Origin of the sequence: Aquamicrobium sp., assembly GCF_023954335.1 — a bacterium.
Lineage (GTDB): Bacteria > Pseudomonadota > Alphaproteobacteria > Rhizobiales > Rhizobiaceae > Aerobium.
The window spans coordinates 721,572-777,531 of sequence record NZ_JAMLIE010000002.1 but is presented as its reverse complement, the minus strand read 5'-3'; the positions used below and the strand labels follow the sequence as shown (position 1 = coordinate 777,531).

The following is a 55,960-nucleotide window of genomic DNA, read 5'->3' as shown; positions in this document are numbered from 1 at the left end:
ACCATCAACTTTTGCGTGGGCGATCTCGAAACCAGCGGCGGCGGATTCTATCCGTGGCACCTGCTGGACCGCATCGACCCCGAGATGGATTGGGGCGGGTACATAGATCCCAGCGCGGAGATGTGGTGCCCCAGCCCGATCCCGGCGAGGTTCACCGTCGACGACAAGCACCTTTGCGGCCTCGGTGAGATCATCAAGCGGATCGCCGCCGATACCGGCATCCGCTTCACCACCTATCTCTACTACGATTGCATCGGACCGGAAGGAGCGGGTGGCCTCGATCCCGAGATCTACGAGAAGCCCCTCGGCAACGACCTATACCGATAGCCTCGACGAGGCGGCGGGCGGCGCAAGCCGCCCGCCGCCTTCTGCATGTGCTGCCAGCCATGCCAGCCGGAGCGACCGGCCGGCATCGCCTGCGAAAGAAGGGCGCGCCCCTCCTTCGCGCATCCTCCCCTGGAAAGGGGTGTCACACCCCCTTCCAGGCCATCCCCGGATCTAGCGTGCATCGCCTTCGGCGATCATCCTGCTCTCGATGTCAGGGGAAAGAAAACTCCGCCCTCTCTCCCCAGCAAGGCCACGCCGCCGGTGTCCCCGTCCTTCCGCGCTGCGCTTGTGCAGGCCGGGTGATCCCCCTCCGCCGCCCCGGCCTTGCCCCCCTCTCACCCGCTGCTCCGCGCGAACTCGGGAAGCAGGAGCGGGCGCCTGCTTCCGCAGAATGACCCGGCTTCGCCATCGAGAGGACTTCGACATGACCGATTTCAATCCCACTGCGCTTCTGCAATCCATCAAGCGTCTGCGCCATAGGGCGCTGCTCGGCCGCGACGACAGCACGACCACCTTCATGCGCAACCTCTATGGCCGACTGCTCGACAAGCTCGATCTGATGGCCGCCGATCTTGTCGACGAGATCGCAACCTTCGAGGAACTGGACCGCGACCGAAAGGCGTCCGAGGCTGGCGAGTCGTTGTTCTATTTCTACTATATCTGCACACCCTTCGAGCGCAGATGGATCGAGCACGGCCCGATTTCGGTGCTGGACGACATCACCATCTTTGCCCGTATCGAAGATGACGCTTGCCTCATCGACCTGAACTATACCGAGGTTCCGGCCACCGAGCTGGGCGAACTGCCCGCGCTGCTCGAGGCGATCCGGCAGGAAACCGGCGTCACCTTCATCGCCGCCCGCGTCTGAACCGATGGAGGGCAGGCCACGCCTGCCTTCCTTCATCATCGCGGAACGCCGGACAAGCCGGGGGCGACCATCGCCTTGGTGAAGGGAAAAGGGGGGCAAGCCGCCCCTCGCAAAGCTCACCCCCATGAAGGAAGGGCATGGCCCCTCCTTCAAACATCCTCCCCTGGAAAGGGGTGTAACACCCCCTTCCAGACCTTCCCCGCTCCAATGCGGTCGCGGCCCCTCGTCGGGGCCGCGGGCTACCTCTCTCTCTGACGTCCTATTTTACGCCAGGCCATCCGGTGTAAATGATGATCGGCACCTCCAATTTTCCTCCGCCGGCCCATGGCCGACTCCACAAAATCGGTTCCTCCGATCCCCGCGAAGCGGCCGCTTGCGCGGTCATTGACACCTCTGGCCTACAGCGTGGCCCACCTTTCGTCAGAAACGAAAGGAGAACTTTATGACCTATCGCAAGATCATCACCATCGACGGCGGCAGCGCGCAATACTGGAGGGACCGGAAGGAAGGCTTCCGGCTCATCCGCGAGGCCGAAGAGGCCATCGAGCACCTGAAGCACGAGCCGATGTATATCCGCGGCAGGTGGGACGACGAATACGGCGACTTCGAGCCGGTCGAAAATCTCGCCCCATTCGACAGGGTGGATGAGGCGATCGCGGCGATCGAAGCCAATGAGACGGCGGTGAGTATCCTCATCGCGCAGCGCCGCACCTGCATCGGCGACTGGAAGGTCCGCGCGGTGATCTACGCGCTGGCGAGGATCGACGGGGACGACCCGGAGAGCGACTACGAACTGCTGCACGGCCCGGACTGATACGGTTCGGCCAGCGACAGGCGGCTTCGGCCGCCTGTCGCCTTTGCTTTGATGTCCTTGCGATTCCGGCCGGATCGACCGGCCATCCTCGCATACGAAAGGGGGCCGAACGCCCCCTCTCGCGCTCACCCCATGAAGGGGAAGGGCCTTGCCCCTCCCCCTCAAACACCCCTACCCATGGGAAGGAGGGACGGTTCCCTCCACCTCCTTCCCAAACCCTTCCTCCCCTCCCGGAAGATGCTCGGCCGGCCGCTTCGACAACGGGATCGGAACGCCGGTGATCTGCCGAACCTCTGGGTTTCCGATCACTGGAGCCATGCCGTCGAGAATGAATTGCGTCGTCGCTTTCGTTCTTCTGCGTCGACGGCGACGCCCGCGTGCTGAGCGAGACCGTCGTGTGGCCCGGAACGCGCCATACGGCCCAAACGGTCGAACCTGTCGCGGCCTTCCACCGGGCGCATGAACGAAGGCCCTTCCGCACGGCAGCGTTCTCGAATCCGCCGTGAGCGTGGCGCGATGCCATAGGGTCTCCGGCGATAGCCCGGCACTTGACCCGTCGACATCATCGCATCGAGGCGGAAGGCGGAGCCGGTGGCACATCCGAACCGGCGCCGTGACGGAAGGCGATCGAGGCGTTGTCGGAGCCGTGCGTCCGTCGTGCGTCGAGGATCATGTTGGCAGCATCGGTCTCCGCGTTGGCTATCGCGGAATGACCAATCCCTCCTCCTCAGCGATCCCCTAAGTCCGTTCGGTTTCCACCAGCAACCCCCGCAGCTCCCAGCCGTGTTGCCGCGCGAGCGCGGCTGCCCGCCCCACCTGGGGCTTTAGGGGCAAGCTGCCGAAGGATCGGCAGTTGCGGGAGTCTCCCGACGGCCTTGGCCGGGTCTCGTCGGAGGGACGGTCCCTCCGGCAAGAGCAAACGGAGACCTAGAATGACCAACATCGTGATCCTCAATGGCAACGTCGGCCAGGACCCTGAGACCAACACCTACGACCGCACCCAGGTCACGCGCTTCAGCATGGCCACCTCGCGGCCCCGCTACTCCAACGGCGAGATCATCCGCGACAAGAATGGCCGTGCGGAGCAGGAAACGGAATGGCACCGCGTGACCGCCTTCAACGGCGTCGCCAAGTCGCTCCGCAAATGCGTGAAGGGCATGCGCGTCCTGGTGGAAGGCCGCAACAAGACCACCCGCTGGACCGACAAGGACGGCGCGGTCCACTACACGACCGAGGTGATCGCCGAGAGGGTCACGTTCCTCTCCTGGCCGAAGCCGAAGAACGAAAACGACGACGGCAAGTTCATCGAAGACGACGAGATTCCGTTCTGATCGGAACCTCGAAGGCCCGGCGGTATCCACCGCCGGGCCTTTTCCCATGCTCGCGGCCGGCTCCCGCATCTTGGCGACGGCGCGCCGCAGCACCAGCGCGCCGCCCTGGCGGCGAGATCCGCACGATCGCCGGTCTCACCCTGGACGGCCCCATGCGAACTCGATGCGGCCATCGCATGGCATAGCCATCGCCTTCACATTCCCGAAACGAGCGCACGCAGCGAGGATGCCGCGATTGGCGCGCCGCAAAGCCCGACCAGCGAGCGAATGGCGAGACTTCCCGGCTCCGGCAACAGCCTCGGCAGCGCGAACGCCAGCTCCGGGATTCTTGGCGGAACCACCCCGCTCTTGGAGGCTGACCTTGGTTTCAATCCCGGCCTTCCACGATCAACCCCGCAAGGGGGTCCGCTACGCGCGCGTGCGGCCCTTCCGGCCACGGCCTCCAGGGTGATCGCGGCCGCGACCAAAACCCATCGGGCGCCTGTCGAGCGGGGATGGTCCCCGCCACCAGAACGGGAGCCGGAAATGTCGCTTGCAGATGCCCACGCCCTCGCCTTCAGCCTCGCCTCGACCCTGATGGTCTCGATCGTCATCTTCCGCGCCGGCGACGGCACCATGGGCGTGATGCCCGCCGCCGAATATGACGGCGACGACGACACCATCGTCAACGAGGTGGACCCCTTTGCCCCCTAGCGGGCGATGCCGGGCCGCCACCGGCCCGGCGGCGGCCGCCGCCGCCACGCATCTCGACTGGAAGCGCCGGGCGAATCAGACGGAAGCACGGCATCGGCGCGACCGCGCCGGACGGCGATAATGGGTCGATTCTACTGGCAACTCCGGCTATTATAGCCGTAGTTCTGGCACGAGGCTCAGTGCCGGTGGGAGGTGATCGTGTATGATCACCGCCCAACAGACACGGGCCGCGCGCGCACTACTGAGCTGGACACAGGAGATGCTCGCCGACAGGGCCGCCGTTTCGCTGACCGCGCTCAAGCGCATGGAGTCGGTCAACGGCGAACGTGTCTTCGAGACCACCGCCGACAGGGTTCGCAGGGCTCTGGAAGCGTCGGGCATCGTCTTCATCAACTCCGGCCCGAATATCGGGGTGATGATGGATGTCACGCACACAGCCAACAGCCGCTGACGCGATCGCAGCAAATCCGCCACGGACCATCGCGTTCACCCTTCTCGATGAATCGGCGTTTACCGATCACATCTTTGCGATATTGTGCGCGCCAAAATCCAGAACGTCGCAACCGGGGGAAGGACGTGATGGCGACGCTATCCTATCGTGACGAGGCGCCGAGCGGCGATCTTCTCACGGACTATGACCGCGCGCATGTGAAGCTCTATTGCCGCCTGCTCGATGCCGAGGCGGACGGTGCCGATTGGCAAGAAGCCGTGGAAGTCCTGTTCGGACTCGATCCCCAGGCCGAACCCGAACGCGCCCGCAGGGTTCACGAGACCCACCTTGCCCGCGCGCACTGGATGACCGAACACGGCTACAAGATCCTGCGCCTCGGCCGCCCGAACTGAACCATCGTCGATCATCGTATTGCCGGCAGGCGAAGGCGCTTTGCGGCGGCAGGTTCTTGATCGGCGACCGACTCGCCCGGATCATTCTCCCGTTTGACGTGTGTTTTCAGTAGTGCGGGAGGAGTATCATGAGACCCGACACGTCGCATTGGCGGGAGGAGTCCGCCTACGACTTCATGGATCAGGCCGGCGTCGACAACCTCGCCTGGGAGTGCCTGCGCCGAAACGGAGACTACCAGCAGGACTATCGTGTTCTCAGGGGAGCCGGCAGCCTCGATCAGCGACTGCCCGAACCGATGGAGCGCCGCTGGGGGTTACGATTTCGCGGCCCGGCCACGCCTCTCGGGCTTTAACCAGCCCGTTCTCTGGAGCGAAACGGTCGATACCGCCGTCCTGCGCCTTGCCGGCAGTCCTGTTCCGCCGCGCGAGGGCAGCGCAACCCTGCGCGCCTTCCTCTCAGGCGAGGTGAGGATCACGCCGGAGGAACTCCACCTCCTGCTGCGCGAGGTCGGTCCCGGCCTGCATCTGGTCGCCGACCCCACGATCCAGCCCGACGATCCGCTGGCGATCTCGATACCGATCGACCCTGACGGTCTCGACCGCCTTGCCGCCGCCGACCGCCTGCTGCGGCACCTGGCAGGCTACCGGGTTCCACGCGACCAGCGCATGACGGCCCAGCAACGACGACGGCTCAAGGCGATGCTGCGCGCCGTCGACGCCCGCCGGCATCGCGCCAGCCAGCGCGAAATCGCCCAGGTTCTGTTCGGTGTCGATCGGATCGCCGAGGAACAATGGCAATCCTCGCCGTTCCGCGACACCGTGCGAGACCTCCTCCGTGACGGCGCCGCCATGATCGCGGGCGGCTATCTCAAGCTCCTGCGCTTCCGCCGCCGATCCTGACCGCCAACGATCAGGGTGGGGAATTTCGGCACCCCTCAATTTCCCCCACTCCCTGCGCTCCCTTCCTTCGCCACCGTGGCCCCTGACCGCCGCTCCACCCGAGCGGCACACCCCGAAGCCACGGAGGCAGCCATGTACCCCAATCCCGCTCTTTTGCCGCCGCGCTTTCTGCGCACCAAGGACGCCGCCGAGTTTCTCGGCCTTTCGCCCCGCACCCTGGAGAAGCACCGGACCTATGGCACCGGGCCGCTGTTCCGCAAGCTCGGCGGCCGTGTCGTCTATGCGATCGACGAGCTGGAAGCCTGGGCCGACAAGGGAACCGTTTCCTCCACGTCCGATCCTCGCGGCAGCGTTCTGGCCGCCCTTCCCAGCAACAGGCAGCATCCTCCCGTTTCGGGCCGCGCCGCGCGCTGAGGGTGTCACTTATGTCCCGACGCCTTCCCAGCTCCGAGCGGACGCGCCTCGACCCGTTCGTCATCGCCACAGGCGACGCCAGCCCGCGAGATCAGCGCGACCTCATGGAGCGCCCCTTCTTCTCGCTGGCGAAGTCCCGGCGCACCGTGCCGATCCTCTACGAAGCCGGCGCGGTGCGTGTCGAGGTCTTCGCCGTGCCGGAGCACGGCATGGCAACCATCTGGGACGCGGACATCCTGATCTGGGCCGCAGGCCAGATCGTCGAGGCCGAGAACCTCGGTCTTGCGACCTCGCGCTTCCTCCGCTTCACGCCCTATCACCTCCTCACGGCCATCGGACGCGAGACCGGCGCCAGTGACTACAAGCTGCTCAAGGCCGCTCTGACCCGGCTGCAATCGACCTCGATCCGCACAACGATCCGCAATGGCGAGCATTGGCGGCGGCATCAGTTCTCCTGGGTCAACGAATGGGAGGAACTCACCCGCCTCGACGGCCGGGTCGAGGGCATGGAGCTGGTCCTCCCCGATTGGTTCTATCGCGGCGTCATCGACCGCTCGCTCGTGCTGGCGATCGACGCGGACTACTTCCGGCTCAAAGGCGGGATCGAACGCTGGCTCTACCGCGTCGCCCGCAAGCACGCCGGCCGCCAGCCGCAGGGGTGGGTGTTCGACCTCCACCACCTCCATGAGAAATCCGGGAGCCTCGCGCGCGTCTCCGACTTCGCGCTCCAGATCCGCCGCATCGCCAAACGCCAGCCGCTGCCCGGCTATCGGCTCGGCATCGAGCGCGACGGACGCCGCGAAATGCTGCGCTTCCTGCCCGCGCCGTTATCCACAGGGCTTGTGGATAAAGGTGTGGAAACCATCGGGAGATCACACGCACGACCCTTCGGGAGATCGCACGCAAACCCTTCGGGAGATCACACGCAAAAACCCCAGCTAACGCTTTGGCCCGAAACGACGATTCCCGGCCTTAACTTAGAGTCTAACAATAATACTAACTTTGAAGGGCGCGCGCGCGAGGTGGATAACCTCATCCGCGACACCGCCCGAAGCCTTAGCGTAGCCGCGAAAAAAAGCGCGCCGTTCGCGCTTTCTACACCGCAAAATCCGAACAAGTCCGACGACGCGGACGTCCCTTCGTCCGACGCGCCCCGGCTCCCTCTCGATCTGCCGGGAGGCCGCCGATGATCGTCGCGTTGCTCAATCAAAAGGGAGGCGTCGGCAAGACGACGCTGGCGCTGCATCTCGCTGGTGAACTGGCGATGCGCGGCAACCGCGTCACCCTGATCGACGCCGACCCGCAGGGCTCGGCCCTCGACTGGTCCCAGCAACGCTCGCGCGAGGGCTTGGCCCGCGCGTTCGGCGTCGTCGGCCTGGCGCGCGACACGCTGCACCGTGAAGCCCCCGAGCTTGCCCGCGACGTCGATCACGTCGTCATAGACGGCCCACCTCGCGTCGCCGGCCTCATGCGCTCGGCGCTGCTCGCCGCCGATCTCGTGCTGATCCCCGTGCAGCCGTCGCCGCTCGACGGCTGGGCCTCGGCCGAGATGCTGGCGCTGCTCGCCGAGGCCCGCATCTACCGGCCGCAGCTCGTCGCCCGTTTCGTGCTCAATCGCTGCGGCGCGCGCACCGTCATCGCCCGCGAGACGGCCGAGACGCTGGCCGACCATGATCCGCCCCTGCTCGCCGCCACGGTCGGCCAGCGTGTCGTCTTCGCCGACGCTGCCCAGACCGGACGGCTCGCCTCGGACATCGACCGCCAGTCGCCCGCCGCGCGCGAGATCGCGGCGCTGGCGGCCGAGGTCGCGCGTCTCGGCGTCGGGAGGGCCGCGCCATGATGGTGCTCCCCGAAATCATCCTGTCCGGCGACTGCCGCGATCGCATGCCGGCGCACGGCCCCTACGACATGATCCTCGCCGATCCCCCTTACGGGGACACATCGCTCGCCTGGGATCGCCGCGTCGAGGGCTGGCTGACGCTCGCGCGCGCCGCGCTTGCGCCGACCGGCTCAATGTGGGTCTTCGGCTCGCTGCGCAGCTTCATGGCGACCGCCGACCGCTTCGCTGACGCCGGGTTGCGGCTAGCCCAGGAGATCGTCTGGGAGAAGCAGAACGGCACCAGCTTTCACGCCGACCGCTTCAAACGGGTCCACGAGCTGGCCGTCCAGTTCTATCGCGCCGAGACGCCCTGGCGCGACATCTACAACGACCCACAGACGACGCCCGACGCGACGGCCCGCACCGTCCGGCGCAAACAGCGCCCGCCCCATACCGGCCAGATCGACGCCGGCCACTATGTTAGCCAGGACGGTGGGCCGCGCCTGATGCGCTCGGTCATCTACCTGCGCAACTGCCACGGCCGCGCTATCCACCCGACCGAGAAGCCATCCGCCCTTCTCGAAATCCTCATCCGCACGAGCTGCCCGGAAGGTGGCCTGGTCGGCGATTGGTTCGCCGGCTCCGGCGCGGCCGGGGAAGCCTGCCGGCTCTCCGGCCGGCGCTATATCGGCTGCGAGATCGACCCCACGATGGCCGACCGTGCCCGCGACCGCATCGCCACCGTGCTGCCGTTCCATGACGGAGGCCCGTCATGACGGCCGGCACGGACAAGCGCGGTTTCGCTACACGCCCGGCCGATCCCGATCGCTGGATCAAGGCCAGCAATACGCCATCAGCGCGCTCCGATGCCGCAGATGCCTATTCGGCGCGGCTGACCGTGGACATCACGCCGGCGTTGCGAGGCCGCATCAAGATCGCGGCCTTCCAGCGCGGCGTCACGGTCGCCGACATGCTGCGCGACCTCTTCGCACGGGAGTTCCCGCCTGCCGATGGGGGCACGCCATGACCGGCTTCGACAACCGCCGCATGGGCGGCAATGCGCTGCCGAACGACGCGCCGCCCTTCACCACGCTGGTTCATCTCACATGGGAGGAAGGCCGGATCGAGCACCGCATCCGCTTCGGCCATCCGATCTACCAGCGGACGATCGACCGGCGCAGCCGCGTCGTCGGCTTCGCGCCGAACAGCGTCTTCGCCTTCGTCCGCTGGGCGTCAAACGACTACGGGACCGTCGTGTCGCGCGTGGACATTCTGCGCGCCATCGGACGCGGCGAGCCGTTCCAGACGCTCCCCTTCGTGCGCCCTGGCGGCGACCTCCTCCTCAAGCTCCATGGCTGGCCGAAGGTCGAGCGCGTGCTCCAGCTCGTCGATGCGATCGAGGCGCTTGACATCGACGCGGCAGACGCTGCGCCGGCATATTGGCGGCACGTCCACAACCGGCTGATCGCCGGTGCGGAACCGCACCTCTATACGCGCGAACAGCACGACGCCTGGCGCACGCGCCGGAGCATCCTGCCATGAGCCCGCGCCACGTCACGCTCATCGCCACGCTCGCCGGTGCGGCGCTGATCGCCGCGCCCGTCGTCACCGGCCAGGCGCCGCGCTTCATCTGGAACGCATCGCCGAGCGTTCCGATCGGGCTCTACGGGATCGCCCCGGCCGGCGCGATCGAGGTCGGCGATCTGGTCGCGGTGCTGCCGCCCGACGACCTCGCCGCCTTCCTCGCCGCGCGCGGCTACCTGCCGCGCGGCGTGCCGCTCCTCAAGCGCGTCCTGGCGCTGCCGGGCGCCGAGGTCTGCCGCCGCGGCGCGACCGTGATCGCCTACGACCACGCCTATGGCGAGGCGCAGGCCCGCGACCGCTTCGGCCGCGACCTGCCGCAATGGCACGGCTGCCGCGTCATCGCCGAGGGCAAGGTGTTCCTGATGAATTGGGACGCCGCCGACAGCCTCGACGGCCGGTATTTCGGACCGCTTCCCCGCACCTCCATCACCGCCCGCGTAACGCCGATCTGGACCGACGAATACGGCGACGGCCGCTTTCGCTGGCGCTTCACCGATCCGGCCCTTGAGCCGTGAGCCTTCCGCAACCAGCACTCAAAGGAGACTTGACCATGGCAAATCTCGGGGACTTCACCCGCACGGAGACCGGCTTCACCGGGCGCTTCGAGGGGCTCGGAATCGAAGGGCCGCTCACCTTCGTTCCGGCCAAGCCTTCGGAGGCCGAGAACGCGCCGACCTATCGCATCCTGCTCGGCGGCGAGAACGGCCGCGACATCGGCGCGGGCTGGTCGCATGTCGGCGAAAAGGCCGGCGAGTTCGTCTCGATCGAGATCTATAGCCCGCTGTTCGGATGGCTGCGCGCCAACCTGTTCCGCGACAGCGACGACGACGACACCGCCTGGAGCCTCCACACCAACGACCAGCGGACCAAGCGCGCCGAAGGGACCGGCAAGTGACGGATCAACGTCATGCCGGCGTCGGACGGCGTTCTTCCGTCCGGCGTCCGGCTCTCCTCCTTCTCCTTTCCGGCCTGCTTCTCGGCCTCGCGCCAGCGCCCGCGATCCGTGCTCAAACCGGGCAGGCCGCGCAGCCGGTAGTCGGCGGCCCGTATGCCATCGACATCGCCGAGGCGGCGCACCGCTTCGGCATCCCGGCCGGCTGGATCGCGGCTGTCCTCGCCGCCGAGAGCGATGCCGATCCGACCGCCGTATCGCCGGCCGGCGCCATGGGCCTGATGCAGCTCATGCCCGCGACATGGGATGAACAGCGCGCGCTCCATCGGCTCGGCAGCGATCCGTTCCAGCCGCGCGACAACATTCTTGCGGGAGCGGCCTACCTGCGCGCCATGTGGGACCGCTACCGCACCATCACCGACATGCTCGGCGCCTACAATTTCGGTCCCGGCCGGTATGACGAATACCTTGCCGGTGAGCGTGGCCTGCCGCCAGAAACGCGCGATTACATCGCCGCGCTCGCGCCCGTTCTCGCCGGTGAGCCGCTCGCGCCGGGCGCACTCGCCGGTCCGCCGCGCGTCACCGACTGGCGCGAAGCTCCCCTCTTCGTCACGGCACCGGCTGGCTCGGAACATTCTCCCGGCCTGCACGGCGAACGCAGCGCCGGCGCACCTTCGGATGCGCCTGCCGCATCGCCCGCTTCGCTCGCGCCGGCCCCGGCCGAGGCCCTGTTCGTCGCGCGATCCGGTTCGGGAGGCGCGCCATGAGCTGGATCGCACAGTTTCGCGCTGTAGCGGAGCGCCGGAAAGGAAAGGAAGGGTCGCGGGCCGGAAGGGGCACGGCGACTGGAATACGGCAAGGTAAAAGCGCCTGCGCAAACCACCGTCAAGCCATTGGAATGGCTTGGTGTTTTGCGCATATGGCGGTCGGTCGTGCATACGCATGGGCGATTTTGCCAGCAAAATCAACGCCACTTCGTATGTGCGGCTTCGCCGTGCCTCGTTGGAGGCGCGCATGAGTGGCGACGACAACGAGTTTCGCATCCGCCCCGGCAAGCCGCGCTCGACCCGCGCGCCGCGCGCCAAGACTTTCATCAATCAGGTGCTGCGCGCCGCCAAGCAGGCGAGCAACGCGCCCGCCAGCGGATCGGCATCGAGATCGAGGCGAAGGGGCGGCGGCTCCGGCCGCTCGACCTTCGGCCGCGGCCGCAATGTCGTGTCACGCAGCCGCCTGCTCGGCTCGCGTCGTCGCGTCGTCGCCAAGGCGCGGATCGCCCGACACCGGGGCCGCGCGTTTCGCTCCGCACCGATCTCGGCGCACCTCTCCTATCTCAAGCGCGAGGGCGTCAGCCGCGATGGTGAGAAGGGCGTCATGTTCGACGCCGAGACCGACCGCGCCGACGATCTCGCCTTCGCCGATCGCTGCCAGGACGACCGGCACCATTTCCGCTTCATCATCTCCCCCGAGGACGCCGGCGACATGGAAGACCTGCGCGCCTTCACGCGGGATCTCGCTCGGCAGATGGAGGCCGATCTCGGCACCCGCCTCGACTGGATCGCCGTCGATCACTGGAACACCGACAATCCGCATGTGCATCTCATCGTGCGCGGCGTGGACGAGACCGGCGCCGATCTCGTCATCTCGCGCGACTATATCAGCCACGACCTGCGTGGCCGCGCCGAGGAACTGGTCGATGCCGAACTCGGTCCCAAGCCCGAGCACGAGATCCGCTCCAGCCTCGCGCGCGAGGTCGACGCCGAACGCTGGACACGGCTCGATCGGGAGATCGCACGCCAGTCCAACGAGCTGGGCTATATCGACCTGCGGCCCGAGGCCAAGGGACCGGACGATCCCGAAATCCGCCGGCTGCTGGTCGCCCGCCTTCGCCATCTCGAAAAGATGGGCCTCGCCACCGATGCCGGTGTCAACGAATGGTTCGTCGAGCCGGGCGCGGAGCGGACGCTGCGCGATCTCGGCACGCGCGGCGACATCATCAAGACCATGCACCGCGCCTTCGCCGGACTCGGCGAGGAGCGCGCCGTCGCCGACTTCACGATCGACGCGGCCAAGGACGGCCCGCCCATCATCGGCCGGCTGGTCGACAAGGGCCTCCATGACGAGCTGACCGGCGAAGCCTATGCCGTGATCGACGGCACCGACGGCCGCGCCCATCACGTCCGCCTGCGCGGCATCGAGGCGTTCGAGCATGCGCCACCGATCGGCGGCATCGTCGAGGTCCGCCGTTTCGGCGGTCCCGACGATCCACGCCCCACCATCGTCCTCGCCAATCGCTCCGACCTCGATCTCCAGAGCCAGATCACGGCGCCCGGCGCAACCTGGCTAGACCATCGGCTGGTCGAGCGCGAACCCATGCCGCTCGGCATGGGCGGCTTCGGCCGCGAGGTGCGCGAGGCGATGGACGCGCGCGCCGAACACCTCGCCGACGAGGGCCTCGCCCGCCGCGAAAGCCAGCGCATCGTTCTGCAACGCAATCTGCTGGCGACGCTGCGCCGGCGCGAACTCGACGCCGTGGGCGAGCAGCTCACGGCCGAGACCGGGCTGTCGCATGTGAAGGCGCAGGCCGGCGAATATGTCGCCGGCACCTATCGCCGCCAGCTCGCGCTCTCCTCCGGCCGCTTCGCCGTGATCGAGGGCATCGCCCCGGATGGCGGGCGCGGTTTCCAGCTCGTCCCCTGGTCCCGCGAGATCGAACACAAGCTCGGCCAGCACATCTCCGGCGTCGCCCGCGGCGGAGGCGGCATCGACTGGTCGCTCGGCCGCAAGCGCGACCTCGGCCTTTGACGAAAGGAGCCTCCCATGTCCGGCACGAAAATCCTCTGGGGCCAGATCAGCATCGTCTTCCTGATCATCCTCGTCTCGGTCTGGAGCGGCACGCAATGGGTCGCCTTCCGGCTCGGCTTCCAGCCCCAGCTCGGCCCCCCTTTGTTCGAGGTCGCCGGCTGGCCGGTCTATTATCCGCCGGCGCTGTTCTGGTGGTGGTATTTCTATGAAGCCTATGCGCCGCGCATCTTCGCCGAGGGCGGCATCATCGCGGCCTCGGGCGGCTTCCTCTCCATCGCCGTCGCCATCACCATGTCGGTGATGCGCGCTCGCGAGGCCAGCGACATCGACACCTATGGCTCGGCGCGCTGGGCAGAGCGGTCCGAGATCGAAGGCGCCGGCCTTCTCGGCCAGGACGGCGTGATCCTCGGCCGCTACGAGCGCGACTATCTGAGGCATGACGGCGCCGAGCACATCTTATGTTTCGCGCCGACGCGATCTGGCAAGGGCGTCGGCCTCGTGGTCCCGAGCTTGTTGACCTGGCCGGGGAGCTGCATTGTCCACGACATCAAGGGGGAGAATTGGCGGCTCACCGCCGGCTTCCGCGCGAGGCACGGCCGCGTGCTTCTCTTCGATCCGACCAATGTGGCCTCGGCCGCCTACAATCCCTTGCTCGAGGTGCGGCGCGGCGAGTGGGAAGTGCGCGACGTCCAGAATATCTCCGACGTGCTGGTCGATCCCGAGGGCTCGCTGGAGAAACGGTCGCATTGGGAAAAGACCAGCCACTCGCTTCTGGTCGGCGCGATCCTGCACGTCCTCTACGCCGAGAAGGACAAGACGCTCGCCGGGGTGGCCGCGTTCCTCTCCGATCCGCGTCGCACGATCGAGGCCACGCTGGACGCCATGATGGCCACGCGCCATCTCGGCGAGGCCGGGCCACACCCCGTCGTGGCGTCGTCGGCCCGCGAGCTGCTCAACAAATCCGACAACGAACGCTCCGGCGTCTTGTCGACGGCTATGAGCTTCCTGGGCCTCTACCGCGATCCGGTTGTCGCGGCCGTGACATCGCGCTGCGACTGGCGCATCGCCGACCTCATCGCCGACCCGAAACCCTCGACGCTCTATCTCGTGGTGCCGCCCTCGGACATCTCGCGGACGAAACCCCTAATCCGTCTCGTTCTCAACCAGATCGGCCGCAGATTGACGGAAGATCTCCACGCCAAGGACCGCCGGCATCGCGTGCTGTTGCTGCTCGACGAGTTTCCCGCGCTCGGCCGGCTCGACTTCTTCGAGTCCTCGCTGGCGTTTCTGGCGGGCTACGGGATCAAGAGCTTCCTCATCGCCCAATCCCTCAATCAAATCGAAAAAGCCTATGGCCAGAACAACGCCATCCTCGACAACTGCCACGTCAGGGTGAGCTTCGCCACCAATGACGAAAGGACCGCGAAAAGGGTGAGCGACGCGCTCGGCACGGCGACCGAGATGAAGGCGATGCAGAACTATGCCGGCAGCCGCCTCGCCCCTTGGCTGGGACACATCATGGTGTCGCGCTCCGAGACCGCCCGCCAGCTCCTCACCCCCGGCGAGATCATGCAGCTCCCGCCCGACGACGAGATCGTCATGGTGGCTGGCAGCCCGCCGATCCGGGCGAAGAAGGCGCGCTACTATATCGACCCGCGCCTGACCGAACGCATCCTTCCGCCGCCCGACCCGGCGACGATCGCCAGCTCGGCGCGCCCCGATGGATGGACGGCGCTGAAGCCTCTTGTTCCCGATGCCGCGCTGGTCGCGGCCGCCGAAGAGGCCGCGAGGAAGAAGGCGGAGGACAAGGCCAACGCCGGCCTGCGCCGCGAACCGGACATGCCCCAGCATGTCGAGATCGTCCACGAAAAGAAGGAGCCTGCGCCCGAGGACGAGTTCAAACACCTGCTCGTCGACGATCAGGAAGACAGCGCCCGGCAGCGTCAGGTCATGGGCCGCCAGATGCGCGGCGTCGCCCGCCAGGTCTCCATGGACCCGAATGACGGCATTGATATGTGAGGATCGACCATGCGCGAACGACTATGCCTGACCCTTCCATCCGAGCTTCTCGGACAGCTCAACGACCTCGCCGATCGCCGCAAGCTGTCGCGCTCGGCCGTGGCCGAGGCGGCCATCGCCTCCTTCCTGTCACCCGACGCCCAGGACATGCGCGAGGCCGCCTTCACGCGCCGTCTCGATCGCCTATCGCGCCAGACGGCGCGGCTCGAACGCGATATGCGGCTGACCGCCGACACGCTGGCGCTGTTCATTCGGCATTGGCTGACCGTCACCCCGCAGCTCCCGCCCGACGAGAACGCCGCCGCCCAGACCAGAGGTCTTAAGCGGTTCGACGGTTTCGTCCAGACGCTCGGCCTACGACTCCAGCAGGGCAACAGCTTCCTCAGTGAGATCCCCGACGACATCGCCGCGAAGCCGGCCGCAGAACGCGATGTGGACGGCCTCCCTTGAAGGCGGGGCGACCACCGCGGATGCTTGCAGGCGTCTCGCAGGGTGATGTTCTCATTGACAACACATGGACACCGCTGTTATGGGGAACAACATGGATGCGGTATTGATCGCCAAGGAACGCACGTCACTCAGCGAAGATGCCTTCTATGAAATCGTGGTCTGGCAGGTGCCCTCCCCGGTTCCCGGCAGCGGCCACGGCTTCAAATACCGCCTCGCCCTCGTGGTGCGCGGGGAATGTATTCTTCGCTACGACAACGAGCGCGGCAAGGGCGACCACCGCCACATCGGCGAGCGAGAGGAACCGTTCGAGTTCACCACGCTGGAGGCGCTTCTGACCGCTTTCGAGCGCGACATGGAAAGGATGCTGGCATGAAGACCTTGACCGTTCGCCTGGGTGGCATGACCGAAATCCGCAGCAGGATCGCCGCGGCCAGCAGGAAGGTGCTCGCCGGTCAGCACGTCGATGTTCAACCCTGCCTCAATTTCGGCAGCTACGAGGACATGCACCGCGTTCTCGCCCCCTCCCGCCTTGCCATCGTCAAGGCGCTTGCCGGGCAAGGCGCGCTGTCGATCCGCGAGGTCGCCCGGCGCGTCGGCCGCGACGTGCAGGCCGTCCACCGGGACGTGACCACGCTCATCAATGCCGGCGTCATCGACCGCACCGAAAGCGGCCTGGAATTTCCCTACGAGAACATCCATTTCGACTTCGACGTGAGCGCAGCCGCTTGACGGCCTGACGCATCGCTGGACTGCACGCCGGCTCTAAGACCCCGGCCATCGCCTCTTCGGGTCGCGCCAGGACGTCCGGCCTGTCGCGGCGGCTGGATTATCCATTTCGGCCCACCGACTGATTCGCCCGCCACAAGACCGGCAGCACGTTCTCGCCGCGACCCGACTCCGCCGTTCTCCTGTATTACTGCGCTGCACTACTACTACGACCGAAACTTGTTGAATCGGCCCGTTTTGCCGTTCTTTTAGTCATCCCCATCCGGGGACCGCCTTCGCCCTCCTCCCCGGAAACGGGGACGAGATGGCTGGCCAAAATCGCAAACAGGCAACGATGGAACGCGGCGCGCGCATGCTCCGCACCGCGCTCGGGCCTGCCATCTCGGACCTGTTGCGCGATCCCTCCATCGTCGAGGTGATGTTGAACCCCGATGGGCGCATCTGGGTCGATCGCCTCGCCGGAGGACTGGAAGACACCGGCGAGAAGCTGACCCCGGAAGATGGCGAGCGCATCGTCCGTCTCGTCGCCCATCACGTCGGGGCCGAGGTGCATGCCCGCGCGCCCCGCGTCTCGGCCGAGCTGCCTGAGAGCGGCGAGCGGTTCGAGGGCCTCCTTCCTCCCGTTGTCACGTCGCCAACATTCGCCATCCGCAAGCCGGCGGTCGCGGTGTTCACCCTCGACGATTACGTCGCAGCCGGGATCATGGCCGACACCCAGGCCGCCGCGCTGCGCGAGGCCGTCGCCTCCCGCGCCAATATCTTGGTGGCGGGCGGCACCTCCACCGGCAAGACGACGCTCACCAATGCGCTGTTGGCCGAAGTCGCCAAGACGCAGGATCGCGTGGTCATCATCGAGGACACACGCGAGTTGCAATGCGCGGCGCCGAACCTCGTCGCCATGAGGACCAAGGACGGGGTGGCGACGCTCTCCGATCTCGTTCGCTCCTCGCTGCGCCTGCGCCCCGACCGCATCCCGATCGGAGAGGTCCGCGGCGCCGAGGCGCTCGACCTCCTGAAAGCTTGGGGAACCGGCCATCCCGGAGGAGTCGGAACGATCCATGCCGGCTCGGCCATCGGCGCGCTGCGCCGTCTCGAGCAGCTCATCCAGGAGGCCGTCGTCACGGTCCCGCGCGCGATGATCGCCGAGACGATCGACCTCGTTGCCGTCCTCTCCGGCCGCGGCTCCGCGCGCCGGCTTGCCGACCTCGCTCGCGTCGAGGGCCTCGGCGCCGACGGCGACTACCGGCTCGCCCCCGCCTTTCCCGACCCCATCCCCACCGACCAAACAGGAGTCCCCGCATGATCCGTCGCGCCTTCCGCGTTCGCCGCCACATCGCAACCGCCGCCGCCTTCACCTGGGTCGCGCTGCTGACCTCGCCAGCCTTGGCCTCCGGCTCCTCCATGCCCTGGGAGGCCCCGCTTCAGTCGATCCTCGAATCCATCGAGGGGCCGGTGGCGAAAATCGTGGCGGTCATCATCATTATCGTGACCGGCCTGACGCTCGCCTTCGGCGATACCGGCGGCGGCTTCCGGCGCCTGATCCAGATCGTCTTCGGCATCTCGATCGCCTTCGCGGCCAGCTCCTTCTTCCTGTCGTTCTTCTCGTTCGGCGGCGGGGCGGTCATCTGATGGTGGCCGTCCTCGAACAGCTCGACGCCCTGCCGGGGTTCACCGCCCCGGTTCACCGGGCGCTGAGCGAACCCATCCTGCTCGGCGGTGCGCCGCGCTCGGTGGCGATCCTCAACGGCACGCTCGCTGGGGCCGTGGGCCTCGGCCTCCAGCTCTGGCTCGCCGGCATCCTGATCTGGGCGGTCGGCCATCTCGCGGCCGTCTGGGCGGCAAAGCGCGATCCCCTCTTCGTCGAGGTCGCACGCCGGCATCTGCGCGTGCCCGGCCACCTCTCGGTGTGAGGCGCGCGCCATGATGAACCTTGCCGAATATCGCCGCACCGCATCGCGCCTCGCCGACTACCTGCCCTGGGTGGCCCTGGTCCGCCAGGGCGTCGTGCTGAACAAGGATGGCAGCTTCCAGCGCAGCGCGAAGTTTCGCGGCCCGGACCTCGACTCCGCCGTCGCGGCCGAGCTGGTCGGCGTTGCCGCCCGCCTCAACAATTCCTTCCGCCGTCTCGGCTCCGGCTGGTGCATCTTCGTGGAAGCGCAACGGTCCGAGGCCGGCACCTATCCGAACGATGTTTTCCCCGACCCGGCCTCCGCGTTGGTCGATGCCGAGCGCAAGGCCGACTTCGAGGAGGAAGGCAGTCACTTCGTCTCGGACTACTATCTGACCTTCCTCTGGCTGCCGCCGGCCGAGGACGCCGCCCGCGCCGAAAGCTGGCTCTATGAGGGCCGCGAGACTTCCGGGGTCAACCCCTGGGAGCTGGTGCGCGGCTTCGTCGACCGCACCGACCGCGTGCTGGCCCTCTTGGACGGCTTCATGCCCGAGTGCCGCTGGCTCACCGACGGCGAAACGCTGACCTATCTCCATTCCACCGTCTCGACCAAGCGGCATCGCGTCCGCGTGCCGGAGACGCCGATCTATCTCGACGCGCTGCTTGCCGACGAGGCGTTGACCGGCGGGCTCGAACCGCGGCTGGGCTCCGCGCATCTGCGCGTCCTCACGATTACCGGATTCCCGAGCGTCACCACACCGGGCCTGCTCGACGATCTCAACCGGCTGGCTTTCCCTTATCGCTGGTCCACCCGCGCCATCCTGATGGACAAGACGGACGCGACCAGGCTGCTCACGAAAATCCGTCGCCAGTGGTTTGCGAAGCGCAAGAGCATCGCCGCCATTCTGAAAGAGGTAATGACGAACGAGCAATCGGCGCTTGTCGACACCGATGCCGCAAACAAGGCGCTCGACGCCGACATGGCCTTGCAGGAACTCGGTGCGGACGTGGCCGGCATCGCCTATGTCACCGCGACCGTCACGGTCTGGGACGAGGATGCCCGCCGCGCCGACGAGAAGCTGCGGCTGGTCGAGAAGGTCGTCCAGTCGCGCGATTTCAGCGTCATGGTCGAGACGGTTAATGCCGTCGACGCCTGGCTCGGCTCGCTGCCGGGCCACGCCTACGCCAATGTGCGTCAGCCTCCGATCTCGACGCTCAACCTTGCCCACACGGTCCCTTCGTCCGCCGTGTGGGCGGGGCCGGAAAGGGATGATCACTTCGGCGCACCCCCGCTGCTCTATGGCAGGACCGAAGGATCGACCCCTTTCCGGCTCTCACTTCATGTCGGCGATGTTGGCCACACGCTGATGGTCGGCCCGACCGGCGCTGGCAAGAGCGTGCTGCTCTCGCTCATGGCGCTGCAATTCCGCCGCTACGCAGGATCGCAAATCTTCGCCTTCGACTTCGGCGGCTCGATTCGCGCGGCGACGTTGGCGATGGGCGGCGACTGGCACGACCTCGGCGGCCGGCTGACCGAAAGCGCGGACAGCTCGGTCTCGCTCCAGCCGCTCGCCCGCATCGAGCAGACGCAGGACCGCGCCTGGGCCGCCGACTGGATCGTCGCGATCCTCCAGCGCGAGGGCGTCACGATCTCGCCCGAGGCCAAGGAGCATATCTGGACCGCGTTGTCCTCGCTCGCCTCGGCCCCGATCGAGGAGCGCACGATCACCGGCCTGTCGGTGCTGCTCCAGTCCAACGATCTGAAGCTCGCCATCCAGCCCTATTGCGTCGGCGGTCCCTATGGGCGGCTGCTCGACGCGGAGGCTGAAAACCTCGGCGACGCTTCGGTCGTGGCCTTCGAGACCGAAGGGCTTCTCGACACCGGCGCGGCTCCCGCCGTCCTCGCCTACCTGTTCCATCGGATCGCCGATCGCCTCGACGGCCGCCCGACGATGATCGTCATCGACGAGGGCTGGCTGGCGCTCGGCGATCCCGCTTTCTCCAAGCAACTGGCCGAGTGGCTGGTCACGCTCAGGAAGAAGAACGCCAGCGTCGTCTTCGCCACGCAATCGCTCGCCCAGCTCGAAAAGAGCACGATCGCCCCGGCAATCATCGAAAGCTGCCCGACCCGGCTGCTCCTGCCCAACGATCGCGCCGTCGAGCCGCAGATCACCGCGATCTACAGGCGCTTCGGCCTGAATGACCGGCAGATCGAGATCCTGGCGCGCGCGATTCCGAAGCGGGACTACTACTGCCAGAGCCGGCGCGGCAACCGGCTGTTCGAGCTGGGCCTGTCCGAAGTCGGCCTCGCGCTCTGCGCCGCGTCCTCGAAGTCCGACCAGGCTTTGATCGCCGACATCCTCGCCGAGCATGGCCGCGACGGCTTCCTCGCCGCGTGGCTCACCGCCCGCGGCGTCGAATGGGCGGCCGACCTCATTCCCAACCTCACCAACATCGCCACCGCGCCGGAGCCCCTGGCGCCGGCCGCGGCACTGGCGGCGACCCTCGACCTTACCGACGCCCTTGAACTTGACCCAGAGGAGATCATGCCATGACCAGATACCGTCTTCCCCGTCTCGCCGGCGCTTCCCTGCTTGCGCTGTCCCTTGCCGCGCCGCTGGCGCTTTCGCCGGTCTTCACCACGCCGGCCCACGCCCTCTTCGGCTTCGGCCGGATCGTTTACGACCCGACCAACCACGCCGAGAACCTTCTGACCGCGGCGCGCACCCTTGAGCAGATCAATAACCAGATCACCTCGCTCCAGAACGAGGCCCAGATGCTCATCAATCAGGCGAGGAACCTGGCGAGCCTGCCCTACAGCTCGCTTCAGGCGCTTCAGCAGAACGTGCAGCGCACGCAGCAGCTTCTGGCCGAGGCGCAGAACATCGCCTTCGACGTGCAGTCGATCGACCGCATGTTCCAGCAGGACTACGGCAATCTCTCCCTCAACGCCACCGACCAGCAGCTCATCGCCGACGCGCGCAGCCGCTGGGAAACAACCGTCGGCGGGCTGCAGGACGCCATGCGCGTTCAGGCCGGGGTGGTCGGCAACATCGACTCCAATCGCGCCGAAATGTCCGCGCTGATCGGCGAAAGCCAGGGCGCCACCGGCGCGCTGCAAGCCACCCAGGCCGGCAACCAGCTTCTCGGCCTCCTGTCGCAGCAGGTCTCCGACCTGATCGCCGTCAGTTCCGCCAATGGCCGGGCCGAGGCGCTGGCCGAAGCCGAGCGCGCCACGGCCGCCGAGCAGGGCCGCATCCAGCGCGAACGCTTCCTCGCTCCTGGGTCGGGATACCAGCCCGGCAACGCAAGCATGTTCAACAACTGACGGGCCGGAAGGGGGACATCATGGACGGCAAGGTGCTGGCCCGGATCGCGGCCATCATATTCGTCGCCGTGGCCATCACGGCGACGATCATCGAAATGACTCGCGAGGAGAAAGCCGGGCCAGCACCGGCCGTTCCGGTTCTCCAGCCGGCCACCGATCCGCTGAGGCTTGAGCAGCGGCGGTGCCAGGAGCTGGGCGAAGCGGCCGCCAACGACGCCACCTGCCTGCGCGTCTGGGCCGAGACCCGCGACCGCTTCCTCGGCCGCTCGCCCGCGCCGGCAGCTCCCGCCCCGAACGAAGGGCGGTGAGCACATGGGCGGCACCGGCGTCATAGACAACTTCCTCGGCATCTTCACCAGTTACATCGACAGCGGTTTTGGTCTGCTCGGCGGTGAGGTGGCGTTCATCGCCACTACCTTGATCGTCATCGACGTCACGCTGGCCGCCCTGTTCTGGGCCTGGGGCGCCGACGACGACATTGTAGCGCGCCTGGTCAAGAAGACCCTCTTTGTTGGCGTCTTCGCCTACATCATTTCCAACTGGAACAATCTCGCCCGGATCGTCTTCGAGAGCTTTGCCGGCCTCGGCCTCCTGGCCTCCGGCACCGGCTTCTCGACCGCCGATCTCCTGCGCCCCGGCCGCGTCGCCCAGACCGGCCTCGATGCCGGCCGGCCGCTGCTCGAATCCATCAGCGATTTGATGGGCTGGATCGCCGTTTTCGAGAACCTCGTCCAGATCCTTTGCCTCTTCTTCGCCTGGGCGCTGGTGATCCTCGCCTTCTTTATTCTGGCGATCCAATTGTTCGTCACTTTGATTGAATTCAAGCTGACCACGCTGGCCGGCTTCGTCCTCATCCCCTTCGGCCTCTGGGGCAAATCCGCCTTCATGGCCGAGCGCGTCCTGGGCAATGTCGTCTCGTCCGGCATCAAGGTGCTGGTCCTCGCGGTCATCATCGGCATCGGCTCGACCCTGTTCGGCCAGTTCACCGCCGGCTTCGGTGGCGCAACCCCCACGATCGATGATGCGATGGCCATCGTCCTTGCCGCCCTTTCCCTTCTCGGCCTTGGAATATTCGGCCCCGGCATTGCCACCGGCCTCGTCTCCGGCGGCCCGCAGCTCAGCGCGGGCGCTGCCGTCGGAACCGGCCTGGCCGTCGGCGGCGCGGCGATCGCAGCCGGTGGCGCGACCATGCTCGCCGCTCGCGGCGGCGGTGCCGCGCTGTCCGGCGGAGCTGCTCTCGCTCGAGGCGGCGCATCGGCCGCTGGCGCCGCGTCCTCGGCTTTTACGCTCGCCTCCATGGGCGAAAGCGGCGCGTCTGGCGTCGCCGCCGGTCTCGGCGGCGTTGCCCGCGCCGGAGCGTCGGCGGCCGTGTCGCCGCTGAAACGCGCCGTTTCCCGCGCCGCCGACAGCCTCAAGTCCAGCCATAGCGCAGGCGTGAAAGGCGGCTTCGAGACCACCGGCGGCACCTCCACTATGGGGACGGTCGGCGGCGGCATGTCGCCCTCTCCAGCAAATGCTCCCTCTGCCGATGGTCCTCCTGCCTGGGCGCAGCGCATGCGGCGAAGCCAGGCCCTGAGCCACGGCGTCACGGCAGCCGCCCATGCCGTCCGCTCCGGTGACAGCCACGGCGGCGGCTCCTCCATCAGCCTTTCCGAAAGCGACCGCACATGAACATCTTCAAACGGCCCACGACCCATTACGGCAAGACGCCGGAACCCGTCACGCCCTATCAGAAGGCCGCCCAGGTCTGGGACGAGCGCGTCGGCTCGGCCCGCGTCCAGGCCCGTAACTGGCGCTACATGGCCTTCGGCTGCCTCATCCTCTCGGCCGGGTTCGCCTCGGCCCTGGTCTGGCAATCGGCCCGCGGCACCGTCGTTCCCTGGGTGGTGGAAATCGACCGCCACGGCGAGGCGCGCGCCGTCGAATCCGCCGTCGCCGACTACCGGCCGACCGACCCGCAAGTGGCTTGGCACCTGGCCCGCTTCATCGAGCAGGTCCGGGGCCTGCCCTCCGATCCCATCGTCCTGCGCCAGAACTGGCTCCGCGCCTATGAGTTCACCACCGACAGGGGCGCGGTGGCGCTCAACGAATACGCCCGCTCGAACGACCCCTTCACGCGCGTCGGCCGGCAGCAGGTCTCCGTCGAGGTTTCCAGCGTGATCCGGGCATCGCCCGACTCGTTCCGCGTCGCCTGGTCGGAGCAGCACTACGAGAACGGCCAGCTCTCCCGCACCGAACGCTGGACCGCGATCCTCACCATCGTCCTTCAGCAGCCGCGCACCGCCGAGCGCCTGCGCGCCAATCCCCTTGGAATCTATGTCAACGCGATCTCCTGGTCGCGGGAGATGTCGCAATGATCCGCAAATCCCACAAAGCCGGACCCACGGCTTTCCGTAAATCCGCCTTGGCGGCTTTGCTGGCCGCAACCATGCTCGCCGGCTGCGCCACCAATCGCCCGCCGCAATTCAGCTACGATGCCGACGTGCCGGCGCTTCCCGTCGTCAGGACCGCCGTGACCGACGGCGCGCCGCGGCCGCTGCATACGCCTCCCGGCTGGACCGTCGCGCGCGGCGGCGCGGCCGCCGGCACCCCAGAGGCCCGCGTCGGCAACGCCAATGCGGCCGCGCGCGTCGAGCCGCGCCGGGAGGGCTACTACAACGCGATCCAGATCTATCCCTGGTCCGAGGGCGCGCTGTTTCAGGTCTATGCCGCCGTCGGGCAGATCACGACCATCGCACTCGAACCCGGCGAAAGCCTGACCGGGGCCGGTCCGATCGCGGCGGGCGACACCGCCCGCTGGATCATCGGCGACACCGAAAGCGGCTCCGGCACGACGCGCCGCGTCCATGTTCTGGTCAAGCCGACCCGCGCCGGCATCTCCACCAATCTGGTGATTACGACGGACCGGAGGACCTACCTCGTCGAGCTGCGCGCGAGCGAGGAGACGTGGATGCCGGCGATCGCCTGGGCCTATCCCGCTCCCCCGGCAAGCCAGCGTGTCACCGCGCCGGCCGCTCCGATCATCCCGGTCGAATCCGCGCGCAACTACCGTTACGGCCTCACCGGCGACACCCCGCCCTGGCGGCCGACCACCGTGTTCGACGATGGGAGGCGCGTTTACGTGGTGTTCCCGCGCGGGATCGTCCAGGGCGAGATGCCGCCCCTGTTCGTCATCGGCTCGGGCGGCGAACCCGAGATCGTCAACAGCCGCATCTATCAGAACGTCCTCATCGTCGATCGCCTCTTCGGAGCGGCCGAGTTGCGCCTTGGCTCCGGCAACCGGCAGCAGACCGTCCGGATCGTCCGCGTCCAGCCGGGCCAGACCGCAGCGACCACGCAAACCACGGCTACGGGAGGAGCACCGTCATGAGCGAGAGCGACGACCGGAAAGAGGAAGGCGTGGAACTGGCCGGAGGGGCTGGCGACGGCGCGGGGGCGATGCGCCTGCGCGCCGAAGCGCCGCGCGTCACGCGCATTTCGCGCAAGGTTCTGATGGGCGCCGGCCTGGTCGCTGGCATCGGCATCGGCGGGGCGCTGATCTATGCGCTTCAGGGCGTCGATCGTGCCGGCCAGTCCGAGGAACTGATCTCGACCGATCGCCGCCAAACGGCGGACGGCTTGCAGGGCCTTCCGGGCAGCTATGGCGACGTGCCGGTGCTCGGCCCGCCGCTGCCCGGCGATCTCGGCGGGCCGGTGCTGCGCGCCCGCGAAGAAGGCCAGCCGATCCCGGCGACCCCCATGCCGGTCCCCGCCGCCGATCCCGAGGAACAGCGCCGGCTTGCCGAGCTGGAGGCGGCCCGCACCAGCGAGATCTTCTTCCAGATCAGGGCGGGCCAGAACACCGGCTCGCCCTCGATCCCGTCCGTTCCCGGCATGACCGGCCTTACGGGCGCCGGAACGCAAGACCGGCACCTTGCCTTCCTTAATGCCGAGGTGGACCGCCGCACGGTCGCGCCCGATCGCGTCATGGCGCCGGCCTCGCCCTATATCCTTCAGGCCGGCTCGGTGATCCCGGCCGCGCTGATCACCGGCATCCGTTCGGACCTGCCGGGACAGATCACCGCCCAGGTGACGCAACACGTCTATGACAGCCCCACAGGCGCCCTGCTTCTTATTCCGCAGGGAAGCCGCCTCATCGGCGAATACGATAATGGCGTCACCTTCGGCCAGCGCAGGGTATTGCTCGTGTGGAATCGTCTCATTCTCCCCAATGGCCGGTCGATCGTTCTGGAGCGCCAGCGCGGCGCCGATGCCTCGGGCTATGCGGGCCTCGAAGACGGGGTTGATTACCATTGGTGGGACTTGATGAAAGCGGCGGGCCTCTCCACGCTCCTGGCCGTTGGCGCGGAGCTGGCGACGAGCGACGAAGACCGCCTGATTCGCGCCATTCGTGACGGGGCGCAGGACACGGTGAACCAGGCGGGACAGCAGATCGTGCAGCGGCAGTTGCAGGTTGAGCCCACCTTGACCATCCGGCCCGGTTTTCCGGTCCGCGTGATCGTTGGGCGCGATCTCGTCCTCGAGCCATACGGAGCCCAATGATGAGCAATCTGAAGCTCGGCCCCCTGCCCAAGCTCGGCATCGTGCGCATGACCATCCCGATGCCGGAGCCGTTGAAGGAGGAACTCGACCTGTATGCCTCCGAATACGGCCGTCTCTATGGCGAGGTCGACGCCGCCACGTTGATCCCGCATATGCTCGAAGCCTTCCTGCGATCCGATCGCGGCTGGCGCAGCCGCAAGTCGAAGCTCACCGGGAAGGCGCGCGCGACGGCTTCCGGCCAGTCCGGCGGAAGCGCCAGGCCGAGCGCAGCCGACGCCGATCATTGATTCCGGCGCAACCGCTGCCTTGCCGCCAGATCCCGCGCGAAGCTCAGGAACCGGCGCAGCGCGGGATTGTCGCTCGACGGCGACCACACCGCGCTGAACGGAACGATGTCTTCGGCCGCCGTCAGCGGGCGCATCGCCAGATCGGCATGCGCCATGCTGGTCCAGCCTTCCGAAACCAGCGTGATGCCCTCGCCGATGGCGACCATGTGCATCAGCGTCTCCACCGTCACTTGGCGCGAGGTCACATCCGGGTAGGTGCTGTAGTCCGCGACCCGGCGCACGATATAGTCATGCACCTCCGGCCCCGGCTCCATGGTCGAGACGATGAATCGCTCGTCGCGCAGTTGCGGCCAATCCAAGGTGTTGCTGCTCGCCAGCGGATGATGGACCGCCATCGCCACATGCACCCGCTCGCGCCAGAACTCCTCGACATCGCAGCCGGCCACCGGAGCGTTGCCGGTGAAAATGGCAATGTCGAGCTGGCGCGCCCGGATCGCGCGCAGATGTTCCCGTCGTCCGCCGTCCTGAATGTCGAGCTCGACGCCCGGATAGCAGCGCCGGTAGGAGGCAATCAGCTCCCGCAGGAAACCACCTGCCAGCGTCGTGATAATGCCGACGCGAACCGTGCCTTCCTCGACCCGGCCGGCCGCGCCGGCGCGCTGCAGCACGGCCTCGGCCCGCTGGAGAACCGGGATGATGTCGTCGAGGAATCGGCTTCCGGCATCGGTCAGCCGGACACCTGACGTGGTGCGCTCGAATAGCGAAATGCCAAGGTCGTCCTCGAAGTCGCGCACATGGCGACTGACGCTGGATACTTTCATGCCGAGCGCGCAGGCCGCGCCCGAAAAGCTCATCTGCTCGGCCGCCGCCAGCACATAGCGCAGCGCCCGCATATCAAATGGAAGTCCCTCCGCCGGCCAGCGCACAGGACGTTCCCAAAGAGGCGTGTTCAGTCCGTCCATCGCCAATGTGCTCCCTCCTCAAGAGTGGCGACGCGGCTTCGGCTGGCTCCTCCTTTCAGGCTACGGTTGGGTTGTGCCGCATCATGGTGTCGTTAGCTCCGCCGCCCGCGCAAGTGCCGAGCTGAAGCCGGATAGCGAGATCGAGAAATTGACCTCTTGGCCGCTATCATTGGCGGCCGCTTTGACCTTGAGCGCCGTTCCAGCACGCATCGCCGTCACCGCGTCCGGATTGAAAGTCAGCGGGACAAGGCACCCTGCCGGCAGACAGGTCGAGAAGCGCAGCGCGGGCAGGAACTCGCCCTCGTCAATGGACAGCACCGCCCCTTGATCGAGGTTGAGACCGAACGGCAGCACCAGCGTCCCGCTGGCCGCCTGTCCGCCCTCGGCCGCCGTCAGTTCGATGGCGAGAACACGCTGCCGGTTCTCACCACGCACCTGGGTTTGCGACATGACGCAGCGGATGGCTTCCTCGCGCATTGCGCAAGCGACGGTCCAGTCGCCATGCTTTTCATTGAGCGACGAGGCGCCGCCAGGGAGGCCCTGTGCAAGTGCGGGGCCTGTGCTCATCATGGCGACAACGGCAACGGATCGGATCGCATTCGTGGAAAGCTGCATGTTCAGAACTTCACATTGAGGCCGACGCTGCCGGCATGGCTTTGTTGGTTGCCCGAGAACAGGCCGTCATAGCGGGCGCGGATCGTCATATCGTTGCCGATCTCGAAGGCCAGTCCAGCGCCCAGGCGGAGTCGGTCTCTGCCGGCGTCGGGACCATTGACGGTGAAGTCGACGGGGCTTCCGGCAAGGAGATGATCCGCGCCAGGCACGGTGCCGGCGAAGGCGTGTTCCCAAACCGCGCGACCGTCGAACGTGACCTTGCCGTTCCCTGTGTCGATCGTATGGGCGAGAGCGATGCCGAGCCCGGTGTCCAGCCAGCCATAGCCTTGCCCGGTGGAAGTCAGGCCGAGCGCGCCCGCGCCGGTCTCCGAATAGCCGCCGTTGCCGCTCCACCCTGCGTCGAGGGTGAATAGTGGCGAGATGGTGAAGCCGCTATTCATCTCGAACGCATAGGCCAGCTCGGTTGAGAGGCCGATCGTGTGGTTCCAGTAGTCCGCCTCCGCCGTGCGGTTGATGCCGCCAACAATGATCTGGCGGTGCGTCGAGATAGAGCTTGCCGCATAGGCGGCCGATCCTGCGAGCGACCACGGACCATTGGTCCAGGCGCCATAGGCGCCGAGATGGAATCCGTCCGCGTCCATCGAAGACAGGCGCGCATCGACCGTACCGCCGCTGCGCAGATAGCCGAAGGCCAAGCCGGCCACGGCATTGCCGCTGCCCACATCGACCACGCCCTCATAGCCGCCGGCAATGCCGGCCGTCCACCAGTCCAGCGCGCCGGCATTGCCATCGCTGTCGATGGTGCCGCGCGCCCCGAGAGGAGCGGCCCATGCACCGCGGACACGAGCGTCGGCATAGTCCCCCGTTGCCGCGTCGATGGCGTGGACGCCAAGGCTTGCCGAAGCGGTTGGGCCATAGGCCGACACGTTTGTGATCGGTGCGGAGACCACGCCGGCACCGACCATGCCATTGCCTATCCCGGCCGACGCCTGCTGGCGCAGCGTGCGGTTGAACAAGGCGAAGGTCTGGTTGATGACGTGCTGGCCGGAGGCATGGATCTCGCCCGAAGTCAGGTCGTAGGCGCGGCGAGCTTCATCCGCGTCCGTCATCACCAACAGCTCGTTGAAAACGGCGAGTGCATCGTCGCTCTGCTCCAGGCCGTCGAGCGCACCCGCCACCTGGAACTGGTTGAAGGTGAGCGCGGCGTCGGTGAACGAAGCAGACCGCGACAGGGAAAGGTCGACAAACTCAGTGCCGGCAACGAGATCGGTTCCGTAGATCAGCTCCGCGTCAAGGAAGAGGAACGGCTGGTTGAAGGTGAACTCCGCATTGTCGACCAGCGAGCCGGCCGTCAGCAGCCGATAGGTCTGCCCATTCAAGTAGCTGGTCTCCGCGCTCAGCTTCTCGATCTGGACTGCGCCACCGTCAATGGTGGCCGTGCCGGTGACGGAGATCAGGTCGGACTGATCCGGCGCCTCGACATGGGCGATATAGGTCGATCCCGCCTCGAGGGTCAGGTCGCCGTCGACGGTGAGCGTGCCGATCTGGCCGGCATCGCCGGGCGAGATAACGCCGCCGTTTCCGACCACCGTATCGCCGACCGTGCCGCCGCCGATCAGCATGCCGCCAGTATTGACCGCGAGCGAGCCGCCGAGCGCATTGGCCACGTCGAGCGCGCCGCCGTCAATGTCGGTATGGCCGGCATAGGCGCTGTTGTCGCTGGTCAGCTTCAGCAGGCCGGCGCCGGTCTTGGTGAAGGTTCCGGTCCCGTCGCCCGACAGCAGGATGTCCGACGAGGCATCGGCGGTCTGGTCGAAGACCAGTTCGCCGCCGGTCTCCAGGGTGGCGTCGCCGCCGAACCGCTCGGCCGCCGTGACAACGCTGCCGCCGCCGATCGTCCAGTCGAGCGCACTAGTCCCGGCCAGCGTCAATGCGCCCGCGCCGTCCTTGATCATGACGCCATCCGTGCTGCCAAGCCCGACGATGTCGCCTGCGAAGGTCGCGTCCGTCGTCTGCGAGAAGATCACCGTCCCGGCATTGGCGATGTCACCGCTGATCGAGCTGCTGTCGCCGACAAGCGTCCCGGCCTCAACAGTCGTGTCGCCATAACCATTGGCCCCGGTTAGGACCAGTGTCCCGCCGCCCCGCTTCACGAGGTCGCCAGCGCCGGCGATGACGCCATCGAGGTCGAGCGTGGTGGACGCGGCGACATCGAACACGCCATCGGCAAGCAGCGCCATGTCGCGGCTGCTGGCAAAGGAGCCGGTCGTCGCCAGCACGCCGCCATTGAAGGTGACTCCGCCCGAAGCGTTGCCGAGATTGGCGTCCGCCGTGACCTGTAGCACGCCAGCATCGATCTGCGTGCCGCCAAAGTAGGTATTGGTCCCGGACAGAACCATCGTGCCGGCGCCGTCCTTCACGAGGGGGCCGACCCCGGAAACGACGCCATCGACACCGAATACGACGCCGCCCGCGATGTCGAATCGCCCTCCGGGCGACAGCGCCACATTGCGGGCGGTGTCGAACGATCCTGTTACGGCAAGGGTGCCGCTAGCCAGCCCCAGACCGCCCGCGGCGTCGCCGAGATTGGCGTCCTGCGAGACCTGCAAAGTTCCCCCGGCGATCTGGGTGCCACCCGTATAGGTGTTGTTTCCGGTGAGGATCAGCGTGCCGAGATCGGTCTTGATCAGTTTGCCGCCGCCCGTCAGGTTCGATGCGATGGTGGCGGTATATCCGGCACCGTCGGCGGTTCCGTCACCCAGGCGGATGAGCGCCTCGCTGCCCGCCAGATCGATGGCGTCGCCCGTGAGCACATAGCCATCCGTCGCGAACTGCATGCCGGTCACGGATAGCGCGCCGGCGCTGTCGTCGGCGGTCACCGTGCCGGCAGCCCCCGAGAATATCACGTAGCCGGGAACCGGCGTCATCGCGCCATTCACCGATCCGTCGGCACCCGTCCAGTTGGGACTGGTCGGCGTCCAGACGCCGCTTCCGCCATCGATCAGGCCGTTATCGGCGTTGCCGGGCGCGTCCCCGTCCCAGAACAGCAGGTCGCCGACATAGGCGCTGTTGACGAGGTTGACCTGGCCGGAAACGACACCCGCCTGAACCTCCAGATCGGCGGGATCGATGCCGCCGGGCACCGCGCCGATGTCGAGCGTGTTGTCCGTCAGCGTGCCGCCATAGTCCATGAGCCGATAGAGGCCGGGACCGAAGCCGCCAGCGTCGGCGACATTGAGCGTCCCGTCCAGCGTTAGGTCGCCCGTCACGTCGAACAGGGCCGTCGTGCCGGGCGCGCCAAGGCTCACATCGACGATCGAGCCGGAGTCGAGATCGAGTGAGGCCATCGTCAGGGTCTGGCCTTGCGCACCGATCAAGTGGCCGCCCGAGGCGATGACCGTGTCGCCGACGACGCCGCCGCCCGACAGCGCCGCCCCGGACGCCACGGTCGTCAGGCTGCTTGACGCGATCGAACCGTCGACGACGAGTTCGCCGCCGAGAACGTCGGTGGCGCCGGTATAGGTGTTGATGCCCGAAAGCGTCAGCGTGCCCGCGCCGACCTTTGCCAGCGAGCCGCCCGTCGCTGGGTCGATGCCGCCGTCGCGGATGACGCCCGAGAAGGTCGTGGAGAGGTAGTTTCCGCCGACGACGAGCTGATTGTCGCCGAGGCTGACGAAACCGCCGCCCGCGATCGATCCCACCGCGAGGGATTCGATGAGTGGGGAAACATCGACGAGCTGCGAAATGTCGATATCGGCGGTCGCGGTGAGATTGGTCAGTTCCGCCGTTCCGCCGGTCGACCATCCCCCGAATCGGACAAGCCCGCTATTGTTGATCGTCGCTGCGTCGGCGCTTGCGTAGGAACTGAATTCGAGGTCGCCGGCATTGTCGATGATCGCCGTTCCGGCGACGGAATTGTCGAGGAAGCTCAGTCCGCCCTGATTGTCGATCTCCGCCTGATCGGCGGAGCTGTTATTGTAGAAGATCATTCCCCCGGAACCGAAAAGCGTGATGTCGGCCGTTCCCGCCGTCGAATTGGTCCAGAAAGATATATCGCCGAGCGAGGTGATGGTGGCGTCGCCCGCGGTGCTGTCATTGAAGAAGCTAAGCTCCGTGTCGAACCCGACAGTGATGCTTGCCCCCTCGGCTGAACTGAAGTTGCGGAAATCGGTCTGCGTGCCTGCGCCGTTCATCACGATCGTGGAGGTTCCGGCCCCGCTGTCGTCCCTAAAGGTGAGCAGGTCACCGTTCTGAATCGTCGTCGTCGCGTCACCGGCGCTGTAGGTTCCCTCGAAGATCGCCTCGCCGTTCTGGATCCCCAGGGTTGAGCCAGCGTGCAGAAAGCCGGCACCCGACAGTGTCAGCGTGCTGCCGGCATTGTTGATCATTACGTCGCCGATGCCGGTGCCGTCGACCACGATATGTCCGTCGGCCAGGGTGGTCAGGCCGGTATGGTCGAGGCTGCCCGAAAGGATAAGCGTGCCCAGGTCCGTCTTGACCAGCCCGGCGCTGCCCGTGAGGTCCGATGCGATGGTCGCGGTCATGTATTCACCGGCGCTCGTGCCGTCGCCGACCCGGATGATCGCCTCGCCGCCCGAGCCTACCAGCTCGATCGCATCGCCGGTGAGTAGATAGCCGTCAGTGGCGAATTGCATCCCTGTCACGGAAAGCGCGCCTGCCGTATCGTCGGCCGTCACCGTGCCGGGAGCGCCCGAGAATATCACGTAGCCGGGAACCGGGGTCATCGCGCCGTTGACCGACCCGTCGGTGTTGGTCCAGTTGGTGCTCACCAGCGTCCAGACGCCATCGCCGCCGTCGATGGCGCCATTGTCGGCATTGCCGACAGCATCGCCGTCCCAGAACAGAAGATCGCCGACATAGGCGCTATTGACGAGATTGACCTGCCCGGCAACAGCCGTTTGGACTTCCAGGTCGGCGGCATCGACACCGCCGGGTACTGCGCCGATTTCGAGCGTGTTGTCCGTCAGTGTGCCGCCATAGTCGACGATGCGGTAGAGGCCGGGACCGAAGCCGCCAGCGTCGGTGACGTTGAGCGTGCCGTCGAGCGTCAGGTCGCCCGTCACGTCGAACAGGGCCGTCGTGCCGGGCGCGCCCAGGCTCGCATCGACGATCGAGCCGGCATACAGGTCGAGCGAGGCCATCGTCAGGGTCTGGCCCTGAACGCCGACAAGCGTGGCACCGTCGCTGATCTGCGTGTAGCCGACGAAGCCGCTGCCCGACAACCTCGTTCCGCTCCCGAACGATGCCACGCTGCTCGATGCGATCGAGCCGTCGACCACAAGCTCGCCAGCCAAAACGAAGGTGCCGCCGGTGTAGGTGTTTACACCGGAAAGGACCATCGTGCCGGTCCCGTCCTTGACGAGCGAGCCGCCCGTGCCGCCGCTGACGCCACCATCGCGAATGGTGCCGGAGAAGACCATGTCGGGATTGTCGCCGCCGCCGCCGACCCAAAGCTGCGTGCCGCCGAGGCTGACGAAACCGCTGCCTGCAACCGATCCCGTCTGGAAGAGCCCGCTGTCGATATCGGAAATGTCGATGTCGGCTGTCGCGGCGAGATTGGTCAACTTCGCCGTTCCGCCGTCTGCCTGCGTTCTGAAGTAGACCGTGCCGCTGTTGTTGATCGTCGCGGCGTCGGCGCTTGCATGGTCGTCGAATTCGATGGTGCCGGATGCTCCATTGTTGATCGTCGCCGTCCCGGCGACGGCATCTTCGAGGAAGCTCAGACCGCCCTGATTGACGATCTCCGCCTGATCGGCGGAACTGTCGCCATAGAAGGACATCAGCCCGGTGCTGGTGACGTCGGCCGTTCCGGCCGTCGAATCGGCGTAGAAAAATATACTACCGGACGAGGTGATCGTGGCATCGCCCGCCGTGCTGTTGTGGTAGAAATCGAGCTCCGTGCCGAACCCGACAGTGATGTCCGCCCCGTCGGCTGAACTGGAATCGCGGAAACTGGTCCTCGCGGTCAGCCCGCCGCTGTTCATCACAATCGTGGAGGTTCCGGCCCTGCTGCCGCCGCGGAAGGTGAGCCGGTCGCGGTTCTGGATCAGCGCCTCACCGGCGCTGGAGTTTCCCTCGAAGCTCGCCTCGCCGTTCAGGATCTCCAAAGTCGAGCCGGGGCGCAGCCCAGCGTCATAGTCATCGTCATAGAGGATCAGCATGCTATCGGCATTGTCGATCAGCACGTCGCCGAGCGAGGCATAATTGACCACGATCCTTCCTTCGGCGAGGGTTGTCAGGCCGGTATAGTTGAAGCTGCCGGAGAGGGCGCCGGAGAGTGTCAGCGTGCCGGAGCCCACCTTGTAAAGCTCTCCGCCAACGCCGCCGCCGAGTCCGCCATCCTCGATCGTTCCCCCAAAGGTCCTGTTCTGATTATTGCCGCCGACAACCAGCCTGTTGTCGCCCAGGCGAATGGTGCCGAGTTCCTGGATCGACCCGATCGAGGTCGAAGGCGCTGTCAGCAGGGAAATATCAAGAACCGCTGCCGCATCGCCGCCGATATAGGTCGCGGTGCCTCCGCTGGCCGCCCCACCGATCGTCATCACCCCATTATTTGTGATCTCGGCGGCGTCGGCGGAGCTGGAACCCAAGAAACTGAGTCCACTATTGTTTGTGATCAGCGCGCTGCCGGCGCCGCTGTTTCCCACGAAGTTCAGGGTGTTGTTGTTCTCGATGATGACGTCGCCCGTGCCGGCGCCCCCGTCGGCGCTGGTCGCCCCCCGAAACTCCATGATCCGATTGTTGATGAAGGTCTGATCGGAAATCGAGTCCGAGATGATGCCGCCGATGCCGGCTCCCCCGTCATCGAATATCAAGCCATAGCCGCCCGTCACCACCGCTCCGTTGGTGATCGTGAACGGTGCGGCCGCACCCAGGAACTCGAAAGCCTCGACTTCGGTGACGTCCGTGATCAGGACGGCCGTGCCGCCGCCATCGAATGTCGCGGTTTCCCCCGCTCCAGGAACCGTTCCGCCGATCCAGTTTGCAGGGTCGTCATAATCGTCGTTCGTACCCTGCCAGATATCGTCCGCGCGAAGCTGCGAGGTCGCCAGCGCCGTCGAGGCCAGCAGGGCTGCGAACAGGCAGCGTCGGGCAATCCGGCTTGCGGGTATCGCTTTGTCGTTCATGGGTGATCCGCCCCTCTCAAGTCGTGGAGAGACGCGCGTCCGAATCGTATCGGAAGGCGCATCTCGCGTTGTGGACCACCAAACCAAATGCCGGTCGCGGATCGGTCGCGGATTGCGCTTCAAACGGTTGATTTGCGAAGATTTTCAGATGAATACGCCGGTGTTGCCGTGCGGCCACACGGCATCGAAGCCTGGCCCCGCGCTTCGCTCAGTTCGAGCGCGAGAGGAGGTCTTCCAGAGCTTCGAGTTCCGCATCGCGGCCGAGATGTTCGGCCGCCTGGGTCGCCAGATCGAACAGGCGCTCATGATAGCCGATGCGGTCGAGACCTTCGCGCGCGACCCGGAGCGCGCGGGGCCAATCGCCCGTCAGGATGAGCGACTGCGCGAAGGCGGTGCATATTCCGACGGCGACCGTCTCGATGCGCTGCGCATAGACCATCAGGCTGGCGTCGTCGGCATGATGCTGGACGAACGGACCCGCATAGAGCCGCAGCGCCTCGGCATAGCGCGCTTCCGCCGTCCAGCCCGGCGCGCTCGCCAGCGCATCCAGATCCCAGGAGTCGACCGTAACGCGGCCCGGATCGAGCGCGATGCGGCCGCCTTGCGTCTGCACGGCATCGGCGGCGCCCAGCATCTGCCGCAGGCGATAGACCGTGGATTTCATGCGCTTGCGCGACGTGTCCGCATCGACGTTGCGCCACATCCGGTCCGCCAGCGTCTCGGCGCTTTCTCCGGTCGGTCCGGCGGCGATCAGGTGGACGGCAAGCGCGATCGGGCCGCGCTGCAATTTGGCGGAGGTCATGCGGGAGCGGTCTCCGGCCGTCGCGTCGAAACGGCCGAGCGAGGTGATGCGGATCGCCTGCGCCGCCGTCCCGGAAAGCTCGGCGGCAAGGCCGAGAACCCGCATCAACTCGCCAGCATACTCCGTCTCGATGTCTGCCTCGATCGCCGCCTGAAGGAGTTGGGCCATCTCGCAGCGCCGGATCCAGGGGTGGAGATATATTCTCATGCTGGCGCCGGCCGGGAGCGCGATGCGAAGATAGCGGTGCGCCCGGTCCTCCCGCCCGCAGGATAGCGCAAGGGCGGCACCCCGCAGATGCGTCAGGAAGACCAGCAGCGGGCTCTGCTGCCGCGTTGCCGCCCGCCGCGCCCGACGCATCCAGCCAAGCGCCTCACGGCGCCGGCCCAGCGAATGGAGGATCGTCGCAACACCGTTGCCGTAGTGTACCGGAAAGAGCGCCATCCCGCTGCGCTCGCCGGTGCGATAGGCCGGCATGATATGCGTCAGCGCGGCTTGGTGCTCCCCATCCAGCCACTGCCGATAGGCGGTGAAGTGCTCGTGGAACGCAACGTGATTGGGATGGGTCGCCGGACCGAGACGTTCGGCCAACAGCGCCAGATAAGCGTTCAGCCGGTCACGGTTCTCGAGTGCGGCGGCCTTGAACAGGCCGGCATTGAGGAGCGTGCCGTCCCAAAAAGTCTGCTGGTGGCGCGCATTGGCCGCCAATCCGTCATCGACGGCGCGGAAGGTTTCCTCGCCGGCCGCCTCGAAGATCGACAGGTATTCGGCCGAGACCACATGGCGCGTGCAGATGTCAGCGACGGGCGCCGCGGCCTCGTCGAACACCTGGTTGAGGCGCGAGCGGACCTGCATCACCTTCCAGCGGTCTCCCTCGCCGAAGCAGTAGCGGAACATCAGGTGGATGCCGCGCCGGATCGTCTCGTGGCGCGGCATGGGCTGCCAGTAGAAGTCGAGATTGCGCTGCTCCCATTTCGGGTAGTCGGGATGGTCGGGGCAGCGGAACGACATGGCGGCGAAGGCCCCGCGCGCCAGCATGGATTGGTGGTCCGCGCCAAGCCGGGCGGCGAGCGGCTCCAGCTTGGGAAGCATCGCGATGAGCGGATCGAACAGGCTGCAATCGACCCATTCCAGCCAGATCGCATCGACGAGGGCCGTCCAGATCGGGATGAGCAGCGCCTCCTCCTTCGCCGCCCGCGCGGCGTCGAGCGTGCCGGACAGGAGTTGTCGGGCGCGGGGCGGATTGAGGCTGAGCAGCGAAACGCCGTGCCAGTAGCGCAGCGCGATGCTTTGGTCGCGGATGGGTTCAGGCAGGGGCTCCAGCGCGGTCAGCACGACGCCCAATTCGCCCTTGTCCTTCATGGCCGGGGCGTGAGCCGGCACGGCCTTGGCGAGCGCGTCCCAGGCGCCCGAGGACGCGAGCAGCGCGAGTCCGTCGGTAATCTCGCCACGCTGGATCAACGCCTCGCCCGCGCGAGCGCCGAGAGCCACGGCCTCTTCGGGGGACACCGCGTCGGGATAGCAACGCTCGATCGCCGCCTTGAGGAGATCGTGAAATTGCAGCCGGCCCCGCCCGTCGCGCTCGACGAAAAGCATCTGCCGGGCGAGCCGGTTCAAGGTCCGCTCCGCGCCCGGCGCGTTCAGCGCATGAGCCAGCACCGGGACCGGCATGCTGGGCAGGCTGGCGACCTTCAGGACCAGCCGGCGATCCTCCTCCTCCAGCGGCGCGACCAGCTCGTGCGCGATGAGGTCCAGCAGATCGCCGGTCGCTTCCGACAGACCTGCCTCGATGTCCTCCTGCGGCGGGAAGGCCGCGGTTTGCAGCAGCAGCCTCGCGCCGAGCACCCAGCCGCCCGATGCCTCAAGCAGAGTGGACGCGGTCCAGCCGGAGTCGATGCCGGCATGCGCCGTCAGCAGCGCGCCCGCCTCGCTTTCGTTGAGACGAAGGCTGTCCGACCCGACACGTTCGAGCTCGCCGCGGGCGTTGAACCACAACCATGCCGGATGTGGAGGCTCGCGCGAAACGAGTACGATGCGAACATCGTCGCTGATGTCGCGCCTTGCGCCGGCGAGCACCTGAAGCGGCGGCGCATCGGCCGGCAGGACATGCAGATCGTCGAGGACGAGGAGCATGGGGTTGCCACCGCTACCCGCCGCGATGAGGCGCCGCAGGAAATCGACTGGAAAGGCGATGTCCTCCGGCCCAAGGGCCGGGAGCGCCTCATGCGGGAATGTCTTTCGGAACGTGGCGACCAGGGCGGTGAGGAAAGCGCCCATGTCGGCCATGCGCGCCTCGACGCGCAACCAGACGAACGGATGACCGGACTGGTCGCAAATCTGGGTGGCGAGCGTCGTCTTGCCGCTTCCGGCTGGCGCGCCGATCCAGATAACCGGCCTTGTCGATTTCACCAGGAAGCTGGAGGCGTCGCGGCGAACCACGGATGACGGCCGGTGGCCGGCGTTCGATCCGACCGCGTATCTGATGCCTCCCTTGTCCATCGCGTGCCTCCACCTGATGCAGCCGGGAGCGCGTCAGGCAGAATGAACCGCACGGATCGAATGGTCTGGCCTCGCCCCCTGGCGCACGAACCTTGCTGCCCGGCACAAGCCGCTTGCACGCATGGCATTCGTCACCAAGGTGGAGGTTAGCCTTTCCGCAAGCGGGCGAACAGGGCTCAGCGCTAGTATCGCCGGGGTTCTGCGCTAGTTGAAACTGGCGCCGCCGTGCTTGCGATCCTCGGCATGGCGGACATCCGAGGGGGTCCGTCCGAACCGCCTCTTGAACGCCTGATTGAACCAGGACAGGTCGCCGAATCCGCACTCGAAGGCGATGGCGGTGATCGAAAGGCGTTCCGATCTCCAATCGGTCAGATGCCGGAACGCCGCAAGCAGGCGCTGCTCGCGCACATAGTCGGAGAACGCCGTGCCGTCCTGATTGAACAGCAGCCGAATATAGTGCGGCGAAATCCCATGCCGGATCGCCACCGCATCGAGCGACAATCCGGGATCTGCGAGATTCTCGGCAATATCATGCTTGATGGCGGCCAGCCGTGCGGCCTGGACGCCGCGAGAGCTCGTTTCCTCCAGGGCCTCGGGCTGCGCGTTCATCACCGCAACAATCAGATCGCGCATATGAGAACCGGCCATGCGTCCCGCTTCCGGCGTCAGCGGGATGTCCGCCATTAGTCCTTCCGCATAGGAGGCGAGCAGCGCAAGCGGCATAGAGCGCGGCAGCTTGTCTTTCAGCACCGCGTCGATGTCCTTGACGACCGGAACAATCAGTCCTTTCGGCACCGCAACATTGATGACCCTGGCACCGATCGGAGCCACGGCGGTCATTCGCCCGTCGTTGTGGAACAGGAAAGCCTCCCCGGTCTGCAGTTCGGCACCGCGACCGGCCTGCCCTCCTGCAACCCCTGCCTGGCGCACGATCGTCAATACGAAATCGTCGTTCCCATCGATCGTCTGCTCGTGCGTGCGCTCCACCCTGTAGGGCGAGGCCGTGATCGCAGCAATGGCAACACCGGGCAGAAGCCTCAGCGACATGTCGACGTCGAGGGCGGCTTCATCGACCGAGGCGATGTTCATTCGCGTGACCTGAGCATAGACTTCCTCGACACTCGCGTCCGTCCCGGCAGCGGCCTGCATCGTGGAAAACCGGATCAATCCTCCCGCATTGTCCATGTTCGCGCCTTGCCCCTCAGTCCCACCGACGCCTAGAGACCCGCGCCCGGCCGGGACCTATGATGCCCCGATAACAATACCCGAGCCGGACGAAAGCGGACATAGCTGTCGCGCAGGCTGGGATCATCGCGCCGATCATGGCGCATAGCCGCCGTGGCGTCATACCCTTGAAAGGGTATGATGGGCAGTCAACGCCGCACAAAGTTGGCGTGATCGCCGCCGGCTTAGTCATATCCCTGGGCTATGCGGCGTCGGACATTGGCTGCTCAATGCCGCTGACCACGAAGGCGACGACGACAAACAACACAATCACGCCTGCCAGCAGCAGCAGCATGACGCGCCGCATGGATTGGGTCTTGCCGTCCCGCGCCACCTTCATGTTCGTGATGGTGTGAAAGAACATCGCCATGCGCGGGACGCCGGTCCTGTTGACGAGATCGGGCGAGCGCTTCTCGATCTGGTAGGACAGCGCGATCGCGCCGACGAACATCACCAGCATCAGCGCCGGCCAGATCGTCATGAAGGCTTCGGTCAATGGTGTCATCGGTGAACCTCGAAATCGGACGCGCGACATCCTGTTCCATAAGACGCCCCTGGGCGCAGATCATACCCCCGCCGGGGTATGCCGCGACGATCACCGCCTCGTAGAAAGAGCAGGATAGCGATGCCTTGCGCGCCAGCCGGCTGGATCGTCCAATCGGGGCGGCATGGGCGACACGACGATGACGAAGCGGAGGAACGAGACTTGCCCAAACCGCCCGGCAGGCTGGTCTTGGCCGTGACGGCCTCATGCGCGGCGCTTACGCCGTCCGCGGCCTCGGCGCAGATCGCGTTGCGGCAGGATCCAGCGACCTATAGCTGCGCCGACTATATCGGCGCGGGCGCGCCTGCCACCCGCGAGCGCGCCGAGCGGATGCTGTATTGGATCACGGGCTATGTCAGCGGTGGCTTGTCCGCCGCCGCGCCCGATCTTGCCACGGCCTGGCCGTTTGCGGCTCTGTCGAGCCACATCCATTCGCACCTGCTTGCATCCTGCCCCGCCGATCCCGGCATGGCGATGCCCGCCATCGCCGAGCGTATCGCCGCCGACCTCGTGAACAATCCGGCCGGCGACGTTCCGAAATCCACCAGAGCACAGGAACAGGACCGATGATGCGCGGCCTTCGCACCCTTCCGATCTTCCTTTTGGCGTTGTCGCCCGTAATGCCGGCCTTCGCCAATACCGTCGATCTCGTCCGCGTCTGCGACAGCATGGCTTCGGACCCGCTCGATATGAACCGCAACGCGCTTGGCGTGGAGCGCGCGGCGATCGACATCGACAAGGCTCGCCAGGCCTGTACCGGCGCGCAATCGCAGAAGCCAGGTGATCCTCGACTCTATTTCCAACTCGGGCGCGTCCTCGACGCTGCCGGTGAAGTCGAGGAAGCGTTCGCGCAGTACGGCAAAGCCTCCATGATGCTCTATCCGGCTGCGCAGGCGATGCTGGGCCAAGCCTATGAGCATGGCCGCGGCACGGCGCCGGACATGGCGCAGGCCATCCGCCTCTACCAGTCGGCGGCCGATCTTGGTGATCCGACTGGCCACTACAATCTGGGCATCCTCTACAAGGCCGGGACCGGCCTGGAGAAGGACCAGGCGAAGGCAGCCGAGCATTTCGAGTTTGCTGCGTCGGCCGGACACAAGGGGGCCGCTTTCGAGCTGGCCCTCGCCGGCTTCGACACCGCCGGGACGAGAGCGGAGTACGCGGCGCTGCTCGATCGTTTCCGGGAGGCGGCTGCGTCCGGCATTGCGGGCGGCGCCTACATGGCAGGCATCATGTTCTCGGACGGGCTGGGCGTGGATCGGGACGACGCCCAGGCGATCATTTTCCTGCGGCAGGCCGCCGACGCGGGCCATGCCGACGCCGCATGGCAGCTCGGCCACAAATATGTGGACGGCGCCGGCGTCCCGGCAGACCCGGCACAAGCCTTCGCTCTCTACCGCCAGGCCGCCGAAGCGCGCAGCGCCGGCGGCATGTTCAACCTCGCTGATGCGTATGAGCGAGGAGTGGGCACGGCGGTCGACCTAAAGGCTGCGCTCGATTGGTATCGGAAGGCGGCGGCATTGGATATTCCCGAGGCGGTCAACGCGGTCGGCGCCGCCTACAGCAACGGTCGCGGGGTCGAGGCCGACGATGTCGAGGCCGGCAAATGGTTCCTGCGCGCCGCCGAGCTTGGGGAACCCTGGGGCATGAAGAACGCGGGAGACTGGTTCAGCGAGGGCCGGATGGGCGGCCGGGCCGACATCGCCAAAGGCGTCTACTGGACGCGCCGGGCGGCCAATGCCGGTCTGGCGGAAGCCATGACACGGCTTGGATATTTCTATCTCGAAGGCATGGGCGTCAAGAAGAACCAGCATGAGGCGCTGCGCCTCTTCAAGCTTGGCGCCGAGGGCGGCGACCCCGTGGGCATGAACAATTACGGGAGCATGCTCTATCTCGGCATTGCGGCCGAACTCGACCTGGAGACGGGGTTCGCGTGGATGCTGAAGGCCGCCGAGATGGGTGACGTCGATGGCATGAAGAACGTCGCGGAAGCCTACCGCGACGGCAAGGGTGTCGAGCAGGATGCCGCCAAGGCCGCGATGTGGGCCGCCAGGGCGAAGGAAGCCGAGGCAAACTGAATTTCCTAAGGCGCTTGCCGCCTGATCTACAGAGAGCCGGAGAAGCGCAGCGGCCCCTTTTGGATCAGCGCTTGCGCTCGGATCGCATACCCACTCGGGGGTATGACCGTGGGCGAGACGGCCGCTACCAAGTGTGAGTGAAGTGCATACCCAGAGGGCAGAACACGCGGCCAAGCCGGCGGACATTTCCGGCTCAGGCCCGCCCGAGATGCTCCCTCGGTGAATCAGCTCGCTTCAAGACAGGAGCACGAAATGGATAAACGTGAATTCATCAAAGCGGCGGGGCTCGTCGTCGCCGCCGGCCTGGTCGGCATCATGCCATCGACGGTGCGGGCGCAGAGCGCACGCGAGATTGCCGCGGTAGTGATCCGAAGCACCAGGTTCAACGGCAGGATAACTGTCTTCGACGGCCGCGACGAGCTTCGTTACGGCGTCAGGTTCTCCGCGAACGGTAAGACCTACAACAGAACTATGAGGGTAAGGAAAGTCGACACCGACAAGCTGGGAGCCATGCTCGAAGGAGGCGAGCTCCAGGTTTCGATCAGGGCTGGCAACCTGAGGAAGAGCGGCACGATCACTGCCCGGCTGCGTGGCGACGAACTCTCCGGTACGTTCGGTTCGGATGACAACCAGGGCGAATACCAGACCCAACTGCTCATAGCAGATGACCTTGCGGTCGTCGCGATAGTCGCCATAGTGGCGATAGCAGCAGTCGCGATCACGGCAATCGTCGCGGTTGTGGCGATTGAAACACAAGGGGATGTTAGCGCGGAAATATCCGGCGGCGGCGGCAGTGCCTCGGTCGATCTGGAGGGCGGGGGTGAAGAGGGCGACGGCGGTGAAGGCGAGAACAGGCCGTAGCCGGCAATCGGAACCGCAAGGGGCCTATCGGCGGGAACACGCTCGCATCCGCCTTGCCACCAACGTCCGGGCGAAGCGATGATCGCGCGCCGCTACCCTCATGGCCGCCTGAGATGGCTCTGGTGGCGGATCGTCGGGGAACCGGAACTGTGGATCTTTCCGCGAGAAGTGGGATTTCTTTGGAAGTACGATCCTCCCAATATCCTTCGGCTGAAGGAGCGTCTTGAACCCCTGCCTTCCGATAAAACCGCCGAGTTCTGGTATCGCGACCGCGAGACCGCCCAGGTGTGGCATCGCGTCATCGGGACATCGGGAACCTGGGAGTTTGAGACTTGGACGCCGGTCGATACTTACGCGGGCGACGCGCCTGAGCATACGCCAGCCGGGGTATGACACGGCTCGCGCGCGCGGAAAGGATCGACGGACGAGCAGCGAAGGAGAGACGCCATGCAAGCCGCCCTGTCCGAACCGTCACGCGACCGATCAGCCCGTATGGCCGCCGCGCCATGCGCAAAAAGCAATCGCGCCATGCGCTCCCTGTCCATCACAGCCTTTGCAACACTCGCATTGCTTGCAGCGGGGATGCCCAGCCCGGCCGCAGCGGACGACCTCGAGGCCGAGATCATCGAGATCGCCGAGGCCCTGCGCGAGGACTTCGGCAATGCTGTTCGATGGAAGCCTACCAATCCCCAGATCAACGCCATTTCCCATAAGCTGAGGGATGCCGAATGGCTGCGCGCCTATGTGGAATTGACCTATCGGAATCTGCCTACTGGGCAATCCGCCGCCAAGCCCGGTCAGACCGAAATCACGGTGATCGGCCCCGACCTTGGCGAATTGCCCGGCGGATACCGCCAGCAGATCGATCATTTCCGGCCCGGCACCGCCATCTACGGCTTCCGCTATACCGAGCCCGGCAAGGATGTCGGCATGCGATATGACGGCCTGTTCCGCGTCGACGGCAAATGGTTTCTGATCCCGAAGGCGTGGCGGGCGTTCGGTAAGTAGCCGGCCTGGCATAGCGGGCTCGTCGCAAGCCGGACCCGGCTTCCTCCCGTGCAGCGGGGGACTGACACGCTCGCGGTTATTGCCAGCGAGCGTGTCCATCCCGGCCAAGTTCAGTTCTTCCTGGGCGTTGGCTGCGTGTCTGGCGTAGTTGTATCATCTGCCGGAGGCGTCGTGTCCGGCCCCGGCTTCGGTTTCGGCTTCGTCTCCGGTTTCAAGACGGGCGCTTGACAGTAGAAGTTATCGCCTGCCGCTTCGTAGCGGCAGACCTCGCCCTTCTCGCATGGCGGATCGCACGCCGCATCGGCCGCCCCCGCCGCTCCGAGGGTGAACAGCCCCGCAATTGCTATCGGTCTCCAAAAGCCCACGATGGTTCCTCCGTTCTTCCACTGGCTGCCTTGGGTATCGGGATCATCGACGGATCGCCGGTCCCGGAAACGGAACACCCTCCGATTCGGCCTCATGATCGAAAAGAACGGCGGCGGCCGCATACCACCTGTGGGGTAAATCCGAGCGATGATCGCCTGTCGCCGCTGGCCCGGCCGGCTGCCGGCTCACTCCCATTCCCGAATCCGGACGCGAAACTTCCTGTCGACCGGGATCACGACGATCTTGTTGACGTGCCGGACCTCCAGCCCTGCCGCGAAAACGAACTTGAACTGCCGCGAGCCGGCATTGCAGCCCTGCGCGAGGCTCACCTGCTTGACGCGCGTGCTGTTCGGCGGCAGCGTGAATCCGTCGTCGAACAGCCGCCGCCAGGGGCCGATCGCCACCGGGTTCGTTCCGGGGCCGACCGTTCTGACCTTGGTCAACTGGCGATCGAGCGCGATCTGCCGATCCAGCCTGTTCTCGAACCGGATTTCGATGCCGCACCCGGCCTGGGCGGCAGGAACGGCAGCCATCATCGCCATTGCCACAAGGGCGAGAACCCGTTTTCGCATATCCGCCTCCAATGAGCTCGGCGCGGATCGTAGGAGAACCGGGATCGGCGCGCATACTCCCGCAGGGGTATGCGACGGCGTCTCAACCTGTCTGACCCAGCTTCCTCGATCCGCTCGCCTGTTCTATGCTTTCGAGAGGCGGACCACGCCCAGATTGCCACGCCCGGCCGTCGGCAGCGCCGTGAGGGGTTCGGCAACCACACCACCGAACCGGGCTTCCGTGACCACGACCTCGCGCTTGCGGATCAGGCAGATGACCGCGCTGCATGGCGCCGCGCTGGCCGCAGCCTCCTCGGCGTAGCGCCAGCCGAATCCGCCGAGCGGCGACGTGGCCTGGAACACCAGCCGCCGCCCCTGATGGTCCTCGGCAAGCTCCAGGCAGGCGTGGCAGAAATGCCAGGGATAGCGCGGCACGAATTTCATGCGGACGCCGCAGCCTGGGCAGAAATGTTCGCTTCCGTCCTCCTTTGCGTCCCGTTCGAGACGGCCGCCAACCACTGGAACCCTCGCCATTCTCTCTCCTTTTCAGCGCGCATCCGACGCACTTGCACTATGAGCGGCGCAACGCCCTGGCAACTGCCTCCCGGTCGGATAGCCTGCGCGGCGCATAGATGCGCCATGTCCAGATCACGAGCCCGCCGAAGATGACGCAAGCGGTGAGCATCGCCATGGCAGCACTGAAAAGCTCGCTGCCTTCCTGCAATTGCCGCAGCACTGGACGCCCGGTTGCATAGATCGTGACGAGAAGCACGACGAAGAAGGTTGCGGGAATGGCCCAGCCCCGCCCGGACTCGACACGCACGCCATGCGCAAGCGCCGCATTGGCCACCGTTGCCGCAAATTCACGGTAGCCTTCGGCGTCATCGGCCACAGTGACCGTCAGGGGCTCGCGCGCCGCGCTTGACCAGACGCGCAGCTCGTTCTGCCGTATCCCGCCGAGCGCGTAGCCGATGCCGCCGAAATTGACGTCGATGACGCCGAGGCGGACAAGCGTCCACTGTCCGGCGGCAAGATGAGCGCGGCTTCCACCCGCGCCCTCGATCTGAAGGCCGGCGCTGTCGGCTTTCAGCCGCACACGCTTGCCGCGTATGCTGAACTGCGCTTGTCCGGCGATGCTGTCCGTGTTCAGCTCGGCTTCGGAGCTCAATCCATTCTCCCTCCGGTCCGCGGGACGCAGCGGCTCGGCCTGCCATCATACCGATACTCCTCGCCAACCCTATAAGTCCCTCTTTTCCGTGGGGCGCATACCCCGCAGGGGGTAAGCGTGTGGGCGCCGATACGGGCATGAATCGCTCACGGTCGGATCGTTTGCGGGCGCATGGTCGCGGCGTTCAGTCATCGGCCGGCATGGTACGCCGCATGCAACGGCCGCTTCAACGCCCGAACAACGATGCCCAGGATATTCGGATGAAGGTCAAGGTCAGTTCCAACACGGCAGAGCGCCTCGTCATTGTCCTTCGGCCGCTTGCCGCTGGCATCCTGGTCCCCTTCGCCGTCTCATTGGCCGCAACCGCCGCGATCGTCATCTGGTTGATCGGCAGTTCGTTCAACGTCAGCGTCGCCGACGGCATTTTCCGTTACGATGTGCGGTTTCTTGGCGTCATCCCGACGCAGACATCCGAGGCGCCGGTCGCCGCTGTGAAGGACGTCGATCTCGTCATGGAGACTGCGCTGGGTTTCATCAACACCTACCAGATCCGGGTGGTGACCACGCAAGGCGACATTCTGGTCAAGCTCCCGTTCGCGGATGGTGACGAAAAGCAGCTTCTGGCCGACGAACTGCGCCTGACCATGTCGGATGAAGGCGATGGCGAGCTGAGCTACGGGGAGAACTCGATCGTCGTCGCGCTTCTGCTCGCCGCGACATGCCTGATCGGCGCGGCCTATACCTTGCGGGCGTTGCAGACGGTGAGGGTCGTGGGCGATCGAACAAGGTCGCAATTGTCGGTCCGCATGCGCCGGACATTCTCGCACGGAGAATCCAGAATCGACGTTCCTCTGGCCGACGTCCGGCAGGTGGCGATCGTTTCCAATCAGGCCCTGTCGACCACGCCCAGCTATGCCGTGGCGATACGCACACGAAACGGAAAAACCGTGCCTCTATCCTTCGGACCGATCTTCACTGAGGAATCGGCAAAGAACACCAAGATGCTGCTTGACGGATGGCTGGCGCCGCAAGTCGATCCCGGCGCGTGACACCGAACGCTGCCCGCCTCGATGAGGGATAGTCTTCGGCATACCCCATAAGGGGTAAGTTTTTTCTGCAAGCCCGCCAAATATCGCGAATCCGCGACCAATGCGCGACCGCCCGCGTCTATGGTGCCGTTGCGGCAACGGGAGCGGAGGCGGTCCTTGGAGGAAACACCGAAACTGATCGACCTTGTCTATGCGTCGACGATCGACCCGCATCGCTATGACGATTTCATGGCGTGCTGGCAGGTCCATCTCGAAGAGGTGATTGCCGGGTCGCCGGAAGAGGATGCGACGGACCCGGATGCGGCACAGGCCGAGATCGAACGCCATTTCAATCGCGCCTTCGCCATTCTCGAGCGGCTCGGCCGGCAGGGGGCCGAGGGACGTTCCTTCGGCGCGCTTGTCGACGGCGAATCCCGCCCCGCCGTTCTAGTCGAGCCATCTGGACGGATCATCGCCGTCAACGGTCGAGCGCGCACGCTGTTCGGGGTTTCATCCGGCGACAAGATCGACGTGCTGAGCCTCGAAGCGGCGGGACTGAGCAACATCAGGAAGGCGCTTTCCCGCATAGCGGAGGAGCCGCCCGGCCGCCTGCTGACCGTCACCCGCGTCCTGTCCCCCAAGGATGGAACCACACCTATCATCGCCCTTACCCGAGCGCCCATGATCGGCGACCGGCCGGTCGCGCTGCTGTCTGTCGCCGACATCGAATGGAGCGAACGGATCGGCGAGTTGCTGCGCCAGGTGTTCGGCCTCACACCGGCCGAGTGCGAGATCGCCCGCGGCATTATCGCCGGCTTCCCCCTGGACCGGCTCGCGCGGGAGCGGGGACGTTCGGAGCAGACCGTAAAGACGCAGGCCAAATCCGTGTTGCGCAAGCTCGAACTGCGCAATCAGGCTGAGCTCGTGCGCATGATCGCGGGTTTGATGCAGATGGACGCCGCGCCGGAACTGCTGAGCCCGGCTGGCCGGATCGGCGGCGACGGGCGCACGACGATCATGCTTGGCGGCACGCGGCTGCTCGACGTGTCCGTCATCGGCCCGCTCGGCGGGCGTCCCGTCCTGTTCCTCCACGGCATGCTCGACGGGCATGGCATCACCCGTGCCGCCCGGTCCCTCCTCGACGAGCGGAACATCCGGCTGATCTGCCCGGTCCGCCCCAACTTCGACAGGTCGAGCCCGGACGGCGATGCGCCCGGAGCACCGGAACGCTTTGCTTCCGATATCGAAGCCACGCTCGATCATCTCGGCATCTCATCCTGTCCGGTGATCGGCCACATGGCGGGTTCGGTTTACGCTTTTGCGGCGGCCGCCAGGCTGGGGCGGCGCATCACCCACATCGTCAACATTGCTGGGGGCGTACCCATAGTCTCGACCTCGCAATTCGCGATCATGACGCCGCGCCAACGTGTCGTTGCCCACACAGCCCGCTTCGCGCCCAAACTGCTGCCGCTCGTCCTGCGCGCCGGCATCGCACTTCTCGACAGTGGCGGGGACCGCGCCTTCATGAAGGCGCTCTATGCATCGGCGCCGGTGGACTTCAACGTGGCAAGCCACCCGGAGGTCTTCGCCATCCTCCGGAACGGCTATCGCTTTACGGTGGCGCAAGGCCATCGCGCCTTCGAGATCGATGCTCATCAAGTGGTGCAAGACTGGACCGCGGTCGTGGAGTCCTCGGACCAGAAGGTCATGCTCCTGCACGGCTGCCATGACCCGGTGGTCGGCATGCAAACCGTACGCAATTTCGCCGCCCGCCTCGGCGACCGGGCCGAGCTTGTCGAGCATCCGACGCAAGGGCAGCTCCTGTTCTATGCCGATCCGGGCTTCGTCCTGGACGCGCTGGAGCGGGTCCTCTGAACTGGAGCCGCTGTCATCCTGCTCGCTGGCGTGGCCGTTGATGACCGGAGGTTCAGCCGAACGCGGTGGAGCCGGCGTCTCCTACCCCTGCGGGGGTATGACGTTGGCGGGCTGCGGGAATATCCCGGAGCTCATAGACCTTTGCGGCATACGGAGAGACGATTGACAAAATACCTGCAAACGCGAGCCATCCGGGGCTGGTCCGCAATTCTGGCGCTCGCGGTCGCCTTGGCGACGTCGCTCCCCGCCTTTGCACAATCGGGCGTGGCGTCCCCACGAGACGCCGCCGAAGTATTCGCGACTGCAACGGCCGCCGGCGACGCCGAAACCATTGCGGCGCTCTATGCGTCCGACGCCATCATGCTCGCGCCCGGCGCGGCGCCCATCGTCGGACGCGATGCTATCAAGGCTGTCTTCGTGCGAAACTTTTCGCACGGCCGAAACCGGATGGCGTTCGGGACCATCCGGGTCGAATCCGGCGCCGACCGCGCGGCTGCCTACTGGGAATGGGCTTCGGAGATCACCGGAAAATCGGGCGCGGTGCAGAAGACGAACGGCCGCTCGCTCGTCTACTTCCGCAAGGACGGCGATATCTGGCTCATCAGCGCCGACATGATGCACGTTGCCCCGGCGCAATGACATCGGAAGATCCGGCTTCGTCACGGGACGGACGCTTGGCCGCTGCGTCCTCGTCGTCCTGATCTTCGTTCTGGCCGGTCCTCCCGTCGGGGCCGCCACCATGAGCCTGCTCGGCGGCACGCTTGTGCTGATCGACCAAAGCGGTACCGGAACAGGCGCCTACGTGTTCCAGGCTGGACTGGCCGGTCTTCTGTTCTCCTGGCTTATTGGTTGGAGGCAGGCGCTCGTCGCCGGGATCGTCTTCGTCGGATACGCGGCATGGAAGGGCAGATCCTCGATCCTCTTACCCGCGATCGCTGGTGTCCTGGCCGGGCTGCCCCGGACGCTGGGCGAAGGCGGTCCCGTGATCTTCACGGTGTTTCTCGTTTTCGCTCACTTCTCGGCAGCTCTTTTCTGCGGGCTCCTGGCGCGACGATACGTTTTGCCGCATATCAAGAGGAACAGAACATGAAAAAGCTGTTGTTGTGGATCGCGGGGGCGATCCTGCTCGCGATCGCGGCGCCTACCGTTGCCAATCTCATCTTTGCCGGCGGCGAGGACTACAATACCGACTTCCCTCCACCCGCCGCCAGTGCCACCGCTGGAGAACTCTTTCCTGAAACCATCGCGGGCGCGCCACGTCGCATCGAACGACTGTCGGTGGACAACAATTCGGCCGGATATATTGCCCGGTATGGGGCGAGAACCTCGATCACAATAGTTCATTCCACGGACCAGGCCGTCATCGACGCGCAGGCCGCTCAGGTCGTCGAGCGGACGAAGATGTTCGACTCCAGGCGCAGCGGCAAATTCAACGGGGCCTGGGAGATCAAGGCATACGGGCAGCCCGGACGCATCTATGCCTGGCAGAGGCAGGGCTGGTTCTATTCCGTAGAGGCAGCGACGGATTCAATGTTTCTCGAGATGGTCGAGAAACTCTCCTTTATCGCGGTCCGTTGACGATGTCGGCCGGCGATCACCAAAACCGAGGTTCAGATCATGAAGGTCGTCACCAATACGCCCGAACGTCTCGTTCTGCGCGCCGGCCGCCTGCCGGCTGCGCTTGTCAACATCCCGCTAGGGCCGGCGGTGATCTGGCTCGGTTTCATGATTGTCCAGGAGGGCGACGATGCGTGGTTCGGATGGTGCATTGCCGCGTTGGGTTTGGTGATGCTCCTCGGCGGCGTGTGGGCGCTGTTCGCCCGCCGGACGCTGGAGCTCGATCGCCGCAGCGGACTGGTACGGACCTCGTTCACCGGCCCTTTGGTCCATTGGGACCAGCAGATCCCTTTGGACGCATTGGAAACTGTTTCGGTGGACTGGACGAAAGTCGGCAGGAGGGCGGGTGGCGTCATCGGTGTCATCTTTAGCCCGCGCGCCGACAGTTACACCGCAGCGCTCCGGCTCCGAGAGTTCTGGACGCGAGGTGGCGCCGAGGCCACGGTGGCCACCGTGCATCGCTGGCTGCGGGAGGCAGGGCACCCTGCCGGAACCGCATAGAAGCTGGACTTGGCGTGTCCGCGCAAGCATTCTCTTGGGGGCACTCAGTACCCCATCCATGCGATGCCAAAAATCACGACCGCCATCACGACGATGAACACGACGCCAAACAGCTTGAAAGCGCGGTCGTCATGATAGGAGGCCGCTTTGTCATAGACGACATCACCGAGCTCCTTGCGGGCAAGACGCTCCTCCAACATGCGTCTTGCGTCATCACCTCCGCGCTGCATCTGCTTGTAATACTGAGACAGGATCGCTCCGGTTTTGTTCCATTTCACTGACGAACGAGACGTGCCTGTCCGCCGCGAATAGAGAACACTTGTCCAGCGTGACATTCACCGGCCTTGCTCGTCAATCTCGACAAGATTGGCTATTGTGGCGGCCATCGCGCAAGCTCCCGAATTTACTTCTGCTATGCACTACTGAGCTGCAACGGGTTCAGCAGGGCCGTTCAACAAGAGACTACAGACCGCTATGCTCACAATCTCCATCACTTTTCTGGCGTTTCAGGGTGCTGTCTTCCTGATCTGGATTTTCCTGGCTTTCCGTTGGCTCTTTGCGTTGCTGACCTGCCACTGAGTTTTTCCTCCACCTGGAGTTAGAGTCCGGCCTCGATTGAAGGACGGACAGATGAAGCGGAAGCGGTTTACGGAAGATCAGATCATCGCGGTTCTGCGCGAGCACGAGGCGGGTGCGAAGGCGGCCGATCTGGCCCGCAAGCACGGGGTGAGCGAGGCGACGCTGTATAACTGGAAGGCGAAGTATGGCGGGATGGAGGTGTCCGACGCCAAGCGCCTGAAGGCTCTGGAAGACGAGAATGCGAAGCTGAAGAAGCTGCTCGCCGACCAGATGCTGGAAGCCTCGGCACTTCGCGAGCTGCTGTCAAAAAAATGGTAGGGCCCGCCGCCAAGCGCGAAGCCGTCGCGCATCTGCAGGCCGTGATGGGCCTGTCGGAGCGTCGGGCCTGTTCCTTCGTCGGTGCCGATCGCAAGATGGTCCGCTACCAGTCCTGCCGTCCTCCAGAGACCGAACTTCGCGGCAGGCTACGCGACCTTGCCAATGAACGCCGGCGTTTCGGCTATCGACGTCTGTTCATCCTGCTGCGGCGGGAAGGGGAGCCATCCGGCATCAACCGCATATATCGGCTCTACCGCGAGGAAGGGCTGACCGTTCGCAAGCGCCGGGCGCGGCGACGCGCGGTTGGCACGCGGGCGCCGATCCTGGTCGAGGCAAGACCGAACGCGCGCTGGTCCCTGGACTTCGTGCACGATCAGTTCGCCTGCGGGCGGCGCTTTCGCGTGCTCAATATCGTGGATGACGTCACGCGCGAGTGCCTGGCCGCGATCCCGGACACATCGATCTCCGGTCGTCGGGTGGCACGTGAGCTGACTGATCTGATCAGCCGTCGCGGCAAGCCAGACATGATCGTTTCGGATCACGGCACCGAGTTCACCTCGAATGCCATCCTTGCTTGGTCGAAGGATCACCGCGTGGAATGGCACTACATTGAGCCCGGAAAGCCGATGCAGAACGGCTACGTCGAATCCTTCAACGGCCGCATGCGCGATGAGCTGCTGAACGAGAGCCTGTTCTTCGGCATCGACCACGCGCGCAGCGCCATCGCCGAATGGAGGCAGGACTTCAACACCGCGAGGCCGCATTCCTCGCTCGGCTACCAGACCCCGGCGGCCTTCGCCGGAACCCTCGCCGCAACCGGCTCCGACGCTTCGCTCGATAAGGGCTTCGCGTCTCCACCGGTTGCTCAACCCGCGCCCTACGGCGTAACAGAAACGGTCGAGGCTCTAACCGCCGCTGGATGACAGTTCAGTGGCAGGTCATTGCGCGCCGATGCCGTAGCCGAGAGCGGTTCTGCGCTTCCGGGGTTGGGCTCAACGCTGCGTGCCTTTCGCGGCGGATTGGTGGACGAGCGTTATAGGAAGGAGCGAGTTCGTCTCGGCTTTTTGACTTTCGTTCTCATGGTCTTGTATTTCGCCCAGTTCCTCTTTTCCGGGTTGGGGGAATCCATGATACGCCACACTTGGCCTCCACGAGACGCACGGCGGCGACCGGCCTGGGATCAGTCCAGAAGGCCCCAACAGTCTTTGAGAATCAATGGGAGCAGGCAATGTCGGCAGGATGGGTGAATCTGATTGTGCTTGTCGCCATCGTGATGATCCTTGCCGGCATCGGCGCGGTTTTCTTTCTCGCAGCGACACGCCGGGGCGGACGGAGGAAAGCTGGATTGGCCAAGCCGTCCAGGGCTCACTACAGACGGGTCAATCCGAAGACCGGCGACCTGTTCCGGTAGCTTGTCGGAAAGAAGCGGACTGCGCTGAACGCCGTACCTATTCGACCTAGACAAAGCGAGCGAACGCGTTTTCTCGTTAGGACTACGCCCACACGGCCAGCAAGACGCCTACATGTCCGGTGTGCGGGAATAGCGTGCTACATCGACCGTTCGTTCCCGCTGGAGAAGGCCCTTGATGGGCTTGGTCTTGTCGCCGCCGCTGACGTTGCCAGCGCCGGCAAGCCTCACAAGGTTGTCCGCGGCCAAGTCATAGCCAAGGTCCGCTGCGCGCCTGTAATAGCCTATTGCCGCCTGCCGATCGGCGACAACACCCAAGCCGTTCTCATACATGTGTCCAAGGTTGTTGAGGGCAACCGGATGGTCCCGATCGGCGGCTATCCGGGTCCATTTGAGCGCCTCGCCATAGTCGATGTCGATACCCCTTCCTTCGAGGTAAAGCAGACCCAGATTTACGGCTGAAACGGCCTCGCCCGCCTGCGCGGCTCGCCTGTAGAAGGCGATCGCAGCTTCGTAGTCCTGTGTCACGCCGCGCCCGGCCTCGTAAAGCATCGCCAAATTGTGTTGAGCAAGCGCCAGACCCTGGTCGGCGGCAAGGCGATAGAGCTCGGCGGCGGCAGCAGGATCGGCTTGGATACCGATACCGTTCTCGATGAAGAAGCCGAGATTGTTCTGGCCAAATTTTTCGCCCTGAGCAGCGGCGAGCCGATAAAGCTCGGCAGCACGTGCCAGATCGGCCGGCTGACCTAGCCCTTCCTCGAGCAGTTTGCCCAGTTTCACCTGGCCGGAGGGATCGCCTTGCGCAACCGAGCGCTCGTACCACGCGGCTGCAGCCACATAGTCGCGCGGCAGACCACCCAGCCCTTCCTGGTACATGAAGCCGATGTTGGCCTGGGCCTTGCTCATCCCCTGCTCGGCGGCGGCGCGATACCAGCGGGCCGCCGCCGCGTAATCCTGGGCCACACCCTCTCCATATTCGTAAGAGACCCCGAGGCTGTTCTGCGCCAGCGCGAATCCTGCCTCCGCGCCTTCAATCAGCAATTGCGCACCCCTTGCCATATCCTGCGGCACGCCGTTCCCTGTGATCAGCATGTCCCCCAACATTGCGAGGGCGACGACATTGCTTGCTTCGGCGGCTTCCTCGAACAATCGAGCTGCGTTCTCGGTATCGCCGGCAGCGAAATATGCACGGCCCAGCCAAGCCTTGATCTGGGCAGAATTCGGCTCCTGTTCGAGCGCTTCCGTGCAGGTGGGTATCGCGGACTCTGCATCGATCTGCCGCGCGTCCATACCGATGGATTCAAAGCCCTTCTCGAACTGGCTGGACGCTGCGGCGGCGCAGGAATCCAGGGACGGGCCAGCCATGACACCTGGAGCGATCACGGCCGAGGACAAGACAAGGCCAAGCAGCAATACGGCGCCAGCCGAACCATTTTCCCGCAGGCGCTTCATGTGGCGCATGCGTCTTCCTCCCACTTGCGCAAAACATCGGTGGCCGTCCGATGCTCTGATACCCGCGAGGCTGCGTCATACCCCTCCAGGTGTATGAGCGTCGAAGCGACGACCGCCCGCCACCGGCATTGTCACGGGCCTGGCCGTCGATCCGCGCCCTTGAGGAGGTGCTCCAGGAGATGCGCCACATGCCCCGCCTCTCGGATATATCGGAAAGCATAGCTGTAGGATGGCCTCGCGCCCGTCGTGCCTCTGTAGGTGAAGCTGCGGTAGTTCAGGTGAGCAACCGGCCCCTGCTGAGCGATGCGAGGCGGCGTCATCTTCTCGATCGGCACCGAGTGTAGCCAATACTTCCCGAATACGCGCCGCGCTACGATTGCGCGCCTGTCCGTCAACGCATATTCGTCACGCAGGAGCCAGAACCGTGTCCAAATCGACTGCCCGCCATTGAAGAACCATATGGCCAACAGCATCGGCAGGATCAGAGCCCACACCAACAGACTAAAGACACCGTTCATTCGGGGAAGAAACAACAAGGCTATAGTAGCTGACAGGCCGCCAAGGAGAAGGGACAGAGCAATTCGCGCTCCGGGTTCCATCGGGGACCACAGCATCGGCTTGGCAGGTGGCTCCGGCCGGCCCTGCCACAACAGCCGCTCTTCGGGGCGGAGATATTGTTGCCACTCGATACGTTCTGTCATGGACCCAATTCGCAGAGACGCCGACGCTGGACATCATATTCGACGGCGGTCAGCCCTCCGGCGAGCAAGCGAGCACAGCGCCGGTTGCGTGGTAGATCGCGAAGTGTCTTAGGGGTAGTGCCGCCCCGTCG

General features: G+C 65.8%; 60 protein-coding genes (2 of these 60 only partly in view). 47 read left to right on the top strand and 13 right to left on the bottom strand.

Going from position 1 to position 55,960, the window contains the following annotated elements; genetic code table 11:
• The 34 genes from M9945_RS16435 to M9945_RS16270 form a co-directional block, all read left to right on the top strand.
• On the top strand, positions 1–327 hold the 3' portion of the coding sequence (locus tag M9945_RS16435; RefSeq protein ID WP_367945440.1) for a hypothetical protein. It extends 222 nt beyond the left edge of the window; the window shows 327 of its 549 coding nt (coding positions 223–549); its start codon lies beyond the left edge, outside the window; the stop codon is at positions 325–327.
• A gap of 424 nt (positions 328–751) precedes the next feature.
• On the top strand, positions 752–1,195 hold the full coding sequence (locus tag M9945_RS16430; protein WP_367945439.1) for a hypothetical protein: 444 nt from the start codon (positions 752–754) through the stop codon (positions 1,193–1,195).
• Positions 1,196–1,637: 442 nt separating this feature from the next.
• Positions 1,638–2,009: a hypothetical protein gene (locus tag M9945_RS16425; protein ID WP_367945438.1), complete on the top strand. Its 372-nt coding sequence runs from the start codon at positions 1,638–1,640 to the stop codon at positions 2,007–2,009.
• A gap of 932 nt (positions 2,010–2,941) precedes the next feature.
• Positions 2,942–3,340: a single-stranded DNA-binding protein gene (locus tag M9945_RS16420; protein ID WP_367945437.1), complete on the top strand. Its 399-nt coding sequence runs from the start codon at positions 2,942–2,944 to the stop codon at positions 3,338–3,340.
• A 525-nt stretch (positions 3,341–3,865) separates the two neighbouring features.
• The gene (locus M9945_RS16415; RefSeq protein ID WP_367945436.1) at positions 3,866–4,033 is read left to right on the top strand and encodes a hypothetical protein; all 168 of its coding nucleotides are present in this window, start codon (positions 3,866–3,868) and stop codon (positions 4,031–4,033) included.
• Positions 4,034–4,235: 202 nt separating this feature from the next.
• On the top strand, positions 4,236–4,484 hold the full coding sequence (locus tag M9945_RS16410) for a hypothetical protein (protein WP_367945435.1): 249 nt from the start codon (positions 4,236–4,238) through the stop codon (positions 4,482–4,484).
• A gap of 128 nt (positions 4,485–4,612) precedes the next feature.
• Positions 4,613–4,876: a hypothetical protein gene (locus M9945_RS16405; RefSeq protein ID WP_009452123.1), complete on the top strand. Its 264-nt coding sequence runs from the start codon at positions 4,613–4,615 to the stop codon at positions 4,874–4,876.
• A 128-nt stretch (positions 4,877–5,004) separates the two neighbouring features.
• Positions 5,005–5,229 (top strand): DUF6499 domain-containing protein, encoded by a 225-nt coding sequence (locus tag M9945_RS16400; RefSeq protein ID WP_367945434.1) that lies wholly within the window; start codon positions 5,005–5,007, stop codon positions 5,227–5,229.
• A 112-nt stretch (positions 5,230–5,341) separates the two neighbouring features.
• Positions 5,342–5,776 carry a DUF2285 domain-containing protein gene (locus M9945_RS16395; protein ID WP_367945433.1) on the top strand — a complete coding sequence of 145 codons (435 nt, stop codon included), beginning with the start codon at positions 5,342–5,344 and terminating at the stop codon, positions 5,774–5,776.
• Between the two features lie 132 nt (positions 5,777–5,908).
• On the top strand, positions 5,909–6,190 hold the full coding sequence (locus M9945_RS16390; RefSeq protein ID WP_009452121.1) for an AlpA family transcriptional regulator: 282 nt from the start codon (positions 5,909–5,911) through the stop codon (positions 6,188–6,190).
• A gap of 11 nt (positions 6,191–6,201) precedes the next feature.
• Positions 6,202–7,380 (top strand): replication initiator protein A, encoded by a 1,179-nt coding sequence (locus M9945_RS16385; protein ID WP_367945432.1) that lies wholly within the window; start codon positions 6,202–6,204, stop codon positions 7,378–7,380.
• Positions 7,377–8,030: a ParA family partition ATPase gene (gene parA / locus M9945_RS16380; protein ID WP_367945431.1), complete on the top strand. Its 654-nt coding sequence runs from the start codon at positions 7,377–7,379 to the stop codon at positions 8,028–8,030. Before M9945_RS16385 ends, parA begins: the two co-directional genes overlap by 4 nt.
• The gene (locus M9945_RS16375) at positions 8,027–8,785 is read left to right on the top strand and encodes a site-specific DNA-methyltransferase (RefSeq protein WP_367945430.1); all 759 of its coding nucleotides are present in this window, start codon (positions 8,027–8,029) and stop codon (positions 8,783–8,785) included. Before parA ends, M9945_RS16375 begins: the two co-directional genes overlap by 4 nt.
• Entirely contained in the window at positions 8,782–9,036 is a 255-nt protein-coding gene (locus M9945_RS16370) for a hypothetical protein (RefSeq protein ID WP_367945429.1), read from the top strand. Before M9945_RS16375 ends, M9945_RS16370 begins: the two co-directional genes overlap by 4 nt.
• Complete coding sequence (locus M9945_RS16365; RefSeq protein WP_367945428.1) at positions 9,033–9,551, top strand: DUF2840 domain-containing protein; 519 nt, start codon at positions 9,033–9,035, stop codon at positions 9,549–9,551. The genes M9945_RS16370 and M9945_RS16365 overlap by 4 nt, the downstream gene beginning before the upstream one ends.
• Positions 9,548–10,108, top strand: coding sequence for a S26 family signal peptidase (locus tag M9945_RS16360; RefSeq protein ID WP_367945427.1), 561 nt, complete (start codon positions 9,548–9,550; stop codon positions 10,106–10,108). The genes M9945_RS16365 and M9945_RS16360 overlap by 4 nt, the downstream gene beginning before the upstream one ends.
• Positions 10,109–10,143: 35 nt before the next feature.
• Positions 10,144–10,488, top strand: a complete 345-nt coding sequence (locus M9945_RS16355; RefSeq protein WP_367945426.1) for a DUF736 domain-containing protein — start codon at positions 10,144–10,146, stop codon at positions 10,486–10,488.
• Complete coding sequence (locus M9945_RS16350) at positions 10,485–11,252, top strand: lytic transglycosylase domain-containing protein (RefSeq protein WP_367945425.1); 768 nt, start codon at positions 10,485–10,487, stop codon at positions 11,250–11,252. Before M9945_RS16355 ends, M9945_RS16350 begins: the two co-directional genes overlap by 4 nt.
• 247 nt (positions 11,253–11,499) lie before the next feature.
• Positions 11,500–13,287, top strand: a complete 1,788-nt coding sequence (locus M9945_RS16345) for a relaxase/mobilization nuclease domain-containing protein (RefSeq protein ID WP_367945424.1) — start codon at positions 11,500–11,502, stop codon at positions 13,285–13,287.
• Positions 13,288–13,302: 15 nt separating this feature from the next.
• Positions 13,303–15,306, top strand: a complete 2,004-nt coding sequence (locus tag M9945_RS16340) for a conjugal transfer protein TraG (protein WP_367945423.1) — start codon at positions 13,303–13,305, stop codon at positions 15,304–15,306.
• A gap of 9 nt (positions 15,307–15,315) precedes the next feature.
• Entirely contained in the window at positions 15,316–15,756 is a 441-nt protein-coding gene (locus M9945_RS16335; protein ID WP_367945422.1) for a CopG family transcriptional regulator, read from the top strand.
• A gap of 91 nt (positions 15,757–15,847) precedes the next feature.
• On the top strand, positions 15,848–16,129 hold the full coding sequence (locus M9945_RS16330) for a DUF6516 family protein (protein ID WP_009452109.1): 282 nt from the start codon (positions 15,848–15,850) through the stop codon (positions 16,127–16,129).
• Complete coding sequence (locus M9945_RS16325; protein ID WP_367945421.1) at positions 16,126–16,485, top strand: helix-turn-helix domain-containing protein; 360 nt, start codon at positions 16,126–16,128, stop codon at positions 16,483–16,485. Before M9945_RS16330 ends, M9945_RS16325 begins: the two co-directional genes overlap by 4 nt.
• 301 nt (positions 16,486–16,786) lie before the next feature.
• Entirely contained in the window at positions 16,787–17,785 is a 999-nt protein-coding gene (trbB, locus tag M9945_RS16320) for a P-type conjugative transfer ATPase TrbB (protein WP_367945420.1), read from the top strand.
• Positions 17,782–18,111, top strand: coding sequence for a TrbC/VirB2 family protein (locus M9945_RS16315; RefSeq protein ID WP_009452106.1), 330 nt, complete (start codon positions 17,782–17,784; stop codon positions 18,109–18,111). Before trbB ends, M9945_RS16315 begins: the two co-directional genes overlap by 4 nt.
• Positions 18,111–18,392 carry a VirB3 family type IV secretion system protein gene (locus M9945_RS16310; protein ID WP_367945419.1) on the top strand — a complete coding sequence of 94 codons (282 nt, stop codon included), beginning with the start codon at positions 18,111–18,113 and terminating at the stop codon, positions 18,390–18,392. The genes M9945_RS16315 and M9945_RS16310 overlap by 1 nt, the downstream gene beginning before the upstream one ends.
• Positions 18,393–18,402: 10 nt before the next feature.
• The gene (gene trbE, locus M9945_RS16305) at positions 18,403–20,925 is read left to right on the top strand and encodes a conjugal transfer protein TrbE (RefSeq protein ID WP_367945418.1); all 2,523 of its coding nucleotides are present in this window, start codon (positions 18,403–18,405) and stop codon (positions 20,923–20,925) included.
• A complete protein-coding gene (trbJ, locus tag M9945_RS16300; RefSeq protein ID WP_367945417.1) occupies positions 20,922–21,698 on the top strand; it encodes a P-type conjugative transfer protein TrbJ in 777 nt (258 codons plus the stop codon). Before trbE ends, trbJ begins: the two co-directional genes overlap by 4 nt.
• A 20-nt stretch (positions 21,699–21,718) precedes the next feature.
• Positions 21,719–22,006 carry a putative entry exclusion protein TrbK-alt gene (gene trbK-alt / locus M9945_RS16295; RefSeq protein WP_367945416.1) on the top strand — a complete coding sequence of 96 codons (288 nt, stop codon included), beginning with the start codon at positions 21,719–21,721 and terminating at the stop codon, positions 22,004–22,006.
• Positions 22,007–22,010: 4 nt separating this feature from the next.
• On the top strand, positions 22,011–23,369 hold the full coding sequence (gene trbL, locus M9945_RS16290; protein WP_367945415.1) for a P-type conjugative transfer protein TrbL: 1,359 nt from the start codon (positions 22,011–22,013) through the stop codon (positions 23,367–23,369).
• Entirely contained in the window at positions 23,366–24,055 is a 690-nt protein-coding gene (gene trbF / locus M9945_RS16285; protein ID WP_367945414.1) for a conjugal transfer protein TrbF, read from the top strand. Before trbL ends, trbF begins: the two co-directional genes overlap by 4 nt.
• On the top strand, positions 24,052–25,068 hold the full coding sequence (gene trbG, locus M9945_RS16280; RefSeq protein WP_367945413.1) for a P-type conjugative transfer protein TrbG: 1,017 nt from the start codon (positions 24,052–24,054) through the stop codon (positions 25,066–25,068). The genes trbF and trbG overlap by 4 nt, the downstream gene beginning before the upstream one ends.
• 68 nt (positions 25,069–25,136) lie before the next feature.
• A complete protein-coding gene (locus tag M9945_RS16275) occupies positions 25,137–26,240 on the top strand; it encodes a TrbI/VirB10 family protein (RefSeq protein ID WP_367929360.1) in 1,104 nt (367 codons plus the stop codon).
• On the top strand, positions 26,240–26,527 hold the full coding sequence (locus M9945_RS16270) for a DUF2274 domain-containing protein (protein WP_367929356.1): 288 nt from the start codon (positions 26,240–26,242) through the stop codon (positions 26,525–26,527). The genes M9945_RS16275 and M9945_RS16270 overlap by 1 nt, the downstream gene beginning before the upstream one ends.
• Here M9945_RS16270 and M9945_RS16265 read toward each other — a convergent pair.
• The 6 genes from M9945_RS16265 to M9945_RS16240 all read right to left on the bottom strand — a co-directional run bounded on the left by M9945_RS16265 (position 26,521) and on the right by M9945_RS16240 (position 40,279).
• The gene (locus M9945_RS16265; protein WP_367929355.1) at positions 26,521–27,489 is read right to left on the bottom strand and encodes a LysR family transcriptional regulator; all 969 of its coding nucleotides are present in this window, start codon (positions 27,487–27,489) and stop codon (positions 26,521–26,523) included. The genes M9945_RS16270 and M9945_RS16265 overlap by 7 nt on opposite strands.
• Before the next feature lie 81 nt (positions 27,490–27,570).
• A complete protein-coding gene (locus M9945_RS16260; protein ID WP_367929354.1) occupies positions 27,571–28,104 on the bottom strand; it encodes an invasion associated locus B family protein in 534 nt (177 codons plus the stop codon).
• A 2-nt stretch (positions 28,105–28,106) separates the two neighbouring features.
• Entirely contained in the window at positions 28,107–35,252 is a 7,146-nt protein-coding gene (locus M9945_RS16255) for an autotransporter domain-containing protein (RefSeq protein WP_367945412.1), read from the bottom strand.
• A 208-nt stretch (positions 35,253–35,460) separates the two neighbouring features.
• Positions 35,461–38,550: a hypothetical protein gene (locus tag M9945_RS16250; RefSeq protein ID WP_367929351.1), complete on the bottom strand. Its 3,090-nt coding sequence runs from the start codon at positions 38,548–38,550 to the stop codon at positions 35,461–35,463.
• Positions 38,551–38,754: 204 nt separating this feature from the next.
• Positions 38,755–39,735: a helix-turn-helix domain-containing protein gene (locus tag M9945_RS16245; protein ID WP_367929350.1), complete on the bottom strand. Its 981-nt coding sequence runs from the start codon at positions 39,733–39,735 to the stop codon at positions 38,755–38,757.
• A 241-nt stretch (positions 39,736–39,976) separates the two neighbouring features.
• The gene (locus M9945_RS16240) at positions 39,977–40,279 is read right to left on the bottom strand and encodes a hypothetical protein (protein ID WP_367929349.1); all 303 of its coding nucleotides are present in this window, start codon (positions 40,277–40,279) and stop codon (positions 39,977–39,979) included.
• Between the two features lie 201 nt (positions 40,280–40,480).
• Between M9945_RS16240 and M9945_RS16235 the strand changes: the two genes are divergently transcribed.
• The 5 genes from M9945_RS16235 to M9945_RS16215 all read left to right on the top strand — a co-directional run bounded on the left by M9945_RS16235 (position 40,481) and on the right by M9945_RS16215 (position 44,265).
• Positions 40,481–40,888, top strand: a complete 408-nt coding sequence (locus M9945_RS16235; RefSeq protein ID WP_367929348.1) for a hypothetical protein — start codon at positions 40,481–40,483, stop codon at positions 40,886–40,888.
• A complete protein-coding gene (locus M9945_RS16230) occupies positions 40,885–42,396 on the top strand; it encodes a tetratricopeptide repeat protein (RefSeq protein WP_367929347.1) in 1,512 nt (503 codons plus the stop codon). The genes M9945_RS16235 and M9945_RS16230 overlap by 4 nt, the downstream gene beginning before the upstream one ends.
• Before the next feature lie 252 nt (positions 42,397–42,648).
• Positions 42,649–43,257 (top strand): hypothetical protein, encoded by a 609-nt coding sequence (locus M9945_RS16225; protein ID WP_367929346.1) that lies wholly within the window; start codon positions 42,649–42,651, stop codon positions 43,255–43,257.
• 78 nt (positions 43,258–43,335) lie between these two features.
• Positions 43,336–43,650, top strand: a complete 315-nt coding sequence (locus M9945_RS16220) for a hypothetical protein (protein ID WP_367929345.1) — start codon at positions 43,336–43,338, stop codon at positions 43,648–43,650.
• A 54-nt stretch (positions 43,651–43,704) separates the two neighbouring features.
• Entirely contained in the window at positions 43,705–44,265 is a 561-nt protein-coding gene (locus M9945_RS16215; RefSeq protein ID WP_367929344.1) for a hypothetical protein, read from the top strand.
• A 551-nt stretch (positions 44,266–44,816) separates the two neighbouring features.
• On the opposite strand, the gene M9945_RS16210 is transcribed toward M9945_RS16215, so the two are convergent.
• The 3 genes from M9945_RS16210 to M9945_RS16200 form a co-directional block, all read right to left on the bottom strand.
• Positions 44,817–45,167, bottom strand: coding sequence for a hypothetical protein (locus tag M9945_RS16210; protein ID WP_367929343.1), 351 nt, complete (start codon positions 45,165–45,167; stop codon positions 44,817–44,819).
• Positions 45,168–45,326: 159 nt separating this feature from the next.
• Positions 45,327–45,626 (bottom strand): hypothetical protein, encoded by a 300-nt coding sequence (locus M9945_RS16205; protein ID WP_367929342.1) that lies wholly within the window; start codon positions 45,624–45,626, stop codon positions 45,327–45,329.
• A gap of 127 nt (positions 45,627–45,753) precedes the next feature.
• A complete protein-coding gene (locus M9945_RS16200; RefSeq protein ID WP_367929341.1) occupies positions 45,754–46,350 on the bottom strand; it encodes a hypothetical protein in 597 nt (198 codons plus the stop codon).
• 260 nt (positions 46,351–46,610) lie between these two features.
• Here M9945_RS16200 and M9945_RS16195 point away from each other — a divergent pair, with 260 nt between their 5' ends.
• From M9945_RS16195 to M9945_RS16170, 6 genes are all read left to right on the top strand, one after another.
• Positions 46,611–47,399 carry a hypothetical protein gene (locus tag M9945_RS16195; protein WP_367929340.1) on the top strand — a complete coding sequence of 263 codons (789 nt, stop codon included), beginning with the start codon at positions 46,611–46,613 and terminating at the stop codon, positions 47,397–47,399.
• Between the two features lie 156 nt (positions 47,400–47,555).
• Complete coding sequence (locus M9945_RS16190; protein ID WP_367929339.1) at positions 47,556–49,253, top strand: alpha/beta fold hydrolase; 1,698 nt, start codon at positions 47,556–47,558, stop codon at positions 49,251–49,253.
• Between the two features lie 162 nt (positions 49,254–49,415).
• The gene (locus tag M9945_RS16185) at positions 49,416–49,892 is read left to right on the top strand and encodes a nuclear transport factor 2 family protein (protein ID WP_367929338.1); all 477 of its coding nucleotides are present in this window, start codon (positions 49,416–49,418) and stop codon (positions 49,890–49,892) included.
• Positions 49,893–49,992: 100 nt separating this feature from the next.
• Entirely contained in the window at positions 49,993–50,343 is a 351-nt protein-coding gene (locus M9945_RS16180; RefSeq protein ID WP_367929337.1) for a hypothetical protein, read from the top strand.
• Positions 50,340–50,831 (top strand): hypothetical protein, encoded by a 492-nt coding sequence (locus M9945_RS16175; protein WP_367929336.1) that lies wholly within the window; start codon positions 50,340–50,342, stop codon positions 50,829–50,831. The genes M9945_RS16180 and M9945_RS16175 overlap by 4 nt, the downstream gene beginning before the upstream one ends.
• Before the next feature lie 39 nt (positions 50,832–50,870).
• Positions 50,871–51,371: a hypothetical protein gene (locus tag M9945_RS16170; RefSeq protein WP_367929335.1), complete on the top strand. Its 501-nt coding sequence runs from the start codon at positions 50,871–50,873 to the stop codon at positions 51,369–51,371.
• A gap of 44 nt (positions 51,372–51,415) precedes the next feature.
• Here the strand turns inward: M9945_RS16170 and M9945_RS16165 are convergent, their stop codons facing one another.
• Entirely contained in the window at positions 51,416–51,706 is a 291-nt protein-coding gene (locus tag M9945_RS16165) for a hypothetical protein (protein WP_367929334.1), read from the bottom strand.
• 295 nt (positions 51,707–52,001) lie between these two features.
• Between M9945_RS16165 and M9945_RS16160 the strand changes: the two genes are divergently transcribed.
• Positions 52,002–53,191 (top strand): IS3 family transposase gene (locus M9945_RS16160; RefSeq protein WP_367945411.1). Its coding sequence is split into 2 segments (ribosomal slippage): positions 52,002–52,254 and positions 52,254–53,191, totalling 1,191 coding nucleotides; the frame shifts between segments, so codons are not numbered across the junction.
• Positions 53,192–53,496: 305 nt separating this feature from the next.
• Positions 53,497–53,679 carry a hypothetical protein gene (locus tag M9945_RS16155; protein ID WP_367929333.1) on the top strand — a complete coding sequence of 61 codons (183 nt, stop codon included), beginning with the start codon at positions 53,497–53,499 and terminating at the stop codon, positions 53,677–53,679.
• A 108-nt stretch (positions 53,680–53,787) separates the two neighbouring features.
• Here the strand turns inward: M9945_RS16155 and M9945_RS16150 are convergent, their stop codons facing one another.
• The 3 genes from M9945_RS16150 to M9945_RS16140 form a co-directional block, all read right to left on the bottom strand.
• A complete protein-coding gene (locus M9945_RS16150; protein ID WP_367929332.1) occupies positions 53,788–55,137 on the bottom strand; it encodes a tetratricopeptide repeat protein in 1,350 nt (449 codons plus the stop codon).
• Positions 55,138–55,259: 122 nt separating this feature from the next.
• Positions 55,260–55,829 carry a hypothetical protein gene (locus M9945_RS16145; RefSeq protein WP_367929331.1) on the bottom strand — a complete coding sequence of 190 codons (570 nt, stop codon included), beginning with the start codon at positions 55,827–55,829 and terminating at the stop codon, positions 55,260–55,262.
• Between the two features lie 49 nt (positions 55,830–55,878).
• Positions 55,879–55,960, bottom strand: the end of a protein-coding gene (locus tag M9945_RS16140) for a hypothetical protein (protein ID WP_367929330.1). Its footprint extends 293 nt past the window's final position; 82 of the gene's 375 nt are visible here — the last part of the coding sequence; its start codon lies beyond the right edge, outside the window — the gene reads right to left on this strand; the stop codon is at positions 55,879–55,881.

Bases quoted from the DNA above. Each gene is read 5' to 3' on its own strand.
- M9945_RS16270 (WP_367929356.1), top strand. From the start codon at position 26,240: ATGAGCAATCTGAAGCTCGGCCCCCTGCCCAAGCTCGGCATCGTGCGC.
- M9945_RS16255 (WP_367945412.1), bottom strand. From the start codon at position 35,252: ATGAACGACAAAGCGATACCCGCAAGCCGGATTGCCCGACGCTGCCTG.
- parA (WP_367945431.1), top strand. From the start codon at position 7,377: ATGATCGTCGCGTTGCTCAATCAAAAGGGAGGCGTCGGCAAGACGACG.
- trbG (WP_367945413.1), top strand. From the start codon at position 24,052: ATGATCCGCAAATCCCACAAAGCCGGACCCACGGCTTTCCGTAAATCC.
- M9945_RS16215 (WP_367929344.1), top strand. From the start codon at position 43,705: ATGCAAGCCGCCCTGTCCGAACCGTCACGCGACCGATCAGCCCGTATG.
- M9945_RS16245 (WP_367929350.1), bottom strand. From the start codon at position 39,735: ATGGACAATGCGGGAGGATTGATCCGGTTTTCCACGATGCAGGCCGCT.
- M9945_RS16415 (WP_367945436.1), top strand. From the start codon at position 3,866: ATGTCGCTTGCAGATGCCCACGCCCTCGCCTTCAGCCTCGCCTCGACC.
- M9945_RS16165 (WP_367929334.1), bottom strand. From the start codon at position 51,706: ATGTCACGCTGGACAAGTGTTCTCTATTCGCGGCGGACAGGCACGTCT.
- M9945_RS16230 (WP_367929347.1), top strand. From the start codon at position 40,885: ATGATGCGCGGCCTTCGCACCCTTCCGATCTTCCTTTTGGCGTTGTCG.
- M9945_RS16345 (WP_367945424.1), top strand. From the start codon at position 11,500: ATGAGTGGCGACGACAACGAGTTTCGCATCCGCCCCGGCAAGCCGCGC.
- M9945_RS16250 (WP_367929351.1), bottom strand. From the start codon at position 38,550: ATGGACAAGGGAGGCATCAGATACGCGGTCGGATCGAACGCCGGCCAC.
- M9945_RS16260 (WP_367929354.1), bottom strand. From the start codon at position 28,104: ATGCAGCTTTCCACGAATGCGATCCGATCCGTTGCCGTTGTCGCCATG.
- M9945_RS16225 (WP_367929346.1), top strand. From the start codon at position 42,649: ATGGATAAACGTGAATTCATCAAAGCGGCGGGGCTCGTCGTCGCCGCC.
- M9945_RS16430 (WP_367945439.1), top strand. From the start codon at position 752: ATGACCGATTTCAATCCCACTGCGCTTCTGCAATCCATCAAGCGTCTG.
- M9945_RS16240 (WP_367929349.1), bottom strand. From the start codon at position 40,279: ATGACACCATTGACCGAAGCCTTCATGACGATCTGGCCGGCGCTGATG.
- M9945_RS16425 (WP_367945438.1), top strand. From the start codon at position 1,638: ATGACCTATCGCAAGATCATCACCATCGACGGCGGCAGCGCGCAATAC.
- M9945_RS16365 (WP_367945428.1), top strand. From the start codon at position 9,033: ATGACCGGCTTCGACAACCGCCGCATGGGCGGCAATGCGCTGCCGAAC.
- M9945_RS16275 (WP_367929360.1), top strand. From the start codon at position 25,137: ATGCGCCTGCGCGCCGAAGCGCCGCGCGTCACGCGCATTTCGCGCAAG.
- trbL (WP_367945415.1), top strand. From the start codon at position 22,011: ATGGGCGGCACCGGCGTCATAGACAACTTCCTCGGCATCTTCACCAGT.
- M9945_RS16220 (WP_367929345.1), top strand. From the start codon at position 43,336: ATGATCGCGCGCCGCTACCCTCATGGCCGCCTGAGATGGCTCTGGTGG.
- M9945_RS16170 (WP_367929335.1), top strand. From the start codon at position 50,871: ATGAAGGTCGTCACCAATACGCCCGAACGTCTCGTTCTGCGCGCCGGC.
- M9945_RS16265 (WP_367929355.1), bottom strand. From the start codon at position 27,489: ATGGACGGACTGAACACGCCTCTTTGGGAACGTCCTGTGCGCTGGCCG.
- M9945_RS16340 (WP_367945423.1), top strand. From the start codon at position 13,303: ATGTCCGGCACGAAAATCCTCTGGGGCCAGATCAGCATCGTCTTCCTG.
- trbJ (WP_367945417.1), top strand. From the start codon at position 20,922: ATGACCAGATACCGTCTTCCCCGTCTCGCCGGCGCTTCCCTGCTTGCG.
- M9945_RS16175 (WP_367929336.1), top strand. From the start codon at position 50,340: ATGAAAAAGCTGTTGTTGTGGATCGCGGGGGCGATCCTGCTCGCGATC.
- M9945_RS16335 (WP_367945422.1), top strand. From the start codon at position 15,316: ATGCGCGAACGACTATGCCTGACCCTTCCATCCGAGCTTCTCGGACAG.
- M9945_RS16145 (WP_367929331.1), bottom strand. From the start codon at position 55,829: ATGACAGAACGTATCGAGTGGCAACAATATCTCCGCCCCGAAGAGCGG.
- M9945_RS16355 (WP_367945426.1), top strand. From the start codon at position 10,144: ATGGCAAATCTCGGGGACTTCACCCGCACGGAGACCGGCTTCACCGGG.
- M9945_RS16315 (WP_009452106.1), top strand. From the start codon at position 17,782: ATGATCCGTCGCGCCTTCCGCGTTCGCCGCCACATCGCAACCGCCGCC.
- M9945_RS16205 (WP_367929342.1), bottom strand. From the start codon at position 45,626: ATGAAATTCGTGCCGCGCTATCCCTGGCATTTCTGCCACGCCTGCCTG.
- M9945_RS16195 (WP_367929340.1), top strand. From the start codon at position 46,611: ATGAAGGTCAAGGTCAGTTCCAACACGGCAGAGCGCCTCGTCATTGTC.
- M9945_RS16420 (WP_367945437.1), top strand. From the start codon at position 2,942: ATGACCAACATCGTGATCCTCAATGGCAACGTCGGCCAGGACCCTGAG.
- M9945_RS16370 (WP_367945429.1), top strand. From the start codon at position 8,782: ATGACGGCCGGCACGGACAAGCGCGGTTTCGCTACACGCCCGGCCGAT.
- M9945_RS16375 (WP_367945430.1), top strand. From the start codon at position 8,027: ATGATGGTGCTCCCCGAAATCATCCTGTCCGGCGACTGCCGCGATCGC.
- trbK-alt (WP_367945416.1), top strand. From the start codon at position 21,719: ATGGACGGCAAGGTGCTGGCCCGGATCGCGGCCATCATATTCGTCGCC.
- M9945_RS16150 (WP_367929332.1), bottom strand. From the start codon at position 55,137: ATGCGCCACATGAAGCGCCTGCGGGAAAATGGTTCGGCTGGCGCCGTA.
- M9945_RS16310 (WP_367945419.1), top strand. From the start codon at position 18,111: ATGGTGGCCGTCCTCGAACAGCTCGACGCCCTGCCGGGGTTCACCGCC.
- M9945_RS16360 (WP_367945427.1), top strand. From the start codon at position 9,548: ATGAGCCCGCGCCACGTCACGCTCATCGCCACGCTCGCCGGTGCGGCG.
- M9945_RS16325 (WP_367945421.1), top strand. From the start codon at position 16,126: ATGAAGACCTTGACCGTTCGCCTGGGTGGCATGACCGAAATCCGCAGC.
- M9945_RS16180 (WP_367929337.1), top strand. From the start codon at position 49,993: ATGAGCCTGCTCGGCGGCACGCTTGTGCTGATCGACCAAAGCGGTACC.
- M9945_RS16210 (WP_367929343.1), bottom strand. From the start codon at position 45,167: ATGATGGCTGCCGTTCCTGCCGCCCAGGCCGGGTGCGGCATCGAAATC.
- M9945_RS16385 (WP_367945432.1), top strand. From the start codon at position 6,202: ATGTCCCGACGCCTTCCCAGCTCCGAGCGGACGCGCCTCGACCCGTTC.
- trbE (WP_367945418.1), top strand. From the start codon at position 18,403: ATGATGAACCTTGCCGAATATCGCCGCACCGCATCGCGCCTCGCCGAC.
- M9945_RS16330 (WP_009452109.1), top strand. From the start codon at position 15,848: ATGGATGCGGTATTGATCGCCAAGGAACGCACGTCACTCAGCGAAGAT.
- trbB (WP_367945420.1), top strand. From the start codon at position 16,787: ATGGCTGGCCAAAATCGCAAACAGGCAACGATGGAACGCGGCGCGCGC.
- M9945_RS16155 (WP_367929333.1), top strand. From the start codon at position 53,497: ATGTCGGCAGGATGGGTGAATCTGATTGTGCTTGTCGCCATCGTGATG.
- M9945_RS16405 (WP_009452123.1), top strand. From the start codon at position 4,613: ATGGCGACGCTATCCTATCGTGACGAGGCGCCGAGCGGCGATCTTCTC.
- M9945_RS16390 (WP_009452121.1), top strand. From the start codon at position 5,909: ATGTACCCCAATCCCGCTCTTTTGCCGCCGCGCTTTCTGCGCACCAAG.
- M9945_RS16400 (WP_367945434.1), top strand. From the start codon at position 5,005: ATGAGACCCGACACGTCGCATTGGCGGGAGGAGTCCGCCTACGACTTC.
- M9945_RS16410 (WP_367945435.1), top strand. From the start codon at position 4,236: ATGATCACCGCCCAACAGACACGGGCCGCGCGCGCACTACTGAGCTGG.
- trbF (WP_367945414.1), top strand. From the start codon at position 23,366: ATGAACATCTTCAAACGGCCCACGACCCATTACGGCAAGACGCCGGAA.